The organism is Pseudomonas sp. 1D4 (assembly GCF_001728925.1).
GTDB classification, from domain to species: domain Bacteria; phylum Pseudomonadota; class Gammaproteobacteria; order Pseudomonadales; family Pseudomonadaceae; genus Metapseudomonas; species Metapseudomonas otitidis.
In genome coordinates, this window is the sequence record NZ_LXJQ01000028.1 from 1 (window position 1) to 57,671 (window position 57,671).

Below are 57,671 nucleotides of genomic sequence, written 5' to 3' on the forward strand. Positions count from 1 at the left end.
TCGATGCGGTTCGCCGAGCTCACCGCATCCTACGGGCTCACACCGCTCCGGCGTCGAGACGGTGGATCGGTGAAGCGCGATACGCCCTGCGGGGCGGCGGGGGTGGAGGCTCGCGTCGGGGTGGATGACGCTCTTTTCATCCACCGATTACTGGCGCATGGGCCTTGGGGATGACTCCGCTCCCGGGCTGAAGCCCGGGCTACGTTGGATTCGTACTGGCTGGTGGCGGAAATGAAAAGCCCCGGCATGGGCCGGGGCTTTTCGGGGCGCGGGGCGATCAGGACGAGAGGTAGGAGGAACGGGTCAGGCCCAGGCGCAGGGCGTCCACGTAGTGGGTGCGCTCGCGGGGGCTGAGCTTGGCGCTGGCCACCTTGTCGCGGTAGAGGGCCATCAGTTCCTCGGGGGACAGGTGCACGTAGCGCAGCATGTCCTCGATGGTGTCGTGGGTCTCGATGCCGGCGTGGTACACGCTGCCGTCTTCGCGCTGGTAGACGTTCACCGAGTCGGTGTCGCCGAACAGGTTGTGCATGTCGCCGAGGATCTCCTGGTAGGCGCCCACCAGGAACACGCCCAGGAGGTAGTCCTCGCCTTCGCGCACGTCGTGCACCGGCATGCTGGTCTCGATGCTCTGCTCGTCGACGTACTGCTTGATCTTGCCGTCGGAGTCGCAGGTCAGGTCCTGCAGCACGGCCCGGCGCAGGGGCTCTTCGTCGAGGCGCTGCAGCGGGATGATCGGCAGCACCTGGCCGATGGCCCAGGTGTCCGGCAGGCTCTGGAACACGGAGAAGTTGCAGATGTACTTCTCGGCCAGCTTGTCGTTCAGCTCGTCGAGCACCTGGCGGTGGGAACGCTGGCGGGCCTTGAGCTGGTTGTGCAGGCGGCGGCAGATGGCGAAGTAGGTCTGCTCGGCCAGGGCCTTCTGCGCGAGGGTCAGCTTGCCTTCGGCGTACTGGGCGGCGGCGTCGCCGATGTAGTGGGTGGCACGCCAGTAGGTCTCGGTGACCATCTCGGTATCGGTCGGGCCGAGCAGGTCGAGCAGCCAGCGGACGATCTCGGGCTGTTCTTCGCGGTCGTCCACCACCGGTACGGCGTCGTTGTGGCGCTCGACGTCGGTAACCTGCATGACCAGCACGGCGTGGTGCGCGGTCATGGCGCGGCCGCTCTCGGAGAAGATGTGCGGGTGCGGCAGGCCCTGGGCGTCGCAGAACTCCTTGAGCATGCCCACCACCACGCCGGCGTAGTCGTCCATGTCGTAGTTGATGGAGCTGGCGTTGCGCGAGTGGGTGCCGTCGTAGTCCACACCCAGGCCGCCGCCGACGTCGATGTGGTCCACCGGCAGGCCGAGGCTGCGCAGTTCGGCGTAGTAGCGGATGGCTTCCTTGAAGCCGTGCTGGTAGTCGGCCAGGTTGGCGATCTGCGAGCCCATGTGGAAGTGCAGCAGGCGCACGCCCTGGTCGAGGCCGGCCTTGCGGAAGCGATCGACCACCGACAGCAGTTGGGCGGCGGAGAGGCCGAACTTGGACTTCTCGCCGCCGGTGTCGGCCCACTTGGAGGAGGCCAGGGACGACAGGCGCACACGCAGGCCGACCTGGGGCGCGACCTTCAGCTCGGCGGCGGCTTCGATGACGAACTCCACCTCCGATTCCTTCTCGATGACGATGAAGACGTTGTGGCCGAGCTTCTGGCCCATCAACGCCAGGCGGATGAACTCGCGGTCCTTGTAGCCGTTGCAGACGATGGTGCCGCCCTTGGGGGCGAGCGCCAGCACGGCCATCAGCTCGGGCTTGGAGCCGGCTTCCAGGCCGATGGAGACGTTCTGGGTGGCGATGATGTTCTCCACCACCGCTTCCTGCTGGTTGACCTTGATGGGGTACAGGGCGGTGTAGCGGTTCTGGTATTCCAGCCGTGCGATGTTGGCGTCGAAGGCGCCGGTGAGCTGGCGCACGCGCGACTGGAGGATGCCGGGGAAGCGCACCAGCAGCGGCAGGGACAGACCCGCCTCGCGCAGGTTGCCGACCAGTTCGTGCAGGTCCACCGGCTCGCTGGACGGGCCGCTGGGGCGCACGTCGACGCGACCGGCCTCGTTGATGGCGAAGAAGCCGGCCCCCCAATGGCGAATCCCGTAGACACTGCGGCTATCGGCCACGGTCCAGCGGCTGCCATCGTCCTTGCGCGTGCGTCGTGCAGACATCGTGTTCCCCCTGTGGGATGAAAAAGGCCGAACCCGCCGGGACGTGCCGGGCAGGCGTGGGCAGGTTAATGCGGTCGTATGACGTTGGAGTGTTGACCGTGGCGATGACGGTCAGTTTAGAAAGCCGTGGCTCAGCCGCCGGATTTCTTGGCCTTGAAGCCGCGCTTGGCGAGCTCGTCGAGCAGCAGGTCCACGTGGTCGCCCTGGATCTCGATCACGCCGTCCTTGAGCGCACCGCCGGTGCCACATCGGCGCTTGAGCGCGCTGGCCAGCTCCTTCAGCTCGTCGCCGGCCAGCGGTACGCCGCTGACGGTGGTGACGGTCTTGCCACCCCGGCCCTTGGTTTCGCGGCGAACGCGCGCGATGCCGTCGCCGGCGGGCACGGTGGCTTGCTTGCAGGTGCAGGCGTCGATGGGCTGGGCGCAGTCCGGGCAGTGCCGGCCGCTGTCGGTGGAGTACACCAGGCCGCCGAGGGCGGCAAAGGACGAAGCTTTCTTGACCACCGGCTTTCCTCGTAGGGGTCAGGATAGCGACTGGTCGGCGGGGGGCCGACCGCGAAGCCCCACTCTGGCAGGGGCAGCGCAGCCCCGGCCGGGAAGCCGGGGTTGAAAGGCGGCGCAATTTAGCAGCATTCGCGGCGAATGCTAAGTGCGAATTTGCGCCATTGATCGTCAGATTGGCGACCCTGTTCGGCATCGTGCACGAAAGGGTCCGGGATATTGCACAAACCCGCGCCGGGCGGGGGTTTCAACAACTTCCCGCAGCTGCAAAAAAGCAGACCCTGCGCGCACGCTAAAACAGAACGGAACTCAAATGGCAGGGCGGGGACAGTGCCCCTTCAGGAGGCCGAGCGCAGTCGTTGCGAAGGGGGACGAACGGCATGGATGCCGTGAGAGGCGCGCCAGGCCATGGATGGCCCATCGCGCCGGCCCCCGTAGCAACGATGGAGCGAGGGGAGTCCCGCGAAGCGGGACCCGGATGCAGGGGCGAGCCTTTTTGGTTTCTTTTTTGGCGACTGAAAAAAGAAACTCGCCTGGGAAGGCGAAACATAAGACAACAGCAAAACTCGCTAAGCAGCTGGGCTCCGATATCCCCGTCTAGTTGCCTAACACGTCTTAGAGCGACGCCAGATAAAGGCGCAACGCCTTGAGCGAGTCCGGGCAGCAGTTCTCCAGCGCCTGGGCCTCGTCGAGGCTCATGAATCGCGCTTCCATCACCTCTTCCGGCTGCAGCCGCAGGGGCGCGTCGGACACGGCGGAGAACACCGCGCCCCAGAGCCGGTTGCCCGGCTCGTCGAAGTAGAAGCGCCCATGCTCGCGCAGGGGCACGCCGGCTATGCCGAGCTCTTCCTCCAGTTCACGGGCGGCGGAGAGGGCGTAGTCCTCCCCTTCCTGGACCATGCCGCCGGCGGCGACGTCCCAGTAGCCCGGGTACAGCGCCTTGCTCAGGGTGCGGCGATGCACGCAGAGCTGGCCGGCGCTGTTGAACAGGAGGATGAAGGTGCCACGGGAAACCAGCCCGCGCTCGCGCAGCTCGGCCCGGGGCAGGCCGCCGAGGAGGCGGTCCTGCTCGTCGACCCAGGCCACCCGCTCGGCATCGGAGGCAGCGCGGTGGGCCGCTTCGCGCGGGTCGAGGGCCATCAGCCCTGCTCCAGCAGCTGGCGCAGGTCGATCACGGCGGCGTTGGCGCGGGAGATGTAGTTGGCCATCACCAGCGAGTGGTTGGCGAGTACGCCGTAGCCGCTGCCGTTGAGCACCATGGGACTCCACAGGGGCTCCTGGGCGGCCTCCAGCTCACGGATGATCTGGCGCACGCTGATGGTGGCGTTCTTCTTGGCCAGTACGTCGGCGAAGTCCACTTCAATGGCACGCAGGATGTGGGACAGCGCCCAGGCCTGGCCTCGGGCCTCATAGAAGACGTTGTCAATCTGCAACCAAGGCGTCTCGACGAACTCTTCGCTGACCTTGGGCACCACGCCTTCCTGCCCCTCCTGGGCCTTCACGTCAGTGTCCAGGCGCACCCGGCCGACGCTGGCGGACAGGCGCTGGGACAGCGAGCCCAGACGGGTGGCGACGTCACCCAGCCAGTTGTTGAGGTTGTCGGCACGGGTATAGAACTGAGCACCGGGCTGATTCGGGTCGGAGAGGCGGGCCAGGTAGCGGTCCAGCGCGCGGATGCCTCCCTGGTACTCGGTCTCGGAGGCTGGCAGGGCCCAGCTCTTGTTGTCGAAGTTGAAGCGCGGCTCGGCGCGCGCCAGGTCGACGTCCTCGGTGGACTGCGACTGGGAGCGGGCGAAGTCCTTGCGCAGGGCGCGGGTCAGGTCGCGGACCTGCACCAGCACGCCGTATTCCCAACTGGGCATGTTGTCCAGCCAGAGGCCGGGCGGGGCCAGGTCGTTGGAGAGGTAGCCGCCGGGCTTGTCCAGCAGGGTCTGGGAGACCTGTTTGAGGGTTTCGACGGTGGTGTAGCCGGTGACCAGCTTGCGCTGGGCGCGCTCGGCCGCCGCCTGGGCGTTCTGCTGCACGGGGAACAGCTCGGGCTCCTGGCTCCAGTACCAGCCCACCACGCCCGCTCCCACCAGGTAGACACCGAGCAGGGCGCCGAGGGCGCGGCTGACCCAGATGCCTCCCAGGTAGCTGCGGACATCGTCCACCGAATCATCGACGCGATCTCGTGCCTGGCCCGCACGCTTCTTCCAGTCCAGCATGGCTATGTCCTTCACTCATCCGTTCGGCAAGTTTCGACAGCGCCCTTACGCAAGGGTGCCGTCGGCCTCGCACTATAAGTGAAGCGAGCGACCTTGCCAGCGTCCGATGGCCAAACCAAGAGTGGGCCGGTAACGGCGGGTTGAGACGATGCGCACATTCGCGCTGTGACCCAGTGGCACTCCCGGAGAAAAGGTTGACGCCAAGGGATCGGCGGTACTGGCGCGGTTGCAACGAGGTGCTAGCATAGCGCCACCATCCAGGTCGGCTTTCGTCCAGAAAACGACCAGAAGCCCAGAAGCCCGTCATGAACGAACCCGAAGATCCCAGCCGCGATCGCCTGAAGACCTATTTCGCCCAACGGGTGATCCACCAGGCGCGCCATCTTCTGGAGGTCTGGCAGCGGCTGCAGCGCAGCGAGTGGCGGGAGTCCGACCTCACCGAGCTGAGCGAGGCCAATGCCCTCCTGCAGCGCTATGCCCAGCGCTTCGAGCAGCCCGAGCACAGCCAACTGGCGCAGAGCATCGAAGCCAGCCTGGTGGGCATCCAGGCCAACCGCGGTCGCCTGTCCAGCGAATTGATCACTGAGCTGAGCCAACTGATGCAGCGCCTGTCGCGCACCGGCCTGCGCCAAGGCGACCAGCTCGAGCAGACCTTCCTGCCGCCCCTGCGCAAGCCGGTCTACCTGGCTCTGCAGGACGGTGAGCGCGCCGCACGCCTGGCCCAGCAGATGGAGTTCTTCGGCCTCTCGGCACAGACCTGCGACAGCGCCAACACTTTCCGTGCGGCCATGGCCGAGCGGCACCCGTCGGCCATCGTCATGGAAGTGGATTTCGCCGGCCCCGGCATGGGCCTGGAGCTGGCACTGGAGGCGCAGAAGGGCCTGGAACACAAGCTGCCGGTGCTGTTCTTCAGCCATGAGGACACCGACACCCCGACCCGCCTGGCCGCCGTGCGCGCCGGGGGGCAGGAGTTCTACAGCGGCACCCTGGACGCCTCCAGCCTGCTGGAGCGCATCGAGACCCTGACCCGCACCGCCCACTACGAGCCCTACCGGGTGCTGGTGGTGGACGACTCCCGCGCCCAGGCGATGCATACCGAGATGACCCTGAACAGCGCCGGCATCGTCACCCGCGCCATCACCGAGCCGGTGCAGGCGATGGCGGCGCTGGCGGAGTTCCAGCCGGACCTGATCATCCTCGACATGTACATGCCCGAGTGCCTGGGCACCGAGTTGGCCAAGGTGATCCGCCAGAACGAGCGCTACGTCAGCGTGCCGATCATCTACCTGTCGGCCGAAGACGACCTGGACAAGCAGCTCGACGCGATGAGCGAGGGGGGCGACGACTTCCTCACCAAGCCGATCAAGCCGCGTCACCTGATCGCCACGGTGCGCACCCGCGCCAAGCGCGCACGCAGTCTGAAGGCGCGGATGGTGCGCGACAGCCTCACCGGGCTGTTCAACCACACCCACACCCTGCAATTGCTGGAAGACGCCCGCTCCCGCGCGCGCCGCGACGGCCGCCCGCTGTGCTTCGCGATGCTGGACATCGACCACTTCAAGAAGGTCAACGACACCTACGGCCACCCCATGGGCGACCGGGTGATCAAGGGCCTGGCGCTGTTCCTCAAGCAGCGCCTGCGCAAGAGCGACCACATCGGTCGCTACGGCGGCGAAGAGTTCGCCGTGGTGCTGCCGGACACCGACCTGGCGGCCGCCCAGCGGGTGCTGGAGGAGATTCGCCAGCGCTTCGCCGAGATCCGCTACCCGGCCCAGCCCCATGACCTGTCCTGCACCTTCAGTTGCGGTATCGCCGAGCTGAGCGGCGACATCGACAGCAACACCCTCTCCAAGCGCGCCGACGAGGCGCTCTACCAGGCCAAGCGCAGCGGCCGCAACCGCGTCGAGCTGTTCCGCTGAAGCATTCCACAGCGTGACGCAGGTCACGCTGTCATCAAGCTGCAATCGAAACGAAATATCGTCGGGGTCCGCCGTCCTGTCCGTTGTAGGTCGAGGCCCCCATGCGCCTTAAGCAGCTCACCAACCTCAATACCCTTCTTCTGGTCACCGTGTGCCTGGCCCTGGGCGCCACGCTGTGGTGGTCCCAGCGCGCCCTGGAACGCCCCTACCAGGTGATGGAGCTGTACCTGGACCTGGCGCAGCGCGTGCAACGGGATGTCAGCGACAACATCGAGACCTACCTGGCCAGCGGTGATGCCCTGCGCCACAGCGCCGCCACCCAGGGCCTGGACGATCTGGACCAGCGCATGCAGGAGTTGCCGCCGGAGCTGGCCAGTACCCTGCGCGGCGGCATCGACCCGCTGCGCACCTTTGCAGCCGACCAGCTCCTGGCCGCCGGCAAGCTGGCCGGTGACCCGCAGGGCCTGCTGATCCAGGCCGAGCGCGAACTGGACGGTGCACTGGAGCAACTGGCGCGCTATGCAGACGCCGGCGACCCGACCCACGCGGCGGACTACCGGGCGCCGCTGCTGGCGGCCTCCCAGCACCTGACGCGCCTGGTCCACGCCCGCGCCAAGCTGGTGGAGAGCGGCCGTGACGAACTGGCCGCCGATGTGGAGCGCGAGCTGGCCGCCCTCGGCCAGGAGTCCGCCCGTCTCGACGCCCTGCCCCTGCTCGGCGTGGCCGAGCAGACCCAGTCCGCCTCCGACGACTTCGCCGCGATGATGGGCCTGGCCAACCAGGACGAGGAGAAGACCGCCGAAGACCGTGGCATCGCCCTCAAGCGCGAACTGGCCAGCCTGGTCGGTCGCTACCCGGCCGAACTGCAGCGCACCCGCCAACTGATCGCCAACCGTGCGGAACTGGCCAAGGCCACCCGCGCCCGCCTCGACGACCTGCGCCAGGCCCTGGCCGCCCTGGAGCCCCAGGTGCGCGCCGAGCATGGCCGCATCCAGGGCGAGGTGCGGCTGATGCAGGGGCTGATGATCGGCCTGATCCTGCTCATCGCCCTGGCGGTGGACCGCATCCAGCGCAACCTCACGCGACTGCTCGGGCGCCTGATGCAGGCGCTGTCCCACTGGGCCTCCGGGGACTTCAGCCAACCCATCCACCTCGATTCGCGCATCGACGACCTGCGCGGCATCGAGGGCTCACTGGCGCGCCTGCGGGACTACCTGGGCGACCTGGTGGGCACCATCCGCCACCACGCCGAGCAGGTGCTCAGCAGCAGCCACACCCTGGCTGGCCTCAACGGCGGCCTGCACGACGGCGCCGAACGCCAGGCGGTGGGCACCGGGCAGATCCGTGATGCCCTGGGCGAACTGGAGGCCACCATTCAGCAGGTGGCCGGGGACGCTGCCCACGCCGCCGACGCCAGCCACGCCGCCGGCCGTGCGGTGGAGCAGGGCCAGCGCATCATCGGCCAGAGCCTGACCGGCATGCGCACGCTGGTGGGCGAGGTGCAGAAGAACGCGAGCGCCATCGAGCGTCTGGCCCAGGAGTCGGCCACCATCGAGAGCGTGCTGGTGGTGATCCGTGGCATCGCCGAGCAGACCAACCTGCTGGCATTGAACGCGGCCATCGAAGCGGCCCGCGCCGGCGAGCAAGGCCGCGGCTTCGCCGTGGTCGCCGACGAGGTGCGCACCCTGGCGCAACGCACCGCCGGCGCCACTGGCGAAATCCAGGAGCTGATCGGCCGCCTGCAGACCGCCGCTCACCAGTCGGTGCAGGGCATGCGCGCCCAGGTGGAGCACGCCGAGGCCACCGCCACCCGCGCTGCCGCGGCGGACGGGGCGCTGGACGAGATCGTCGACGCCATCCGCACCATCGCCAGCACCGCCGGGCAGATCGCCGAAGCCACCGCCAACCAGAGCGGCGCGGTGAGCGAAATCCGTGGCTACAGCGAGCAGATCCACCAGCAGGGCGATGACAACCTCCGCCACATCGGCCGCAGCCGCGACCAGGCGGAGCAGTTGCTGCAACTGGGCGGTGAGCTGAACCAGGCGGTGCAGGCCTTCCGCGTCTAGCAGGCGCTCGAGACCCGCCGCCCTGCGGCGACGTGTCGCGCCCCGGCGCAGGCAACGCGCTCAAGGGGACGGCGCATGACCTTTCGGCATGATGAGAAAGCCGCTTACAGGATCGGCCTGCCGGGCGCGGACCGGCTCCGTTATCATGCCCGGCACCTTTTCCTGCCGAGTGTCCCATGCGTCGTCTGCTGACCCTCATCCTTCTACTGGCCACCCTGCCCGCCGTCGCCGGGCTGCTGGATGGCCGCCCCAGCGCCACCCTCGGCGCCCCGCTGAACAACAGCCAGGACTTCCTCCCGGTGCGCGAGGCCTTCCGCCTCAGCCTGGTGGAGAGTTCACCCACGGCGATCAAGCTGCGCTTCACCAACGCCGAGGGCTACTACCTCTACAAGCACCGCTTCCAGTTCCGCACCGAGCCGGCCGATGTCGGCCTGGGCGCGGCGCAACTGCCGGCGGGCAAGCACAAGACCGACGACTACTTCGGCGACGTGGAGGTGTATTACGAGGTCCTCGACGTCGACCTGCCGCTGAACAACCCGCAACAGCGCCCCTTCAAGCTGCTGGTGACCTACCAGGGCTGTGCCGACAAGGGTCTGTGCTACCCGCCGGAAACCGAGACGCTGCAGATCGGCGCCGCATCCGCCGCCGCGTCGGACGGTGCACTGCCGAGCGACGGGCAGGGCTGGAGCTGGCACGAGCTGGCGCTGTTCTTCCTCGCCGGGCTGGGCCTGACCTTCACCCCCTGCGTGCTGCCGATGCTGCCGATCCTCTCCGGCGTGGTGCTGCGCGGGCAGGTGGGCGGCGGCCGGGGCCTGGTGCTGTCGCTGGCCTACGTGCTGCCGATGGCGGCCTGCTTCGCCGTGCTGGGCGCGCTGATGGGCGTGTTCGGCGCCGAGCTGAACCTGCAGGCACGCCTGCAGTCGGCCTGGGTGCTGGTGCCCTTCGCGGCCTTCTTCGCAGTGTTCGCCCTGGCCATGTTCGGCCTGTATGAGCTGCGCCTGCCGGGCTTCCTCGCCGGCCCGCTGGACCGCCTGGCCGGCAGCACCCAGGGTGGCTCGATCTGGGGCGCGGCAGCGCTGGGGGTGCTGTCCAGCCTGTTGGTCTCGCCGTGCGTCTCCGCCCCGCTGGCGGGTGCCCTGCTCTATATCAGCGCCAGCGGTGATGCCCTGGGCGGCGGCCTGAAGCTGTTCCTGCTGGGCCTCGGCATGGGCACTCCGCTGGTGCTCTTCGCGGTCGGTGGCGGCGCGCTGCTGCCGCGCTCCGGCCCGTGGATGGTGGCGGTGCGCAATGCCTTCGGCGTGCTGTTGCTGGCGGTGTCGGTGTGGCTGCTGGAGCGCGTGCTGCCGGGCTCGCTGAGCCTGGCCCTGTGGGGCCTGCTGGCTGCCGGGGTGGCGCTGTTCCTCGGCACCCTGGAGTTCGGCCCCAAATCCCCGCGCCAGCGCCTGGCGCAACTCGCCGGGCTGGTGCTGCTGGTCTACGCCGGTGCCACCTGGGTCGGCGCGCTCAAGGGCGAAGCCGATCCGCTGCGCCCGCTGGGTCGCGCCGGCGTGGCCGGCGCCCCCCAGGCCACGGCAGCCGCCGGAGCCTGGGTCACCGTGAAGACGCCGACCGAGCTTGAGGCCGCCCAGGCCGCGGCCAAGGCCGCCGGGCAACCGCTGCTGCTGGACTGGTACGCGGACTGGTGCATCAGTTGCAAGGTGATCGAGCGCGAGGTGCTCACCGCGCCGGAGGTCACCGCACAGTTGGGCCGCTATCGCCTGGTGCGCTTCGACATGACCGAGAGCACCGCCGAACAGCGCGCCCTGCTGGACCGCTACAAGCTGTTCGGCCCGCCGGCCCTGCTGTTCTTCGGGGCGAACGGTGACGAATGGGCCGATCTGCGTGTCGTAGGAGAGATCCACGCCGCCGCGTTCGCCGACCACCTGGCCCGCGCCGGCTCGCGTCAATAAGCGGAACTTCATAAATCTGCCGCAATCTGCGGGCATCGTGTCGACTACTGGCGACACAGGGACAGTCACGACTATCCTTCACGGTCCCGCCTGGCCCCAATAAGGAAGACAGCCCATGGCCACCCTGCTCGTCCTGCACGGTCCCAACCTCAACCTGCTGGGGACCCGCGAGCCCGACAAGTACGGCGCCACCACCCTGGCCGAGATCAACCAGGACCTGGAGCGCCGCGCCCGCGAAGCCGGGCACCACCTGATGCACCTGCAGAGCAATGCCGAGTACGAACTGATCGAGCGGATCCACGCTGCGCGCAACGAGGGTGTGGACTTCATCCTGATCAATCCGGCCGCTTTCACGCATACAAGTGTCGCGCTACGTGACGCGATGCTCGCAGTGAGCATCCCATTCATCGAAGTGCACCTCTCCAACGTGCACAAGCGAGAACCTTTCCGCCATCACTCCTACTTCTCCGACGTAGCCGTGGGAGTGATCTGCGGTCTGGGCGCCACCGGCTACCGCCTGGCCCTGGACGCGGCACTGGAACACCTTGAACGCCCCTGACCTTACCCTTGGGAGTTGATGATTAATGGATATCCGTAAAGTCAAGAAACTGATCGAACTGCTGGAAGAGTCCGGGATCGACGAGCTGGAGATCCGCGAGGGCGAAGAGTCCGTACGCATCAGCCGCCACAGCAACAAGGCCATGGCCGCCCAGCCGGTCTACGCCGCTGCCCCGGCCCCGGTCGCGGCCCCCGTTGCCGCCGCGCCTGCGGCTGCCCCGGCTCCGGCAGCCGACGCTGCCCCGGCTGCTGCGAAGCTGAACGGCCACGTGGTCCGCTCGCCGATGGTCGGCACCTTCTACCGCGCCGCCTCCCCCACCTCGGCCAACTTCGCCGAAGTCGGCCAGACCGTTAAGAAAGGCGACATCCTCTGCATCGTCGAAGCGATGAAGATGATGAACCACATCGAAGCCGAAGCCAGTGGCGTGATCGAATCCATCCTCGTGGAAAACGGTCAGCCGGTTGAGTACGACCAGCCGCTGTTCACCATCGTCTGAACCGCGGAGAGCCTGTGATGCTGGAAAAAGTCCTGATCGCCAACCGTGGCGAGATCGCCCTGCGCATCCTGCGCGCCTGCAAGGAGCTGGGCATCAAGACGGTAGCGGTGCACTCCACGGCCGACCGTGAGCTGATGCACCTGTCCCTGGCTGACGAGACCGTCTGCATCGGCCCGGCACCCGCTGCCCAGTCCTACCTGAACATCCCGGCCATCATCAGTGCCGCCGAAGTGACCGGCGCCACCGCGATCCACCCGGGCTACGGCTTCCTCGCCGAGAACGCCGACTTCGCCGAGCAGGTGGAGAACTCCGGCTTCGCCTTCATCGGCCCGAAAGCCGACACCATCCGCCTAATGGGCGACAAGGTGTCCGCCAAGGACGCCATGAAGAAGGCCGGCGTACCGACCGTGCCGGGCTCCGACGGCCCCCTGCCGGAAGACGAAGCGACCGCCCTGGCGATTGCCGAGGAAGTCGGCTACCCGGTGATCATCAAGGCCGCTGGCGGCGGCGGTGGTCGCGGCATGCGCGTGGTGCACAGCGCCGACGAGCTGATCAAGTCGGCCAAGCTGACCCGCACCGAAGCCGGTGCCGCGTTCGGCAACTCCATGGTCTACCTGGAGAAGTTCCTCACCAACCCGCGCCACGTGGAAGTGCAGGTCCTCTCCGACGGCCAGGGCAATGCCATCCACCTGGGTGACCGCGACTGCTCCCTGCAGCGCCGCCACCAGAAGGTGCTGGAAGAAGCCCCCGCCCCCGGTATCGACGAGAAGGCCCGTGCCGAAGTGCTGGCCCGCTGCGTCCAGGCCTGCATCGAAATCGGCTACCGCGGTGCGGGTACCTTCGAGTTCCTCTACGAGAACGGCCGCTTCTACTTCATCGAGATGAACACCCGCGTCCAGGTGGAGCATCCGGTCACCGAGATGGTCACCGGCGTCGACATCGTCAAGGAGATGCTCAGCATCGCCGCAGGCAACAAGCTCTCGATCAAGCAGGAAGACGTGGTCATCCGCGGCCATGCTCTGGAGTGCCGCATCAACGCCGAAGACCCGGACAACTTCATGCCCTCCCCGGGCAAGGTGAAGTACTTCCACGCCCCGGGTGGCAACGGCGTGCGTGTCGACTCGCACCTGTACAGCGGCTACTCGGTACCGCCGAACTACGACTCGCTGATCGGCAAGCTGATCACCTACGGCAGGGACCGCGACGAGGCCATGGCGCGCATGCGCAACGCCCTCGACGAGATCGTGGTGGACGGGATCAAGACCAACGTCCCGCTGCACCGCGACCTCACCCGCGACAAGGGTTTCTGCAAAGGGGGCGTGAACATTCACTACCTCGAGCACAAACTGGGCAAGAAGTAAGCCTGGTGAACCCCGAAGGGCCGCATAATGCGGCCCTTCTTCATTTCCGCCGTGCAAAGGAATGCCCCTGTCCATGAAAGCGAGATTCAAGTCTATCGGTCTGGCCTTTCTGGAGGCCTTCATCTGCCTGGGGCTGGCCCTGCGCTCCAGCCTGCGGCCGGGCATTCTCATCGGCTCGGCGGGCCTCTGCCTGCTGATGACCAGCTTCTGGGGTTGGCTGTTCTACGCCCACTTCGAGTTCATCGCCAAGGCCGCCGGGCTGATCGCCTCCTTCGTGATCATGGGCGCTGCCGCCCTCGGGTTGCTCCCGAGCGTCAGTGGTGGCCCGGCAACCATCAGCGCCATGGCCAACATCGCCCCGGCCCTGGCCTTGATGGCGGTCTACGCCGCGTTGCTGGCAGTGGCCATCGTGGTCGTGCTCTACGCTGGCGCCGTGGTGCTCAGCATCCGCCTCAGCCTGCGCTGGGTGCTGATGGGGCGCCTGAAGACACGTACCCGCAGCCACTACCCCAGCCTGCTCCAGCGCCAACCCGCCACCACCGACCTGCTGCGCGCCGGCCGCTACCACCTCGGCCCCTGGCTGGGCCTCGGCATCGGCATCGGAATCGGCCCGCTGCTCTGCCTGCTGATCCCCGTGGTCAACGGCATCCTGATGCTGATGCTGCTGGCCTACCTGAACGTGCGTTTTCTGGTGCCCGCCGCCCTCGCCGGACTGGCCAGTGGCGCCGAACAGATGCGCGTGGTGCGGGCCCAGCGCGGCGCCCTCATCGCCTTCGGCCTGCTGATCCTCATGCTGGCGGTGGTTCCCGTGCTCAATCTGCTGCTCCCGGCCCTGCTCGGCGGTGGCGTCTGCCACCTCGCCTACCGCGGCCTCGACCGCCTGGACGCCGCGGCTGGCATGGCACCCATGCCTCAAGTAAGCTTGCCCGCCCCATAAGGGCGCCCCTGAAAACGACCTGCGTTGTCATCGCGGCGTTAAAAACCGGCTCAAGATGCTCATTTACACCGCGTAAACTGCGCTCTTTCGCCTGTTTTTGCCTTGCGCTGACCGCCTCGCCCACGTTTTCAGAGGTGCCCATGAGAGGCCCTTTTCACGCCGCATCGAGGTTTCGCCATGCCCTGGTTACAAGTCCGTCTCGCCATCACCCCGGATCAGGCGGAAACCTATGAAGACGCCCTGCTGGAAGTCGGCGCCGTCTCGGTGACCTTCATGGATGCCGAAGACCAGCCCATCTTCGAGCCCGACCTCGGCACCACCCCGCTCTGGTCCCACACCCACCTGCTGGCCCTGTTCGAGGCCGACACCGACGAGACGGCGCTGGTGGCGCACCTCGAACTGCTGACCGGCGGCGCCCTGCCGCAGCACCAGATCGAGCGCATCGAAGATCAGGACTGGGAACGCAGCTGGATGGACAACTTCCAGCCCATGCGCTTCGGCCGCCGCCTGTGGATCGTCCCGAGCTGGCACGACGCCCCCGAACCGGACGCGGTGAACCTGCTGCTGGACCCGGGCCTGGCCTTCGGCACCGGTACCCACCCGACCACCGCGTTATGCCTGGAGTGGCTCGACGGCCAGGAGCTGGGCGGCTGCGACCTGATCGACTTCGGCTGCGGCTCCGGCATCCTCGCCATCGCCGGTCTGCTGCTGGGCGCGCGCCAGGCGGTGGGCACCGATATCGACCCGCAAGCCTTGGAGGCATCCCGCGACAACGCCTCGCGCAACGGCATCGACCCGGCCCTGTTCCCCGTCTACCTGCCCGCCGACATGCCGCAACAGCCGGCCGACGTGGTAGTTGCCAACATCCTCGCCGGCCCGCTGGTGTCCCTGGCGCCGCAGATCACCGCACTGGTCAAGGCCGGCGGCCGACTGGCGCTCTCGGGCATCCTCGCCGAGCAGGCCGAGGAGGTCCGCGCGGCCTATGCCGATGCCTTCGAGCTGGACCCGACCGCCGAGAAGGACGGCTGGGTGCGCATCAGCGGCGTTCGTCGCTGAGGCCCGCAAAGGATGCACAGCAGGAATGCGCCAGTAACGTGGCGAGTTGGTAGACTAGCGCGTCGTTTTGCCCGGACCGCCGCATGACCGATAGCTTCGTCACCCAGTGCCCCCATTGCCAGACCAGCTTCCGCGTGACCCGCGCCCAGCTGGCGGCGGCCCATGGCGCGGTGCGCTGCGGCGCGTGCCTGCACGTGTTCAACGCGGCCAAGCAACTGCTGGGGAGCCTGGCGGCAAAAGAGGCCACCGCCTCGACGACGACCGCCCCGGCTGCGGCACCACAACCCGCTCGCCAGGCAGCCCCGAGCCCGACGCCACCCGCGCCCCGGGCTCCGGCTCCGGCTCCGGCTCCGGCTCCGGCTCCGGCTCCGGCTCCGGCTCCGGCTCCGGCTCCGGCTCCGAGCGTGCCCAGCGTCGCCACCGTGCTCAAGCCCCAGGCTGCCGCAACGCCGGCTCCCAGCGGCAAGAGCGGCGACAAGAACACCCTGTGGATCCACGACGACCTGGACCTGGACAGCCTCGACCTCGACGAGGAACTGGCCAAGCTGGAGCAGGAAGAACTCAAGCTCTCCCGCGAATTCATGGCCCTGCAGGCCGCCCCCAAGCCAGGCGAACAACTGCTGGGCCAGCGTGACGACCCCGAACAACGCTACGACGAAGGCTGGGCCGAGGCCCTGCTGCACGCCGAGCAACGCCCCACCGCCTCCGCCCCCCAGGCACCGGTGCCGCCGCCGCGCCCGGCCGAGCCGGAACGCCGCGAACCCGCGCTGAACCTGGCCGCCGTCGAGGACGAAGACGACCCGCTGCCGAACATCGGCTCGGCCCGCGTTGCCGAGCCCGATGACGAGCCGGATCTCCCTGCACCCGGCCGCACGGCCCCCCGGGAACGGAGCGAGAACAACCACGACGAGCCGCTGGACGACGCACCGGCCGAGCCTGCCGTGCCCCGCAGCGCCCCGCGCAACGAACCGAGCCTGCGCGACAAGGGCCTGCTGGACCTGGACGACGAACCCCTGCAACTGGAATGGCAGGCCCCGCGCACACCCTGGGGCCGTTGGATCGGCTGGGGCCTGCTGAACCTGATCGGCGGCCTCGCCCTGGGCCTCCAGTACGTCTGGTACCACTTCGACGAACTGGCCCGCACCGACCAATACCGCCCCTGGTTCGAACAGCTCTGCCCCGAGATCGGCTGCCGCCTGCCCTCCAAGGTCGACGTCAACCTGATCAAGAGCAGCAACCTGGTGGTACGCAGCCATCCGGACTTCGCCGGCGCCCTGGTGGTGGACGCGATCATCTACAACCGCGCGGCCTTCTCCCAGCCCTTCCCGCTGCTGGAACTGCGCTTTGCCGACATCAACGGGCAACTGCTCGCCAGCCGTCGCTTCAAGCCCGGGGAGTACCTCGGCGGAGAGCTGGCCGGGCAGACCGAGATGCCGCCGCAGACGCCGATCCACATCTCGCTGGACATCCTTGATCCCGGTGCCAAAGCGGTCAATTACAGCCTAAGCTTCCATTCCCCGGAATAGCCCGACAGGCCCATCGGACGCCGCTCCGGGGCCTGGCCAGAACCCCTGGCGATAAGCTCGGCACTGTTCAGAATTTGTTCAAAACGACCTTTATCCGGTCATCGAGAGCGGGTATGATGCCCACCCTTTTTCGAAGACCCAGATCCGGCCCCCACAGGCAGGGAAGACCCATGTCGGCGGTACGCATCGGCCCATACGCACTACCCAACCAGGTGATACTCGCTCCCATGGCGGGCGTGACCGATCGTCCGTTTCGTCTGCTTTGCCGTCGCCTGGGCGCCGGCTTGGTAGTCTCCGAAATGGTCACCAGCGACGTGCGCCTGTGGAACAGCCGCAAGTCCCGGTTGCGCCTGCTACACGAGGGTGACCCGGAGCCCCGTTCGGTGCAGATTGCCGGCGGCGACCCGGAGATGCTGGCCGAGGCGGCCAGGGCCAATGTGGCACTCGGTGCGCAGATCATCGACATCAACATGGGCTGTCCGGCGAAGAAGGTCTGCAACAAGGCGGCCGGTTCCGCGCTGATGAAGGATGAAGCCCTGGTGGCACGCATCCTCGAGGCGGTGGTGAAAGCCGTCGATGTCCCGGTCACGCTGAAGATCCGTACCGGCTGGGACCGCGACAACAGGAACGGCATGGCCGTGGCGAGGATCGCCGAAGAGTCGGGTATCCAGGCGCTGGCCGTTCACGGTCGCACCCGGGCCGACCTGTACACCGGCGAAGCCGAGTACGACACCATCGCTGCGATCAAACAGTCGGTGTCGATCCCGGTCTTTGCCAACGGCGACATCGACTCGCCACAGAAAGCCAGACAGGTCCTCGACGCCACCGGTGCCGATGCCCTGCTGATCGGTCGAGCGGCCCAGGGGCGACCCTGGATCTTCCGCGAGATCACGCATTACCTGGCCACCGGCGAACTGCTGGCGGTACCGGGGCTGGAAGAGGTGGAACAGATCCTGCTGGAGCACCTGGCCGCACTGCACGCCTTCTACGGCGAAGTGATGGGCGTACGCATCGCCCGCAAGCATGTCGGCTGGTATCTCGCAACCCTGCCGGGCGCCAGGGAATTTCGCGCCCAGTTCAATCGTTTGGAGTCCACGGACGCGCAGTGCGCCAGCGTTCGGCAATTTTTCGCCGAGCGTCACAACGAAGGGGATAAGGCCGCATGACGACGATGACCGAGAATTTTTTTGATGGGGCAACACCCGTGAGCGACAACGCCAACCTGAAACAGCACCTGACCACACCGACCGCCGAGGGCCAGACCCTGCGCGGCAGCGTCGAGAAGGCACTGCACAACTACTTCGCCCATCTGGAGGGCGCGACGGTCACGGACGTCTACAACCTGGTGCTCTCCGAAGTGGAGGCCCCGCTGCTGGAAACCGTGATGAACTACGTCAAGGGCAACCAGACCAAGGCCTCCGAAATGCTCGGCCTCAACCGGGGCACGCTGCGCAAGAAGCTCAAGCAGTACGACCTCCTGTAAGCACGTATTCGATAAAGAAAGGGCGGCCCCCGAGAACATCAAAGGCCGCCCTTTTTTACTGATTCCCCTGCTCCGATGGACATCGACATGACCGACCAGACCACCCGCCTCCCCGTTCGCCGCGCCCTGATCAGCGTTTCCGACAAGACCGGCATCCTCGAGTTCGCCCGTGAACTGGCTGCCCTGGGCGTGGAGATCCTCTCCACCGGCGGCACCTACAAGCTGCTCAAGGACAACGGTGTCGCCGCCGTGGAAGTCGCCGACTACACCGGCTTCCCGGAAATGATGGACGGCCGCGTGAAGACCCTGCACCCGAAGATCCACGGCGGCATCCTCGGTCGTCGCAACCTGGACGGCGCGGTCATGGAGCAGCACGGCATCAAGCCGATCGACCTGGTAGCGGTCAACCTCTACCCCTTCGAGGCCACCGTCGCCAAGGCTGACTGCGACCTGCCCACCGCCATCGAGAACATCGACATCGGCGGCCCGACCATGGTCCGCAGCGCCGCGAAGAACCACAAGGACGTCGCCATCGTGGTCAACGCCAGCGACTACGCCGGCATCGTCGAGTCCCTCAAGGCCGGCGGCCTGACCTACGCCCAGCGCTTCGACCTGGCCCTCAAGGCCTTCGAGCACACCAGCGCCTACGACGGCATGATCGCCAACTACCTGGGCACCATCGACCAGGCCCGTGACACCCTCTCCACCGAAGGCCGTGGCGCCTTCCCGCGCACCTTCAACAGCCAGTTCGTCAAGGCCCAGGAAATGCGCTACGGCGAGAACCCGCACCAGAGCGCGGCGTTCTACGTGGAAGCGAAGAAGGGCGAAGCCAGCGTCTCCACCGCCGTCCAGTTGCAGGGCAAGGAACTGTCCTTCAACAACGTGGCCGACACCGACGCCGCCCTGGAATGCGTGAAGAGCTTCGTCAAGCCGGCCTGCGTCATCGTCAAGCACGCCAACCCCTGCGGCGTCGCCGTGGTACCGGAAGACGAAGGCGGCATCCGCAAGGCCTACGACCTGGCCTACGCCACCGACACCGAATCCGCCTTCGGCGGCATCATCGCCTTCAACCGCGAGCTGGATGGCGAAACCGCCAAGGCCATCGTCGAGCGCCAGTTCGTCGAAGTGATCATCGCCCCGAAAATCTCCGCCGCCGCCCGTGACGTGGTGGCCGCCAAGGCCAACGTGCGCCTGCTGGAATGCGGCGAGTGGCCGGCCGAGCGTGCCCCGGGCTGGGACTTCAAGCGCGTCAACGGCGGCCTGCTGGTGCAGAGCCGCGACATCGGCATGATCGCGGCAAGCGACCTGAAGATCGTCACCCAGCGCGCCCCGAGCGAGCAGGAGATCCACGACCTGATCTTCGCCTGGAAAGTGGCCAAGTTCGTCAAGTCCAACGCCATCGTCTACGCCAGGAACCGCCAGACCGTCGGCGTCGGCGCCGGCCAGATGAGCCGCGTCAACTCCGCCCGCATCGCCGCCATCAAGGCCGAGCATGCCGGCCTCGAGGTCAAGGGCGCGGTCATGGCCTCCGACGCCTTCTTCCCCTTCCGCGACGGCATCGACAACGCCGCCAAGGCCGGCATCACCGCCGTGATCCAGCCGGGTGGCTCCATGCGTGACAACGAAGTCATCGCTGCCGCCGACGAGGCCGGCATTGCGATGGTGTTCACCGGCATGCGCCACTTCCGGCACTGAGTGACAGGGACGCACCGAAGGTCTGCAGGAATAAGCTTTTGTAGGGTGGATGACGCTCTTCTCATCCACCATCGGGGCCCCTGGCCCGCCTCCTCGAGGAAAACGCAATGAACGTATTGATCATCGGCAGCGGCGGTCGTGAACACGCCCTGGCCTGGAAAGTGGCCCAGGACCCGCGCGTCGCCAAGGTCTTCGTCGCCCCGGGCAACGCCGGCACCGCCACCGAAGCCAAGTGCGAGAACGTCGCCATCGACGTGCTGGCCATCGAGCAACTGGCCGACTTCGCCGCTGCCAACGTGCAGCTGACCATCGTCGGCCCCGAGGCCCCGCTGGTGAAAGGCGTGGTCGATCTGTTCCGCGCCCGTGGCCTGGCCATCTTCGGCCCCACCGCCGGCGCCGCCCAGCTGGAAGGTTCCAAGGCCTTCACCAAGGATTTCCTCGCCCGCCACAAGATCCCCACCGCCGACTACCAGAACTTCACCGAAGTCGAGCCGGCCCTGGCCTACCTGCGCGAGAAGGGTGCCCCCATCGTGGTCAAGGCCGACGGCCTGGCCGCCGGCAAGGGCGTGATCGTCGCCATGACCCTGGCCGAAGCCGAGGACGCCGTGCGTGACATGCTCTCCGGCAACGCCTTCGGCGACGCCGGTGCCCGCGTGGTGATCGAAGAGTTCCTCGACGGCGAGGAAGCCAGCTTCATCGTCATGGTCGACGGCCAGAACGTGCTGCCCATGGCCACCAGCCAGGACCACAAGCGCGTCGGCGACGCCGACACCGGCCCCAACACCGGCGGCATGGGTGCCTACTCCCCCGCCCCGGTGGTCACCCCCGCCGTGCACCAGCGCGTGATGGACGAGGTGATCTACCCCACCGTCCGCGGCATGGCCGAGGAAGGCAACGTCTACACCGGCTTCCTCTACGCCGGCCTGATGATCGACAAGAGCGGCGCGCCCAAGGTCATCGAGTTCAACTGCCGCTTCGGCGACCCGGAAACCCAGCCCATCATGGTGCGCCTGGAAAGCTCCCTTGTCCTGCTGGTCGAGGCCGCCCTGGCCAAGGCCCTGGACAAGGTGGAAGCCACCTGGGACCCGCGCCCCACCGTGGGCGTGGTCCTCGCCGCCGGCGGCTACCCGGGCGACTACGCCAAGGGTGACGTCATCGAAGGCCTGGCCGACGCCGCCGCCCTCGATGGCAAGGTGTTCCACGCCGGCACCGCCCTCAAGGACGGCCAGGTGGTCACCGCCGGCGGCCGCGTGCTCTGCGCCACCGCCATCGGTGCCAGCGTGTCCGACGCCCAGCAGCAGGCCTACCGCCTGGCGGAGAAGATCCGCTGGAACGGCTGCTTCTACCGCAAGGACATCGGCTACCGCGCCATCGCCCGCGAACGCGGCGAAGGCTGAAGGTAGGTAAAGTTCCGGTAAAACCTCGCAAAGGCGGCCCAAGTGGCCGCCTTTGTCATATTCCGCCGGCTGGGCCTTGGCTATAATCCGGCCACTCATTCATGAAGGGACCTCGCCGTGCGCCGGCTCAGGAATGCCATAGGACTTTGCGTCAGCCTGCTGCTGACCCTGCTGTGCCTGCATCCCCTGCACGCCGCAGAGGCGCCGCGCTGGAGCGCCCTGCTCGACCCCGCCGCCAGCCTCCAGCTGGACGACGTCCGCGCCCAGCAATCCATCGCCCAGTTCACCCCCGTCGACCTCGACCGCCTCTACACCCCCGGCGGCGAAAGTGCCCTCTGGCTGCACTATCCGCTGCCGGCCGGCCAGCACGAACGGCTGCTGCGGGTCTTCGCCCCCTACCTCTCCTACCTCGACCTGTACGTGGTACGGGGCGGCGAGGTGATCGACCACATCCGCACCGGCAGCCGCCTGCCCTACGCCGAGCGGCCGCTACCCAGCCGTGACTTCCTGCTGCCGCTGCCCCAGCGCAGCGAGCCCCTGGACCTCTACCTGCGGCTCTCCTCCGAGCACGCCCTGCGCCCCACCATCAGCCTGCAGAGCGCCGCGCTGATGGCCGCCGACGACAGCCGCCCGCTGCTCTTCGGCCTGCTGCTGGGCAGCCTGGTGATGCTGGTGCTGCACAACGTCCTGCGCTTCGCCTACACCCGTGCCGGCTGCAGCCTGTGGCTGGCCGCCACCCAGCTCTGCATCATCGCCACCGCGCTGACGCTGCTGGGCATCAGCAGCCCCTGGCTGGACTTCTGGCCCGGCGCCCAGTCGCAGTTGGCCAACCTCTCCATGCTGGCTGCCATGGTCTGCGCCCTGGTCTTCGCTGGCGGCTTCTTCCGCCGCGTCTGCCCCGACACCCCGCTCAACGGCCTGTTGATCAGCGAAGCCGTGGTGATCGGCATCACCGGTCTGCTCCTGCTGGTGGCCACCGACCTGCAGTTCAACCAACTGGTCTACGGCATGGGCGCCGTCACCGGGCTCAGCATCTTCGGCGTCGCCGTGCACCACTGGCGGGCCGGCTACCGTCCGGCGCGCCTGTTCACCCTGGCGCTGCTGGTGTTCTGCGTGGCCTTCCTCGGTTCGCTGCCAGCGCTGTTCGGCTACTGGGCCGTGCGGTCGGAGTGGCTGGCCTTCGGCCTGCTCAGCATCACCAGCGTCAGTGGCGTGCTGATGAGCATGGCCATGAGCGAGCGCCAGCGGCGCATCCTCCTGGACGACTTCGTGGTCAGCCGCGAACTGGCCGCCAGCTCCGCCGAACTCAAGGCCAAGGGCGAGTTCCTGGCCAAGATCAGCCACGAGATCCGCACCCCCATGAACGGCGTGCTGGGCATGACCGAGCTGCTGCTGGGCACCCCGCTGTCGGCCAAGCAGCGTGACTACGTGCAGACCATCCACAGCTCCGGCAACGAGCTGCTCACCCTGATCAACGAGATCCTCGACATCTCCAAGCTGGAATCCGGGCAGATCGAACTGGACGACGTGCAGTTCGACCTCAACGCCCTGATCGACGACTGCCTGGACATCTTCCGCGCCAAGGCCGAGCAGCAGAAGGTCGAACTCATCAGCTTCATGCAGCCCCAGGTGCCGCGCGTGGTGGGCGGCGACCCGACGCGCCTGCGCCAGGTGCTGCTGAGCCTGCTGGACAACGCCTTCAAGCAGACCGACGAAGGCGAAATCCTGCTGGTGGTGGCCCTGGACACCAGCGGCGCCGAGCCACGCCTGCGCATCGCCGTGCAGGACAGCGGCCGTCCCCTGGAAGCCGGCGAGCGCGACGCCCTGCTCAACGCCGAACTGCACAGCAAGGACTTCCTCTCCGCCACCAAGCTCAGTGGCCGCCTTGGCCTGATCATCGCCCGCCAGTTGGTGCGCCTGATGCACGGTGACTTCGGCATCCAGAGCGGCGGCAACCAGGGCAGCACCCTGTGGCTGACCCTGCCCCTGGACAGCGAACGCCTGGAGCAGCCCGCCTCCGACCTCGACGGCCCGCTGCAGGGCGCGCGCCTGCTGGTGGTGGACGACAACGACACCTGCCGCAAGGTGCTCGTGCAGCAATGCAGCGCCTGGGGCCTGCAGGTCAGCGCCGTGCCCTCCGGCAAGGAGGCCCTGGCCCTGCTGCGCACCAAGGCCCACCTGCGCGAATACTTCGACGTGGTGCTGCTGGACCAGGACATGCCCGGCATGACCGGCATGCAACTGGCCGCCAAGATCAAGGAAGACCCGAGCCTCAACCACGACATCCTGATCATCATGCTTACCGGCATCAGCAACGCGCCGAGCAAGATCATCGCCCGCAACGCCGGCATCAAGCGCATCCTCGCCAAGCCGGTGGCCGGCTACACCCTCAAGACCACCCTGGCAGACGAGCTGGTCCAGCGCGCCGCCGGCGGCGCCGCCACCCTCCCCGGCTCCCAGGTCAGCTCGCCGCTCAACGTCCCCGGTGACTTCCGCATCCTCGTTGCCGAGGACAACAGCATCTCCACCAAGGTCATCCGCGGCATGCTGAGCAAGCTCAACCTGCAGCCGGACACCGCCAGCAATGGCGAGGAGGCCCTCAGCGCCATGAAGGAGCGCCAGTACGACCTGGTGCTGATGGACTGCGAGATGCCGGTGCTCGACGGCTTCTCCGCCACCGAGATGCTCCGTGACTGGGAGCGCGACGCCCAGCGCCCGCGCACCCCGGTGGTCGCCCTCACCGCGCACATCCTCAACGAGCACAAGGAGCGCGCGCGCCAGGCCGGCATGGATGGCCACATGGCCAAGCCGGTGGAACTGTCACAGTTGCGCGAACTCATCGAGCACTGGGTCGCCGAAAAGGAAATGCGCCGCCTGCGCGAACCGGGAAGCGCCCTGCATTCCTGAGGCTCCCGTAGCCCGGGATTCCGATCACGAATGAATTCGCTCGGCGGCGCTGCGCACCGCTTGGCGACTGAAGTCGCCCCTGCGAAGGCCTCACGCCCGCGCGCGGACATGACCGCTGCGCAGGGTGGATGACGCTCTTTTCATCCACCAGGCGGGGTCGGGCCTGGCATGCCGATGTGCCTGGCTCCGGGAGAGCGGTGGGCTGAAGCCCACCCTACGCCCACCCTGCTTCTGCCCCGCGCCACGCCCGGTACCCACACCGCGCTGACACGACGCGCACCCCACATCCGGCGGCGTGCCGGCGTATGATTGCCCCTCGCCAGGGCGACCCGGATCAACGGGTATGGCCCCCGGCGCCTCCTACAGTCACACCACCGTTGCCTCGCGAGCCCGTCCGATGCTCTCCACGATGTTCAGCCTGTACCTGAAGATGCTGGTGCTCTACAGCCCCTTCTTCGTCCTCTCCTGCTTCATCGGCCTCACCCGGGGCTACACGGTGAAGGAGCGCAAGAAGCTCGCCTGGAAGGTCGCCCTCGGCACCCTGGTGGCCAGCGCCCTGCTCTACCTGTTCGGCCAGAGCATCTTCAACGTCTTCGGCATCACCATCGACGCCTTCCGCATCGGCGCCGGCGCCGTGCTGTTCATCTCCGCCCTCGGCATGGCCCAGGGCAAGCCGGCGGTGCAGGCCGACAACGTCCAGCAGGACGTCACCATCGTGCCGCTGACCATCCCCCTCACCGTCGGCCCCGGCACCATCGGCGCCATGCTGGTGATGGGCGCCGGCCACGTGCACTGGAACGACAAGTTCACCGCCCTCGCCGCCATCGCCCTCGCCAGTGTCACCGTCGGCGTGGTGCTCTACCTCTCCAACCGCATCGAACGCATCCTCGGCGAGCAGGGCCTGCAGATCGTCAGCCGCCTGATGGGCCTGTTCGTCTGCGCCCTCGCCGCCCAGATCATCTTCACCGGGGTGAAGAACTACCTGGTGCCCTGACCGCGCACCGGCCACCACCAGGCCATCCGCAGGGCGGGGTCGACCCGTCCTGCAATGCGTGACAGCCGCAGCCCGGCGTGCACCACCCCATTGCCGGAGCGGCCCGCCGCGCCCCAGCGCAGTGCGCCACCGCACGCACCGCGCCCCCGCTGAAAGCCCCGGACGCCAGCAGCCACGGGCCTTTGGCGGACCTGGCACCGCCCTTGCTCTAGGGAATTCCAACTTGGATACAAGATGGAACCCCAGAACATGTCCGACGCCCCCATCGCCTTCACCCTGGCCGACTGGCAACAGGCCTACCGCGACCTGCTGCAACCCGCCGACCTGCTGCATACCCTGCGCCGGCACCTCACCGGGGAAGACAACGCCTGGATCAGCCTCGCCAGCGCCGAACAACTGGACGCCCAGCTCACCGAACTCAGCGCCCTGCTGGCCTCCGTCGACGGCGACCGGGAGCACCTGCCGCTGTACGGCGTGCCCTTCGCCATCAAGGACAACATCGACGCCGCCGGCTGGACCACCACGGCCGCCTGCCCGGCCTTCGCCTACCCGGCAACCGAGGACGCCACCGTGGTCCAGCGCCTGCGTGCAGCCGGCGCCATCCTCATCGGCAAGACCAACCTCGACCAGTTCGCCACCGGCCTCGTGGGTACCCGCTCGCCCTACGGCGCAGTAGCCAACACCTTCGACCCCGCCTATGTCAGCGGCGGCTCCAGCTCCGGCTCAGCCAGCGTAGTCGCCCGTGGCCTGGTGCCTTTCGCCCTGGGCACGGACACCGCCGGCTCCGGCCGGGTACCCGCCGGCTTCAACAACATCGTCGGGCTGAAGCCCACCAAGGGCCGCCTGCCCAACACCGGCCTGGTGCCGGCGTGCCGCAGCATCGACTGCATCTCCGTGTTCGCCCTGACCGTGGCCGACGCCGAGACCGTGGCGCACATCGCCGGCGGCTACGACGCCCGCGACCCCTACTCGCGGCAGAACCCCCATAGCGCCCCGGTGGGCATGCCCGCCGCACCCAAGCTGGCGGTGCCGGACAGCCTGGAGTTCTTCGGCGACGCACAGAACCGTGCCGTGTTCGACGCGGCCTTGGAGCGCCTGCGCGCCCTCGGCAGCACGATCACCCCGATCGACTTCAGCCCCTTCCGCCAACTGGCCGAACAGCTCTACCAGGGCCCCTGGGTGGCCGAACGCACCGTCGCCGCCGGCGCCATCCTCAGCGACCAGCCCGAGGCCATGGACCCGGTGGTGCGCAGCATCCTCGACCAGGGCCTGGGCTACAGCGCCTGCGACGCCTACCGCGCCGAGTACCTGCGCGCCGAACTGGCACGGCGCATCAACGACGCCCTCGCGCCCTTCGACGCCCTGGTGGTGCCCACCGCGCCCACCCTCCGCCGCATCACCGAGATGGCCGAGGAGCCGGTGCGGTTCAACGCCCAGTTCGGCACCTATACCAACTTCACCAACTTCGCCGACCTCAGCGCCCTGGCCCTGCCCGCGGGCCTGCGCGCCGACGGCCTGCCGGCGGGCATCACCCTGCTCGCCCCGGCCTGGCACGACAGCGCCCTGGCCGACTTCGGCAAGCGCTGGCAAGCGGCCCTCGGCCTGCCCCTGGGCGCCACCGGCCGCGCCCTGCCGCCCCAGGCAGCACCGACCCAGGCCCCTGGCTGCGTCCGCGTCGCAGTGGTGGGCGCGCACCTCACCGGCATGCCCCTCAACACCCAGCTCACCAGCCGCGACGCCGTGCGGGTGGAACAGACCCGCACCACGGCCGACTACCGCCTGTTCGCCCTGCCCGGCACCGTGCCACCCAAGCCGGGCCTGGTCCGCAGCCAGGGTGGCGCGCCCCTGATCGTCGAGCTCTGGGACATCCCCCTGGCGCGCTTCGGCGAGTTCGTCGCGGAGATCCCGCCACCGCTGGGCATCGGCAACCTGCAACTGGAAGACGGCCGCTGGGTGAAGGGGTTCATCTGCGAGCCCTACGCTCTGGAAGGCGCCCGCGACATCACCGCCTTCGGCGGCTGGCGCGCCTTCATCGCCAGCCAGCCAACCGACAAACACTAGGGAGAGACCGTCATGTTCAGCACCGTACTGATCGCCAACCGCGGCGAGATCGCCGTCCGCGCCATTCGCACCCTCAAGCGCCTGGGCGTGAAGAGCGTCGCCGTGTATGCCGACGCCGACCGCAACGCCCAGCACGTCCATGAGGCCGACCTGGCCATCGCCCTGGGTGGCGACAAGCCGTCCGACAGTTACCTGCGCATCGACAAGATCCTCGCCGCCGCCGCGCAAAGCGGCGCCCAGGCCATCTACCCCGGCTACGGCTTCCTCTCCGAAAGCGCGGAGTTCGCCGAGGCCTGCGAAGCCGCCGGCATCGCCTTCGTCGGCCCCACCCCCGGGCAGATCCGCGAATTCGGCCTCAAGCACCGCGCCCGCGAACTGGCCGCTGCCGCCGGTGTACCCATGGCCCCCGGCACCGGCCTGCTGCCGAGCCTGGACGACGCCCTGGCCGCCGCCGAGCACATCGGCTACCCGGTGATGCTCAAGACCACCGCCGGCGGTGGCGGCATCGGCCTCACCCGCTGCGCCGACGCCCAGGCACTGCGCGATGCCTATGAAAGCGTCAAGCGCATGGGCGAGCAGTTCTTCAGTGATGCCGGGGTCTTCCTCGAACGCTTCGTCGACCAGGCCCGCCATGTCGAAGTGCAGATCTTCGGTGACGGCCAGGGCCGCGTGGTCGCCCTGGGCGAACGCGATTGCTCGCTGCAGCGGCGCAACCAGAAGTTGCTGGAGGAAACCCCCGCCCCCAACCTGCCCCAGGCCACCCGCGAGCGCCTGCACGCCGCCGCCATCGAGCTGGGCGCCTCGGTGGGCTACCGCAGCGCCGGCACCGTGGAATTCATCTACGACGCCGCGCGCGACGCCTTCTACTTCCTCGAAGTGAACACCCGCCTGCAGGTGGAACACCCGGTCACCGAGATGGTCACCGGCCTCGACCTGATCGAATGCATGCTCCGCGTGGCCGCCGGCGACGCACTCGACTGGCCCACCCTGCAACGCGCGCCACAAGGCGCCGCGATGGAGGTGCGGATCTACGCCGAAGACCCGCTGAAGAACTTCATGCCCAGCCCCGGCGTGCTCACCGACGTGCATTTCCCCGACGACGTCCGCCTCGACGGCTGGGTCAGCACCGGCAGCGAGGTCTCGGCCTTCTACGACCCGATGATCGCCAAGCTGATCGTCCACGGCCGTGACCGCGACGAAGCCCTGGGCAAGCTGCGCAAGGCCCTCGGCGAAACCCGCCTGCATGGCATCGCCAGCAACCTCGACTACCTGCGCCAGGTGGTGGCCGACCCGCGCCTGGCCAGCGGCCAGGTTTCCACCCGCCTGCTCGACGACTTCGCCTTCCGCCCCAGCGCCATCGAAGTGCTGGAGCCCGGCACCTACTCCAGCGTGCAGGACTACCCCGGCCGCCTCGGCTACTGGGACATCGGCGTGCCGCCCTCCGGCCCGATGGACGACTTCGCCTTCCGCCTGGCCAATCGCATCGTCGGCAACCACGCCAGCGCCGCCGGCCTGGAGTTCACCCTGCAGGGACCGACGCTGCGCTTCCACTGCGATGCGCTGATCGCCCTGACCGGCGCCGACTGCCCGGCCGAGCTGGACGGCGAGCCCGTGGACTACTGGCAACCGCTCGCCATCAAGGCCGGCCAGGTGCTCAAGCTCGGCCGCGCCACCCACGGCTGCCGCACCTACCTCGCGGTGCGCAACGGCCTGGACGTGCCGCTCTACCTGGGCAGCCGCTCCACCTTCGCCCTCGGCCAGTTCGGCGGCCACGCCGGCCGCACCCTGCGCCCGGCGGACATGCTGGCCATCTCCCAGCCCGCCCTGCCGGCCTGCACCACCCCGGCCCCGGTGGCGCCACCCCAGGCCGCCGACCCGAGCCTCATCCCCCGCTACGGCAGCACCTGGGACATCGGTGTGCTCTACGGCCCCCACGGCGCCCCGGACTTCTTCACCGCCGAGGCCATCGAGGCGTTCTTCGCCGCCGAATGGGAGGTGCACTACAACTCCAACCGCCTCGGCGTGCGCCTGTCCGGCCCCAAGCCGAGCTGGACCCGTGCCGACGGCGGCGAAGCCGGCCTGCACCCTTCCAACGTGCACGACTGCGAATACGCCATCGGCGCAATCAACTTCACCGGCGACTTCCCGGTGATCCTCACCAAGGACGGCCCGAGCCTCGGCGGCTTCGTCTGCCCGGTGACCATCGCCAAGGCCGAACTGTGGAAGGTCGGCCAGGTGAAGCCCGGCGACAGGCTGCGCTTCCACCCCATCGGCTTCCAGCAGGCCCAGAGCCTGGAGCAGGCGCAACTGGGCAGCCTCGAAGCGCTGGCCGCCATCAGCGCCATGCCCCTGCCGGCGCCCAGCCTGCAGCCGGGCGCTACCGTCTCGGCCACCGTGCTCGCCGAACTGCCTGCCGAAGGCACGCGGCCACGGGTGGTGTACCGCCAGGCCGGTGATGCCTACCTGCTGCTGGAGTACGGCGACAACGTCCTCGATCTCGCCCTGCGCCTGCGCGTGCACCTGCTGATGGAGGCCCTCAAGGCCGAACCCCTGGCTGGCCTGGAAGAACTGGCCCCCGGCGTGCGCTCCCTGCAGTTGCGCTATGACAGCCGCGTGCTGCACCAGCAGACGCTGCTGCAGCACCTCCTGCGCCTGGAACAGCGCCTGGGCGATGTGGCCGGGCTCCAGGTGCCGACCCGCATCATCCACCTGCCCATGGCCTTCGAGGACAGCGCCACCCTCGGCGCCGTCGAGCGCTACCGGGAAACCGTGCGCGCCGAAGCGCCCTGGCTGCCGAACAACGTCGACTTCCTGCAGCGCATCAACGGCCTGGACAGCCGCGAGGCGGTGCGCGACATCCTCTTCGACGCCAGCTACCTGATCCTCGGCCTGGGCGACGTCTACCTCGACGCCCCCTGCGCCGTGCCGCTGGACCCGCGCCACCGCCTGCTTAGCTCCAAGTACAACCCGGCACGCACCTACACCGCCGAGGGCACCGTGGGCATCGGCGGCCTGTACATGTGCATCTACGGCATGGACTCCCCCGGCGGCTACCAACTGGTGGGCCGCACCCTGCCGATCTGGAACAAGTACGTGAAGAACGCCCAGTTCGAGCATGGCCAGCCCTGGCTGCTGCACGTCTTCGACCAGGTGCGCTTCTACCCGGTGAGCGAGGCCGAGCTGGACACCTTCCGCGAGGCCTTCCGCGAAGGTCGCGCCGAGATCCGCATCGAGCACGGCCTGTTCGACTTCGCCGAATACAACCGCTTCCTCGCCGCCAACGCCGAGGACATCCAGGCCTTCCAGGCGCGCCAGAAGGCCGCCTTCGACGCCGAGGTGCAGCTCTGGCGCGACGACGACCCGGCAGCCGCCAAGCCGCTGGCCGCCCCCCAGGACGACGAGGCCGACCTCGACGGCCACCTGGTCAGCGCCGACATGTGCGGCAGTGTCTGGAAGGTGCTGGTCGAGCCCGGCCAGCACGTCGAGGCGGGAACCCCGCTGCTGGTGGTGGAGGCGATGAAGATGGAGCTGGCGGTCACCGCACCGGTGGCCGGGCGGGTCAAGGCCGTGCGCTGCCAGCCGGGCAAGGCGGTGACCCCGGGCGACGCCCTGCTGCTGCTCGACCCCAGCGAGGCCGCCTGAGATGCAACTGGTCGACCCGGACAAACGCGGCAAGGAGCGCCCGGAGAATCTCGCCGAACGCATCTACGCCCAGCTCAAGGACGACATCTTCGAGTTCCGCCTGTTGCCCGGCGACCGCTTCTCCGAAGGCGAAATCGCCACACGCATGGCGGTCAGCCGCACGCCCGTGCGCCAGGCGCTGTACCGCCTGGAGCGCGAAGGCTACCTGGAGGTGTATTTCCGCAGCGGCTGGCAGGTCCGGCCCTTCGACTTCACCCACTTCGAGGAGCTCTACGAAGTGCGCATCCTGCTGGAGCTGGAAGCGGTGCGCCGCCTCAGCGGCCGCCCCCAGGGCGAGCTGCCCGAGGCCCTCGCACAGCTCCAGCGCACCTGGATGGTGCTGCCGCAGGAGCGGCTGCAGGACGGCCGCGCCGTTTCGCAGCTCGACGAGGCCTTCCACTGCCTGCTGCTGCAGGCTGCCGGCAACCGCGAGATGGCAAGGCTGCACGCGGAAGTCAGCGAAAAGATCCGGATCATCCGCCGCCTGGACTTCACCCAGAGCCCCCGCGTGGAGATCACCTACGAAGAGCACGCACGCATCCTCGGCGCGATCCTGTCGCGCCGCTGCGAAGAGGCACAGCACTTGCTGAAGAGCCACATCGAGGTCAGCAAGGCTGAAGTACGCAAGATCACCCTGCACATGTTGCACAGCGCTCGGCAACGGCCGCAGCCCGCCCAAGGGTGACGAGCAGGACCCGTTGAAAACTGCCCAGACAACAGACCGATAAACGCAGTGACTCACATACTCGAAAGAATGGAGATCGCCACATGCAACGTCGCAGCCTGATCAAGGCCTTCACCCTTTCCGCGTCCATCGCCGCCATGGGCCTGTCCTGGACGATCCAGGCCGCCGAGACCATCAAGGTCGGCATCCTGCATTCGCTGTCCGGCACCATGGCCATCTCCGAGACCTCGCTCAAGGACATGGCGCTGATGACCATCGACGAGATCAACGCCAAGGGCGGCATCAACGGCAAGAAACTCGAACCGGTGGTGGTCGACCCCGCGTCCAACTGGCCGCTGTTCGCCGAGAAGGCCCGCCAGTTGCTGACCAAGGACAAGGTGGACGTGGTCTTCGGCTGCTGGACCTCGGTGTCGCGCAAGTCCGTGCTGCCGGTGTTCGAGGAGCTCAACGGCCTGCTCTTCTACCCCGTGCAGTACGAGGGTGAGGAACTCTCGCCCAACGTCTTCTACACCGGCGCCGCACCGAACCAGCAGGCCATCCCGGCGGTGGAATACCTGATGAGCGAAGACGGTGGCAGCGCCAAGCGCTTCTTCCTGCTGGGCACCGACTACGTCTACCCGCGTACCACCAACAAGATCCTGCGCGCCTTCCTGCACAGCAAGGGCGTGGCCGACAAGGACATCGAAGAGGTCTACACCCCCTTCGGCCACAGCGATTACCAGACCATCGTCGCCAACATCAAGAAGTTCTCCGCCGGCGGCAAGACCGCGGTGATCTCCACCGTCAACGGCGACTCCAACGTGCCCTTCTACAAGGAGCTGGCCAACCAGGGCATCGAGGCGACCGACATCCCGGTGGTGGCCTTCTCCGTGGGCGAGGAAGAACTGCGCGGCATCGACACCAGGCCGCTGGTGGGCCAACTGGCCGCCTGGAACTACTTCGAATCGGTGGATAACCCGGTCAACAGCAAATTCGTCGAGCAGTGGAAGGCCTACGCCAAGGCCAAGAACCTGCCCAACTACAGCACCGCCGTGACCAACGACCCGATGGAAGCCACCTACGTCGGCCTCCACATGTGGGCCCAGGCGGTCGAGAAGGCCGGCACCACCGACGTCGACAAGGTCCGCGAAGCCATGGCCGGCCAGACCTTCGCCGCCCCCTCCGGCTACACCCTGACCATGGACAAGACCAACCACCACCTGCACAAGCCGGTGATGATCGGCGAGGTCCAGGACGACGGCCAGTTCTCCGTGGTCTGGCAGACCGAAGGCCCGCTGCGCGCCCAGCCGTGGAGCCCCTTCATCTCCGGTAACGACAAGAAGCCGGACTACGCGGTGAAGAACTAACCCAAAAGCTGGCGGCCTGAAGCCGGAAGCTGGACGTCCACGCGCGCCACTTCCCGCTTCGGGCTTCCGGCTTTCGGCCTCCCCCGCCGATACGGAGCCTCCCTCTCCATGCCCAACTGCCTTCTCCGAATCTTCCTGTCCCTGGCCCTGTTGCTGCCCCTGGCGGCCCGGGCCGGTGACGCCAACGACTTCGCTGCCGCCAATCCGAGCCAGCAGGCCCGGCTGCTGGAGCGTTGGGCCGCCGAGCCCGACGCCGCGCGCCAACCGCTGCTCGATGCCCTGCAACAGAATCGCTTCGCCATCGACGCCAAGCTGGCCTACTTCGAACAGGACGGCACCTGGCAGGCCGCCGAGGGCGACACCGCCCCCGCCGCCACGCCGAAGAAACTGCGCCTGAACAACCGCCTGCGCGGCCTGTTGATCACCACCCAGGCCAGCCACCAGTTGCTCGCCAGCGACCCGACCCTGCGCCTGGCCGGCGCCCGCGAACTGCAAAAGAGCGCCAAGCCCGCGCAGCTCGCCCTGCTCAATGCCCGCGTGGTGGCCGAAGCGGACGGCGCCGTGCGCGACGCCCTGTCCCTGGCCCTGGCCAACCTGCGACTGGTCGACCCCGACCCAGGGGTGCGCCTGAACGCCGTGCGCCTGCTGGGCGAGACCGGCGACCCGCTGGCCCGCACCCGCCTCGAAGCGCTGCTCGACCCGGCCGTGGAAACCGACGCTGCCGTGCGCACCGCCGCCGAAACCAGCCTGGCCCAGGTCAAGCGTCGGCTGGCCCTGGGCGAAGTGCTCGGCCAAGCCTTCAGCGGCCTGTCCCTGGGCTCCATCCTGTTGCTGGCCGCCCTGGGCCTGGCCATCACCTTCGGCCTGCTCGGGGTGATCAACATGGCCCACGGCGAAATGCTCATGCTCGGTGCCTACACCACCTACATGGTGCAGCTCGCCTTCCAGCGCCTGGCCCCCGACCTGCTCGCCCTCTACCCGCTGGTGGCGCTGCCGGTGGCCTTCTGCGTCACCGCCACCATCGGCATGGCCCTGGAGCGCACGGTGATCCGCCACCTCTACGGCCGCCCGCTGGAAACCCTGCTGGCCACCTGGGGCATCAGCCTGATGCTGATCCAGTTGGTGCGCGTGGTGTTCGGCGCGCAGAACGTCGAAGTGGCCAACCCGGCCTGGCTCTCCGGTGGCATCCAGGTGCTGCCCAACCTGGTGCTGCCGTACAACCGCATCGTCATCATCGGCTTCGCCCTGTTCGTGGTGGCGCTGACCTGGCTGCTGCTCAACCGCACGCGCCTGGGCCTCAACGTCCGCGCCGTCACCCAGAACCGCAACATGGCCGCCTGCTGCGGCGTGCCCACCGGCCGCGTGGACATGCTCGCCTTCGGCCTCGGCTCCGGCATCGCCGGGCTCGGCGGCGTGGCCCTGTCGCAGGTCGGCAACGTCGGCCCCGACCTCGGCCAGGGCTACATCATCGATTCCTTCCTGGTGGTGGTGCTCGGCGGCGTTGGCCAATTGGCCGGCAGCGTCATGGCCGCCTTCGGCCTGGGGGTGGCGAACAAGATCCTCGAACCACAGATCGGCGCCGTACTGGGCAAGATCCTGATCCTCGCGCTGATCATTCTCTTCATCCAGAAGCGGCCCCAAGGGCTCTTCGCACTCAAAGGACGGGTGATCGACTGATGAACCAGCCCCTGACCCTCACCGCCGCGCAGAAGGCCGGCCCGAAAGTCACCCTCGGCGTCGGCGCCCTGGTGCTCGCCGTGCTGATCGCCCTGCCGCTGCTGCACCTGCTGCCGGCCGACAGCCCGCTGCAGGTCTCGGCCTACACCCTGACCCTGGTGGGCAAGATCCTCTGCTACGCCATCGTCGCCCTGGCCCTGGACCTGGTCTGGGGCTATGCCGGGCTGCTGTCCCTGGGCCATGGGCTGTTCTTCGCCCTGGGCGGCTACGCCATGGGCATGTACCTGATGCGCCAGAGCGCCGGTGACGGCCTGCCGGCCTTCATGAGTTTCCTCGCCTGGAACGAACTGCCCTGGTACTGGGCCGGCACCTCCAGCTTCCTCTGGGCCCTGTGCCTGGTGGTGCTCGCCCCCGGCCTGCTGGCCCTGGTGTTCGGCTTCTTCGCCTTCCGCTCGCGGATCAAGGGCGTGTACTTCTCGATCATGACCCAGGCCCTGACCTTCGCCGGCATGCTGCTGTTCTTCCGCAACGAGACCGGCTTCGGCGGCAACAACGGCTTCACCGACTTCAAGCGCATCCTCGGCTTCGACATCACCGCGCCGGGCACCCGCGCCGTGCTGTTCCTGGCCACGGTGGCGCTGCTGGTGAGCGCCCTGGTGCTCGGCTGGCGCCTGTCGAAGAGCAAGTTCGGTCGGGTGCTCACCGCCCTGCGCGACGCCGAGAACCGGCTGATGTTCTGCGGCTACGACCCGCGCGGCTACAAGCTGTTCATCTGGGTGCTGTCGGCCGTGCTCTGTGGCCTGGCCGGCGCGCTGTACGTGCCCCAGGTGGGCATCATCAACCCCAGCGAAATGTCCCCCACCAACTCCATCGAGGCCGCCGTCTGGGTCGCCCTCGGCGGGCGCGGCTCGCTCATCGGCCCGCTGCTGGGCGCCGGGCTGGTCAACGGCATGAAGAGCTGGTTCACCGTGGCCTTCCCGGAATACTGGCTGTTCTTCCTCGGCGCGCTGTTCATCCTCGTCACCCTGTACCTGCCCAAGGGCGTGATCGGCCTGCTGAAGAAGGAGGGCAAGTGATGCGTGCCACCCCGAACTTCATGCTCGAACCCGCCTACGACCCCAACCGCGACGCCGGCAGCGGTCGCGATGCCCTGGGCCTCGGCCAGGCCGCCGGGCAGGGGCTGAACACCCGCCACGGCACCATCCTCACGCTGGAGGACATCAGCGTCAGCTTCGACGGCTTCAAGGCGCTCAACGACCTCAACCTGTACATCGGCGTCGGCGAGCTGCGCTGCATCATCGGCCCCAACGGCGCGGGCAAGACCACGCTGATGGACGTCATCACCGGCAAGACCCGCCCTGACACCGGCCAGGCCTGGTTCGGCGAAACCCTCGACCTCACCCGCATGAGCGAAGTCGAGATCGCCCAGGCCGGCATCGGCCGCAAGTTCCAGAAGCCCACGGTGTTCGAGGCGCTCAGCGTGTTCGAGAACCTGGAGCTGGCGCAGAAGACCGACAAGTCGGTGTGGGCCAGCCTGCGCGCCCGCCTCACTGGCGAGCAGCAGGACCGCATCGACGAGGTGCTCGCCACCATCCGCCTGGACAGCGCGCGCCAGCGCCCTGCCGGCCTGCTCTCCCACGGCCAGAAGCAGTTCCTGGAGATCGGCATGCTGCTGATGCAGGACCCGCAACTGCTGCTGCTCGACGAACCGGTGGCGGGCATGACCGACGCCGAGACCGAGTTCACTGCCGAACTGTTCAAGGGCCTCGCGCGCAAGCACTCGCTGATGGTGGTGGAGCACGACATGGGCTTCGTCGGCACCATCGCCGACCACGTCACCGTGCTCCACCAGGGCCACGTCCTGGCCGAAGGCTCCCTCGCCCAGGTCCAGGCCAACGAACAGGTGATCGAGGTGTACCTCGGCCGCTGAGGAACGAACCCCAGGGTGGATGACGCCTTTCCCATCCACCCTGCGCACAGACAAGGACATCGACATGCTGAAAGTCGACCAGCTCCACCAGTACTACGGCGGCAGCCACATCCTCCGCGGCCTCTCCTTCGAAGCCCGGATCGGCGAAGTCACCTGCCTGCTCGGGCGCAACGGCGTGGGCAAGACCACCCTGCTGAAATGCCTCATGGGCCTGATCCCGGCCAGGGAAGGCACGGTGAACTGGGAGGGCCGCGCCATCACCGGGCTCAAGCCGCACCAGCGCGTGCACGCCGGCATCGCCTACGTGCCCCAGGGCCGCGAGATCTTCGGCCGCCTGACCGTGGAGGAAAACCTGCTGATGGGCCTGTCCCGCTTCAGCGCCCGTGACGCCAGGGCCGTGCCCGAATCCATCTACGCGCTGTTCCCGGTGCTGCGCGAGATGAAGCACCGCCGCGGCGGCGACCTCTCCGGCGGCCAGCAGCAGCAACTGGCCATCGGCCGCGCCCTGGCCAGCCGGCCGCGTCTCCTGATCCTCGACGAGCCCACCGAGGGCATCCAGCCCTCGGTGATCAAGGAGATCGGCGCGGTGATCCGCACGCTGGCCGAACGCGGCGACATGGCCATCCTGCTGGTGGAGCAGTTCTACGACTTCGCCGCCGAACTGGCCGACCAGTACCTGGTGATGAGCCGGGGCGAAGTCATCCAGCAGGGGCGCGGGGAACACATGGAGGCCGAAGGGGTGAGAGGGTTGGTGGCCATCTGAAAAGCAATGGGTGACTTGTCACTTGAGCCCCCGAAGCGCACACGGTGATCGTGCCTGGCACACAAGGTGGGGCGGGGAAACGGCCCCTTCAGAAGACCGAGCGCAGTGGGCTGCCAGAGCTGTAGCAAGGCGACAGGTACGTTGACACACACCGCGACTGAAAAAAGAAACTCCCCCGGCGGGGCGAAACCAGAAACCTCCACAGAACTCGCAGATCAACCGGACTCTTTGAGCGTCAAATCTGCACCGAATCGGTTCAGGGCACGCCTCTTGCTTGCCCACTCGGTCAACTATTCCGGGAAACGCCACCGCCCCATGAAGCTGCCTGCCACCCCGTTCACGCCGAGCTGGCCCGCCGAACTGGAACTGGCCCATGCCCGCCGGGGGGAATGCACCATTCCGGTGCCGGACCGCCACCTCGGCCCCCTGAGGGTGCAAAAACACCTGCATGCAGAAGGCCCGGAGGTGTGCCAGCCCGTCATCGTCCACCCGCCCGGCGGCATCGACCTGCACGGCGATGTCCGTCTGCTTTACTGGGACATCGTGGCCCTCGGCCGCCCCGCTGCCGGCGAGCGCTTCGGCGACGGCCACTACCAGGCCGCTCTCGACATCCACTGTGACGGGCGTGGCGTCCTCACCCAATGGCCCGGCCTGGTCCCGGCCTGCTGCCTGGGCCCCGAGGCCCTGCAGGCCCGTGCCTGGCTCATCGAACTCTGGCGCCTGCTGCGCCCTGCCCTGCTCGGCCGCGAGGCCAAGCCCCCGCGAACCTGGAGTACTTGAGATGGACCTGTCGCCCCGCGAGAAAGACAAGCTGCTGATCTTCACCGCCGTCCGGCTGGAGGGTGCCCGCGACGGCCAGGCCCTGGCCCAACTGATGCGCTACGGCACCAAGCTGGTGAGCGTCCACCAGCCCATCGCCTGAGGTCGCCATGCCCTACGTCATCCATGACGCGCGGGACGCCGACTTGCCCGGCATCCTCGCCATCTACAACGACGCCGTGGCCCACACCACAGCGATCTGGAACGAAACCCAGGTGGACCTGGCCAACCGCCAGGCCTGGCTGGCCGAGCGCCGTGCCGCCGGCTTCCCGGTGCTGGCGGCGGTATCCCCCGCTGGCGAGGTGCTCGGCTACGCCACCTACGGCACCTGGCGCAGCATCGAAGGCTTCCGCCACACCGTGGAGCACTCGGTCTACGTGCGCGACGGCCTGCGCGGCCAGGGCATTGGCCGGCACCTGCTGGAAACCCTGGTGCACCGCGCCCAGGAGGCCGGGCTGCATGTGATGGTGGCGGCCATCGAGACGCAGAACAGCGCTTCCATCCACCTGCACCAGCGCCTCGGCTTCGTCGTCACCGGGCAGATGCCGCAGGTGGGGCGCAAGTTCGGCCGCTGGCTGGACCTGACCTTCATGCAGCGCCAGTTGGGCGAAACCCCGTGACGCCGGCCCTGCAGATCGACCGGCTCGACGCCGCCGGCCTGGCCCGGCAGCGCCCGGCGCTGGTGGCCTTGCTGCTGGACAGTGTCGGCCACGGCGCCTCGGTGGGGTTCCTCGCCGACCTGGATGCCGACGCGGCGGGGACCTACTTCGACCAGGTGCAGCAGGCCCTGGACGCAGGCGCGCAGTGGCTGTGGATCGCACAGCGCCAGGGCCAGGTACTCGGTAGCGTGCAGCTCGGCCTGTGCCAGAAGCCCAATGGGCTGAACCGCGCCGAGGTGCAGAAGTTGCTGGTGCTCAGCACCGCACGCCGCCAGGGCATTGCCCAGGCGCTGATGCAGCGCCTGGAGGCCGAGGCCCTGGCCGCCCGGCGCGGCCTGCTGTACCTGGACACCGAAGCCGGCAGCGATGCCGAGGCCCTCTACCAGCGCCTCGGCTACACCTGCATCGGCGGCCTGCCCGACTACGCCTGCGGCCCGGATGGCACCTACCGGGCCAACGCCATCTACTACAAGACGCTCTTCAACGCCTGACCCATGATTCCCGGCGAATACCAGACCCGGGACGGCGAGATCGAGCTCTATGCCGGCCGCCGCCCCCTCCCCCTCTCCGTGACCGACACCGGCGGCCGGCGAACTCAGGCGTCCACCGGCGGCGTCTGCACATCGGGCAGGGTCAGCTCGATGGTCTCGGCCAGGGAGTTTTCCAGGCGCTGTAGCTCGCCTTCCAGGGCGGCCTGATCGTCGCCGTGGCGTTCGGCGATGCGGGCGAAGCCGTCGGCCACTTCGAGGAAGGCCATGACCACCAGCGGGTCGAAGTGGCTGCCGCTGGCAGCGCTGATCCGCCGTACCGCCTCGTCGCCGCCCACCCTGGGACGGTACGGGTGCGGTGCGGTGAGTTCGTCATAGTGGTCGGCCACCGCCATCAGCCGCGCCGCCAAGGGGATCTGCTCGCCCCGCAGACCGTCGGGGTAGCCGTCGCCGTCCCAGCGCTCGTGGTGGGACTGGATGATCTGCCGGGCGTAGCTCAGGAAACCCTCGCCCTCGCCGCCCGCCAGGCGCCGGTCGGCGCGCTCCAGGGCTTCGCGGCCCAGGCGGGTGTGGCTCTGCATCAGCCGCAGGTCGTCGCCCTCCAGCGCGCCGGGGTTGAGCAGGACGCGGTCCGGCAGGGCCACCTTTCCGATGTCGTGCAACTGCGCCGACTTGGCCATCAGCGCCACCTTGTCCGGGGTCAGTTCGTCGGCCAGGGCCGGTTGCTGCCGGGCCAGGGCGCCGCCGAGCAGGCGCATGTACAGCTCGATGCGCACCAGGTGGTTGCCGGCGGGGTTGTCGCGCAGGTCGGCCAGGTTCGCCAGGGCCTCGATGGTGGCTTCGTGCAGGTGGCTGATCTCGCGGGTGCGGCGACGCACCTCCAGTTCCAGGTATTCGCTCTTGTCCCGCAGGAAGTCGGCGTTGGCCTTGAGCTGCAGTTGGGCCTGGATGCGCGCGAGGACGATGGGCGGACTGATGGGCTTGGTGATGTAGTCCACCGCGCCAAGGTCGAAACCGTGCTGCTCGTCCGCCGCTTCACCCCGGGCGGTGAGGAACACCACCGGGATGTCGCGGGTGGCCGGGTCGGCCTTGAGCCGGGCGCAGACTTCGTAGCCGTCCATCTGCGGCATCATCACGTCCAGCAGGATCAGGTCCGGCGGCTGCCGGCCGCCGGCGATGCGCAGGGCCTTCTCGCCACTGCCGGCGACCTTGACCCGGTAGCGGTCCATCAGCAGCTCGCTCATGAGCGCCAGGTTGTCGGGCGTGTCGTCCACCACCAGCACCACTTCACGCTCGGGTCTGTCCAGCATCCCGGTCATCACGGCACCTCGTCATAACGTGATTTCGCGCTGGTCGGCCAGCGCGCGCAGCGCTTGGTGCGCTGTCTCGAAGTCATAGGCCCGCACGGCCGATTCCAGGGCCCCGTAGCCTTCATTAAAGGCGCTGCGCAGCATTCCGGCCTGCTCGTCGAGCAGCCGCGCTGCCCGTGGGTCGTCTTCCTCCAGCAGGCGGGCCAACCGGCGGCAGGTGCGCGCCAGCGCGGCGGCGTCCCAAGCGGGGGCCGGGGGCGGCTCGCCTGCCTCGCGCAGCAGGGCCTCGATGGCTCCGACCAGCGCCTGCAATGGCGGTTCCAGCTCGGCCAGCAGGTGCTCGATGCGGGCCGGCTCCGCCGCCTCAGCCAGGGCCTTTTCGAGGGTGGCCGCCTGGGCCTTGAGCCCATGGGCACCGAGGTTGCCGGCCAGGCCGCGCAGGTCGTGGGCCTGGCGTTCGGCCAGGTTGCGCTGGCCGCTGGCCAGGGCTTCGCGCAGGTGCCGGCCGCAGTCGCGCTGACCCTCGGCGAAGCGCGCCAGGAGTCGGCGGTAGGCGTCCTCGCGGCCCAGGGCACGGCGTATCCCGTCGGCGATGTCGACGCCCGGCAGGTGCCAGGCCGGCAGCGGTGGCGCCACGGGGGGCGCGGCTGCCGGGCGGGGGCCGAGCCAGCGCGACAGGGTGCCCCACAGTTCGCGGGGCTCGATGGGCTTGGCGATGTGGTCGTTCATGCCGGCCGCCAGGCAGCGCTCGCGGTCATCGACCAGGGCGTTGGCGGTCATGGCGATGATCGGCAGGCGGGCGAAGCGCCCTTCCTGGCGCAGCCGGCGGGTAGCTTCCAGGCCGTCGAGCACCGGCATCTGCATGTCCATCAGCACCAGCGCGTAGTGGCCGTCGGGCTGCCAGCACAGGCGGTCGAGGGCGTCGAGGCCGTTCTCCGCCAGGTCCACCTGGAGGTTGGCCATCTCCAGCAGCTCGCCGGCCACCTCGCGGTTCAGCGGGTGGTCTTCCACCAGCAGCACGCGCTGGCCGTCGAACTGCGGCATGAGGGGCGCGTCGCTGCGCGGCACGTCTACCCGGCGATGCAGTTGACAGGCGTGGATGGCGTGCAGCACACGCGGCAGGGTGAGGGGCTTCTCCAGGTGCTGGTCGATGCCGTCGCCACTGGGCTCACTCTCCCCTGTCGTACTGGCGAGCAGCACCCACGGTGTCTTGCTCAGGGGCAGGGCTACCAGGCGTCGGGCAGTTTCCAGGCCGTCGAGCCCGGGCATATGGCGGTCGAGTATCACCAGGCTGAACGGGTTGCCCTGGGTGTCGGCCTCCTGCAGGCGGGCCAGGGCGGTTTCGCCGTCGCCACAGTGCTCGGCCCGCAGCGCCAGGCTGGCCAGCAGGTCGCTGGCGGCACGTCGGGCGCTGGGGTTGTCATCCACCACCAGGGCACGCAGGCCAAGCAGGTCGGGGCGCAGCAGGTCCGGCTGGGGCTGTTCGGGGGCGATGGGCAGCAGCAGGCGGCACCAGAACAGGCTGCCTTCGCCGGGCTGGCTGTCGACCCCCACGTCGCCCCCCATGGCCTCGGCCAGGCGCCGGCAGATGGCCAGGCCGAGGCCGGAGCCGCCGTAGCGGCGGGTGGTGGAGGTGTCGGCCTGCTGGAAGGATTCGAACAGCCGCGCCTGCTGGGCAGCGTCCAGGCCGATGCCGGTGTCGCGCACCGAGAGCTGCAGCAACCAGCCGCCGTCGCGCGCCTCTCCGCGCACAGCCACCTCCACTTCGCCGCGCTCGGTGAACTTGACCGCGTTGTTGGCGAAGTTGATCAGGATCTGGCCGATGCGCAGCGGGTCGCCCACCAGGTGGCGGGGCACTTGCGGGTCGATGCGGAAGATGAGTTCCAGCCCCTTGTCGGCAGCCCGCTCACCCACCAGGGCAGCGAGGTTCTCCAGCACCAGGATGAGGTCGAAGTCGATCTGCTCCACCTCCAGCTTGCCGGCCTCGATGCGGGAGAAGTCGAGGATGTCGTTGATCAGCCCCATCAGGTGCTGGCTGGCCTGGCGGATCTTCTCCAGGTAGTCGCGCTGGCGAGGTTCGGGACCGGCGCGCAGGGCCAGGTGGGTCATGCCGACGATGGCGTTCATCGGCGTGCGGATCTCGTGGCTCATGTTGGCGAGAAAGTCCGACTTCACCCGCGCGGCCTCTTCCGCCAGTTCCTTGGCGCGCTCCAGCGCCTCTTCGCTCTGCTTGCGCGCGGTGACGTCGCGGCTGACGCCCACCAGCCCCAGCAGGTGTCCGTCTTCATCGTCGAAGGTGGCGCGCACGGTGGCGTAGAGCAGCTTGCGGCCGTCGCGCTGGAGCACCCAGTCTTCGCTTTCCATGGGACGGCTCATGGCCAGCGCGGCCTGGTCCTGGATCAGCCGCAGGCGGGCGCGCTCGGTGGGCAGCAGCTCGGCATCGGTGCGCCCCACCAGGCCGTCGAGGTCCTGGCCGATCAGTTCGGCGAAGGCCTGGTTGGCACCGAGGTAGCGGCCGCCGGTGTCCTTGAACCAGATCGGGTCGGGGATGGCGTCCACCAGCGCCTGCAGGGTGCTGCGCTGGCGCTGGGCCTCGGCTTCGGCGCGCTGGCGTTCCACAACCTGCACCGCCAGGCGGCGGTTCCACACCAGTACGAAGACCACCAGCACCAGCACGGCGATCCCGTAGGGCCAACCCAGGGCCAGCAGCTCGCGCCAGTCGAGGCTGTAGAGAGGGGGCAGCCAGCGCGCCAGGATGGCCTCGCGCTCGCCGTGGGTGACGCTGGCCAGGGCGTGGTCGAGCAGTTCGGCGAGCATCGCCTGCTCACCGTGCACGGCGAAGTGCAGGGCGCTGCCGGCCAGGCCGGGGTCGCCACTGACCTCCAGGTTGCTGAGGTTGAGCCGGTGAATCAGGTAGCCGGCCGCCATCATGTTGCCGATGTAGGCATCGGCCCGCCCGGACGAGAGCGCCCGCAAGGCGGCCTCGGTGTCGCTCGTTTCCACCAGTTGCAGGTCGCGGCCGCGCTGGCGCAGGCGGTCTTGCATGGCGTAGTCGCGCTCCACGGCCACGCGGCGTCCGGCCAGTTCGTCGAGGCTGCGGTAGGGCGTTTCGCGGCGGGAATAGATGAGGCTGGTGGTGGTCAGGTAGGGGGCGCTGAAGGCCATCCAGTGCTCCCGCTCCGGGGTCTTGCCAGCCGAGGGCAACACGTCCACCTCGCCCCGGCGCAGGGCCTCGCGGGCCTGGGGCCAGTCGTCGAAGTAGACCGGTTCCACGCCGAGCCCGAGGCGCTCGCCGAGCAGGCGCAGGAAGTCGGCGCTGATGCCCTGGTAGCTGCCGTCCTCGCCCATCAGGTCGAACGGTGGCCAGCCCTTGCGCTCCAGGCCCACGCGGATGCGCCCGTGCTCCTGCAGCCAGCGGGCTTCGGCGGTGGAGAATTCCAACGGTTCGGCGGCCTGGCAGATGCTGCTCGCCAGCAGCAGGAGCAGCACCAGCCGGCCGAGCAGTTGCAGCATGTTCGGTCCCTGATATGGCGGTCTTGATCGCTTCAGCTTAGCCAGCCGACGGGGACCGGGCGGCTCAGCGGAACAGTTCGCCGGGGGTGACGCCGAACAGCCCGCGAAAGGCGGCGATGAACGCCGAGGGGGATTCGTAGCCGCTGGCCAGGGCCACCTCGGTGACGCTGGCGCCGCCCTCCAGCGGCTGCAGCGCGGCGAGCAGGCGCAGGCGCTGGCGCCACTGGCGGAAGCTCAGGCCGGTCTCCCGCAGGAAGGCGCGGCTGAGGGTCTTCTCCGAGGTGTTGAGCCGGGCTGCCCACTCGCCCAGGCCGTGGGCCAGGTCGGGCTGCGCGGCCAGTTCGTCGCAGAGCACCCGCAGGCGGCCGGCGGCCGGCATGGGCAGGGAGAAGCCGGCCTCGGGCAGGGCCCGCAACTGGTCCAGCAACACCGCTACCAGGCGCGCCTCGGCGCTGTCGCCCTCGGGGTACTCCACCGGCAGCAGGCAGAAGGCTTTGATCAGCTCGCGGGCCAGCGGGGTCACCTCCAGCACGCGGCATTGCTCCGGCGCCCAGGCACAGGCATCGCGGCGCACGTAGAGGCTGCGCATCTCGGCGTGCATGGAGCTGACCACCTCATGCTCCAGCCCGGCCGGCACCCACACGGCCCAGTGCGGCGGGGCGAAGAAGCTGCCGTCGGCGGTGTGCACGCCGAGCACGCCGCTGATGGCGTAGGAGAACTGCACCCAGTCGTGGCGGTGGCGCGGCGTCCAGGAGCCGGCGCGCAGGCTCTCGGCGCGGGCGTAGAGCGGGCGCGGCAGGGCATCGAGGGCGGGGATCAGCCGGGCGGGGCCACGCTGCTGTCCGTTTGTCGACATGGATTGATCCTTTGTCGTTAGACGGTCGGATTCTGCGCCCGCTACCCTGCCGCCTCAATCCCCCCGCTGCCCCGGAGGCGCCGATGTCCGCTCTCAACCCCCTCAAGCGCCTGGTCACCGACTGGTTCCTCGGCGGCATGCTGCTGGCCGTGGCGCTGGCCTTGCTGTTCCCCAACCTGGGCCGTCACGGCGGCGTGCTGCACGCGGAGAACCTGATCAATGCCGGGGTGTTCCTGGTGTTCTTCCTGCACGGCATCAACCTCTCCACCGAGCAGATCCGCAAGGGGCTGGGCAACTGGCGCCTGCACCTGATGGTGCAGTTGTTCACCTTCGCCGCCTTCCCGCTGCTGTGGCTGGCGGCGGACCGCCTGCTGGGCACCCACCTGCCGACGGCGCTGATGCTGGGCTTCTTCTACCTGTGCGCGCTGCCTTCGACCATTTCCTCGTCGGTGGCGCTGACCGGCAGCGCCGGCGGCAACGTGCCGGCGGCGATTCTCAACGCCAGCCTGTCGAGCCTGCTGGGGGTGTTCATCACGCCCTGGCTGGTGAGCCTGGTGGCCGATGCCAACGGCGGCATGGACCTGGGCAGGACGCTGCTGGACCTGAGCCTGCTGCTGCTCCTGCCGCTGGTGCTGGGCCAGGGGCTGCGCCCGCTGTGGGGGCGCTTCTTCGCCCGCTACAAGCGCTACACCTCGGTGTTCGACAAGCTGGTGATCCTGCTGCTGGTGTTCGCCTCGTTCAGCGATTCGGTGGCCGCCGGCATCTGGCAGCAGCAGGGGCCGGAGACCCTGGCCATCGCCTTCGTCGGCAGTGCGCTGGTGCTGGCGCTGATGCTCTGGTCCACCACCCGCACGGCGCGGGCGATGGATTTCAGCCATGAGGACGAGATTGCAGCGGTGTTCTGCGCCACCAAGAAATCCCTCGCCGCCGGTGCGCCGATGGCGGGGATCATCTTCGGCGCCAACCCCGCGCTGGGGCTGATCCTGCTGCCGATCATGCTGTACCACCAGATGCAGCTGATCGTCTGTTCGGTGATGGCCGAGCGCTACGCCCAGCGGGGCGCGGCGCTGGCGGCACAGGCGGCCTGAAGCGGCCGCCGGCGGGTCAGGCCCCCAGCAGGCTCTGCCCGCAGACCCGCATCACCTGGCCGGTGAGGCCACCGGAGCTGGGCTGGGCGAACCAGGCCACGGCTTCGGCGACGTCCTGGGGCAGGCCGCCCTGGCTCATGGAGTTCATGCGCCGGCCGGCTTCGCGGATGGTCAGCGGGATGGCGGCGGTCATCTGGGTTTCGATGAAGCCGGGTGCCACGGCGTTGATGGTGATGCCGCGCTTGGCCAGCGCCGGGGCCCAGGCCTGGGCCAGGCCGATGACCCCGGCCTTGCTCACCGCGTAGTTGCTCTGCCCGAGGTTGCCGGCGATGCCGCTGATGGAGGCGATCAGCACCACGCGGCCGTTGTCGTGCAGCTTGCCGGCGTCCAGCAGGGCCTGGGTCAGCACCTGGGGGGCCTTGAGGTTGACGTTGATCACCGAGTCCCAGAAGGCTTCGCTCATCTTCGCCAGGGTCTTGTCACGGGTGATGCCGGCGTTGTGCACGACGATGTCCAGCCCGTCGGGCAGCGCCTCCACCAGGCGCGCGGGGGCGTCCTCGGCGCAGATGTCCAGGGCCACCGCGCGGCCGCCGAGGCGAGCGGCCAGGGCTTCGAGGGCGTCCTTGGCCTGGGGCACGTCCAGCAGCACCACCTCCGCGCCGTCCCGGGCGAGGGTCTCGGCGATGGCCGCGCCGATGCCCCGCGAGGCCCCGGTGACCAGCGCACGCTGGCCGCCGAGGGGGCGGCTCCAGTCCTTGACCTGGGCACTGCTGGCGGCAAGCCGCAGCACCTGGGCCGAGACATAGGCGCTCTTGGGCGAGAGGAAGAAGCGCAGCGCGCCTTCGAGCTGGTCCTCGGCGCCCTTGCCGACGTACACCAGCTGCACGCTGCCGCCCCGACGGATCTCCTTGCCCAGGGAGCGGGTGAAACCCTCCAGGGAGCGCTGCACGCTGGCGGCGATCGGGTCCTTGAGGCTTTCCGGCGGGCGCCCCAGCACCACCACGCGCGGGCATTTGCCCAGGCCCTTGAAGGTGGGCTGGAAGAAGTTGCGCAGCTCGATCAGTTGCTCGAAGCGGGTCAGCCCGCTGGCGTCGAACACCAGGGCCTTGAGCTTTGGCCCGTGCTCGGCGGTCCAGCGTGGCAGGCCGAAGCGGCCTTCTTCGGCGGCGTAGGACTGGTCGGTGAGCTTGTTCAGCACGGCGCTGGCGGCGTCGGCCAGGGCCCCCTCGCCGCCCAGCAGCAGGGCACCGTCCACCGGCCGCACGCGCCCTGCGGTCCAGCGCTCCAGGCGCAGCGGCGCGGGCAGGCCGAGGGCGCCGACCAGGCGTCGGCCGGTGGTGGAGTTGGCGAAGGCGAGATAACGGTCGGACATGGGGGCAGGCTCCTGCACGCATAAGAAGTGGGGGCCACTCTACGCAGACAGCGCCGGCCCGCAATTGACCGCGTTGCCCGCCGCGCCGGCAAGGCGGCCAATGCGAGGGATGGCCTGGCGGCTAGTCTTGTGCCACCTGCTGCACCCCGCATCCATTTCCCAGGCAAGGAGTCACCCATGACCCAGCTGCGCCGGGTCGCCATCGTCGGCGGCAACCGCATTCCGTTCGCCCGTTCCAACACGGTGTACGCCACCGCCAGCAACCAGCAGATGCTGACCAGCGCGCTGGAAGGCCTGGTGGAGCGCTACAACCTGCACGGCGAGCGCATCGGCGAATTCGTCGCCGGGGCGGTGCTCAAGCACTCCCGGGACTTCAACCTGGCGCGCGAATGCGTGCTCGGCTCGCGCCTGGCGCCGGAAACCAGCGCCTACGACCTCCAGCAGGCCTGCGGCACCGGCCTGGAGGCAGCCATCCTGGTGGCCAACAAGATCGCCCTGGGGCAGATCGAGAGCGGCATCGCCGGTGGCGTGGACACCACCTCCGACGCCCCCATCGGCGTACACGAGGAGCTGCGCAAGATCCTGCTGGAGGCCAACCGCGGCAAGACCACCGCCGACAAGATCAAGACCCTGCTCAAGGTCCGCCCGCGCCACCTGGCGCCGCACATCCCGCGTAACGGCGAGCCGCGCACGGGGCTGTCCATGGGCGAGTCCTGCGAGCTGATGGCGCAGACCTGGGCCATCCCCCGCGACGAGCAGGACAAGCTTGCCGTGGCCAGCCACCAGAAACTGGCGGCGGCCTATGCCGAGGGCTGGCACAACGACCTGATGACCCCGTTCCTCGGCCTGACCCGCGACCAGAACCTGCGGGCGGACATCAACCTGGAGAAGCTCGGCACCCTGAAGACGGTGTTCGAACGCGGCCCGCGCGGCACCCTTACTGCGGCCAACTCCACCCCGCTGACCGACGGCGCCTCGGTGGTGCTGCTGGCCAGCGAGGAGTGGGCCAAGGCGCGCGGGCTGCCGATCCTCGCCTACTTCAAGGACGGCGAAGCGGCGGCGGTGGATTTCGTCGGTGGCAAGGAAGGGCTGCTGATGGCGCCGGTCTACGCCGTGCCGCGCCTGCTGGCGCGCAACGGGCTGACCCTGCAGGACTTCGACTACTACGAGATCCACGAGGCCTTCGCCGCTCAGGTGCTGTGCACCCTCAAGGCGTGGGAAGACGCTGAGTACTGCAAGACCCGCCTTGGCCTGGAACAGCCGCTGGGCGTCATCGACCGCAGCAAGATGAACGTCAAGGGCAGCTCCCTGGCCGCCGGCCATCCCTTCGCGGCGACCGGTGGTCGCATCGTCGCCAACCTGGCCAAGCTGCTGGACGCGGCAGGCCAGGGGCGCGGGCTGATTTCCATCTGTGCGGCGGGCGGTCAGGGTGTGACTGCAATCCTGGAGAAGTAATCCAACACCCGTGGCCGCAAGTCATCGCGGCCACGCGATGTAAGCAACTCCGTGATTTAGGGCGGCCCTGCGAGCAGGGCCGCCCTTTTTTTCGTCCGCGCCTGGGCGGCGCGAGCATCGCTCGGCCCGCGCCCGGTAGAGGGTAAACCCAGGCAGCTCTTGGCTGCGGGTCAGAACGTGTAGCTCAGGCCAAGGGCCGTGCTTTCGTTGTTCTTGTCGCGGCCGGGCAGGTTGGAATCCTTGTCCTTGTGCTCGTAGCTGACGGTCATCACCAGGTCCTTGGTGAGCTTGTGTCCGAGGGTGACGACGTGCTTGGTCTCGTCCTCTTCCTTGCCGGTGGGGTCGTGCTTGAAGTCGGTGTGGCGGCGGCTGTAGGCGACGCTGGCGAAACTGTCCCAGGGCAGTTTGCGGGCGTAGCTGATCTTCCAGCTTTCCTGCTCCTTGTCCTTGTTGCGCGTGTCGTTGTCTTCCACCTTGGGCGAGTAGCTGAGGTCGAAGCTGTCCTTGCCGGTGGGCTTGAAACGGGTGCCGAGCTTGAAGGTGTCGACTTCGATGTCCAGCGGGCTGTCGTTCTCCAGGCCCCGGTTCTCGTAGTTGTAGCGGCTGTACAGCTCCAGCACGCGGTTCAGTTTGTGGCTGGCGCCGAGGGTCCAGATGGTGCTGGAGAGGTCGTACTGGTGGTCCTTGTAGAGCTGCAGGTAGGTGACGGCGGCGTTGACCTTCAGGCGCCAGGCCGGGATGACGAAGGTGGGACCGGTGGAGACCGCCCAGGTCTGCCGGTTGAGTTCGTCGCGGTCGTCCTGGCGGGCCTGGGCGATGTTGGCGCCGAGGGTCCAGCGGCTGCCACGGTCGTCGAAGCCGTAGCCGTAGCGCAGGCTGCCAGCAGCCTGCCAGCGGTTGTCGTGGACGGTGGACTTGGGCTTGGCGACCGGGGTGGGCGCGGTGTCGTCGTCTTCGTCTTCGCCGTCGTCGGCCAGGTCGTCCTCGTCCAGGTCGATGTCGTCGAGCAGGTCGTCGAGGCTGTCGTCGTCCTCGAAGGCCATGTCGTCCATGTCCTCGTCGCCCTCGTCGTCTTCGTCGTCTTCGTCGTCTTCGTCATCGAACGAGGGGTCCTGGGTCATGCCGGCGCTGGCGTTGGCGGTGTCGGTGTCATGCACTCGGGCCACGGCGATGCGGCCACCGAAGGTGTGGGTCTTGAGCTTCTTGGCAATGCGCTTGGCCAGCTTGGCGCCTTCCTTGGCCTCCGCGGAGTCGGGGGCGTCCTGCTTGAGCTGCGCCAGTTCGGCCTTGGCGGCGGGGTAGTCGAGGGCATCGGCATAGACCTTGGCCAGGGCCAGGCGCGCACGGGGGTGGCTGGCACTCAGGCTCGGGTCGGCGAGGATGGCGCGGTACTGCTCGGCGGCACTGCCGAGCAGGCCCCAGCGGGCACTGCTTTCCGCGTCACGGGCGAGGGTCTGGTAGGGGCTGGCGATGCTGCACAGGGGCAGGCCAGCCAGAAGCAGAACGGCGGTCAGCCCGTTGAGTTTCATGGTGGGTTCCGGGAGGGCGGTCGATGGAGTGCTGGGCAAGCCTATAGAGGCGGTTTGCCAGCGTCCAGAGCCCGGGCTGAATGTGATTCTGCATTCACAAAGTCCCGTCCCACGCGGGCTGCAGGCCACTCCAAAGGACGGCGGGCGGCTGTGGATAACCACCTCGGTGGGCGCCGCTTTTCATCCTCCTGAAACGAAAAAGGCGCAGCCTGGTGGCTGCGCCTTTGTCTGTGCCGGACGGCTCGACTCAGAACGGGATGTCGTCGTCGAAGCTGTCGTAGTCCGGGGCCGGCTGGGCGGCCGGTTGCGGAGCCGGGCGGGACTCGCGTGGGGCAGACTGTTGCGGCTCGCGCTGCGGACGCGGGGCGCGCGGGGCGGAGTCGCCATCGTTGCCGGGACGGCCGCCGAGCAGTTGCATCTGGCCGTTGATGTCCACGACGATTTCGGTGGTGTAGCGGTCCTGGCCGTCCTGCCCCTGCCACTTGCGGGTGCGCAGGCTGCCTTCGACGTAGACCTGGGACCCCTTGCGCAGGTACTCGCCGGCGATCTCGGCGAGGCGGCCGAAGAACACCACGCGGTGCCACTCGGTGCGCTCCTGCTGCTGGCCGGTCTGCTTGTCCTTCCAGCTCTCGCTGGTGGCCAGGGTGATGTTGGTCACGGCGTTGCCGTTGGGCATGTAGCGGACTTCAGGGTCGCCGCCGACGTTGCCGACCAGAATGACTTTGTTAACCCCACGGGCCATAACGTTCTCCTAGGCTTCAGCACGTTCGGGCGCCGACTTGATCAGGCGCTCCAGGGACGTGCGGTCCAGTTTTTCGGTATCCACTTTGATATAGATGGCGGCCTCTTCGGCCACCACCACGGCATCCGCCACTCCGGGCAAAGCCAGCAAACGCGGGACCAGCGTCGCATCGCCGAGGGCCGCTGTATCGAGCGGCTGGCGCAGGCTGGTCACGTACGGAGGTTCGCGCATAGTAACAGCAATGGCGACCCAAATCGCACAGAGCGCCGCACATCCGATGAACACAACGGACAGGCCGCCATGCTGGAACAACCAGCCGCCGAGGATGCCGCCGAGGGCGGCGCCGAGGAACTGGCTGGTGGAGTAGACGCCCATGGCGGTGCCCTTGCCGCCGGCCGGGGCGACCTTGCTGATCAGCGAGGGCAGCGAGGCTTCCAGCAGGTTGAAGGCGGTGAAGAAGACGATGGTGCCGATGACCAGGGCGCTCAGGGTGTCGCCGAAGGCCCAGAAGTACAGTTCGCAGGCGGCCAGTACGCTGACGGCGCCGACCAGCACGCGCTTCATCTGGCGCTTCTTCTCGGCGTAGATGATGAACGGGACCATGCCGAAGAACCCCACCAGCAGGGCGGTGAGGTAGACCCACCAGTGCTGCTCCCTGGGCAGGCCGGCCTTTTCCACCAGCGCCAGCGGCAGGGCGACGAAGCTGGCCATGAGCACGGCATGCAGGGCGAGGATGCCGAAGTCCAGGCGCAGCAGGTCGGGGTGCCTGAGGGTCGGCAGCAGCGCCTGGCGGGCCACGCCGGACTCGCGATGCTGCAGCGGCGAGGCGGCCCGGGGGACGAACAGGGCGATGATCAGGATGCCGACCAGGGCCATGGCGGCGGTGATCCAGAACAGCCCGGCCAGGCCGAAGGCGCGGGTGACCAGTGGGCCGACCACCATGGCGACGGCGAAGGAGACGCCGATGCTCATGCCGATCATGGCCATGGCTTTGGTCCGGTGCTGCTCGCGGGTGAGGTCGGAGAGCAGCGCCATGACCGCGGCGGAGATGGCCCCGGCACCCTGCAGGATGCGCCCGGCGATGACGCCCCAGATGGAGTCGGCATTGGCCGCCAGCACGGCACCGGCGGCGAAGATCAGCAGGCCGATGTAGATCACCGGCAGGCGACCGATGCGGTCGGAGACGATGCCGAAGGGGATCTGCAGCACCGCCTGGGTCAGGCCGTAGGCGCCGATGGCCAGGCCGATCAGCGCCGGGGTGGCGCCGGCCAGGTCCTGGCCGTAGGTGGCCAGGACCGGCAATACCATGAACATGCCGAGCATGCGGAAGGCGAACACCAGCGCCAGGCCACCGGCGGCGCGGGTCTCGCGACCGCTCATGCGTTCGGAATGGGGATCGTGCATAGATGCCTCGTGACAGGAAGTGCGGGAATGCGTCATGCCCCGCGTCGGGCGCTGGCACCCGGTCCCCGGGTGCGCGGCTGCTGCCTGCGCCGGAAAAATGCGGCGCATTCTAACAGTCCCGGCCCATCAGGACACTGCCGTGCCGCTTTGCCGCGCCCCTGGGGGCGCCCGTATACTCGGGCGTTTTCCGCTCGCCATGCGAGGCCGCTGTGGACCAGATACTCATCCGTGGGGCACGTACCCACAACCTGAAGAACGTCGACCTCACCCTCCCCCGCGACAAGCTGATCGTGATCACCGGGCTGTCCGGTTCGGGCAAGTCGTCTCTGGCGTTCGACACGCTCTACGCCGAGGGCCAGCGGCGCTACGTGGAATCGCTGTCGGCCTATGCCCGCCAGTTCCTGTCGATGATGGAAAAGCCCGACGTGGACACCATCGAGGGGCTGTCGCCGGCCATCTCCATCGAACAGAAGTCCACCAGCCACAACCCCCGCTCCACGGTGGGCACCATCACCGAGATCTACGACTACCTGCGCCTGCTCTACGCCCGCGCCGGTACGCCGCGCTGCCCGGACCACGATGTGCCGCTGGAGGCGCAGACCGTCAGCCAGATGGTCGATCAGGTGCTGGCCATGCCCGAGGGCCGCAAGCTGATGCTGCTGGCGCCGGTGATCCGCGAGCGCAAGGGCGAGCACCTGGCGGTGTTCGACGAGCTGCGCGCCCAGGGCTTCGTCCGCGCACGGGTCAACGGCCGCCTCTACGAGTTGGACGAGTTGCCCAAGCTGGACAAGCAGAAGAAGCACTCCATCGATGTGGTGGTGGACCGCTTCAAGGTGCGCGGCGACCTGCAGCAGCGCCTGGCGGAATCCTTCGAGACGGCGATCAACCTCGCCGACGGCATTGCGCTGGTGGCGCCGATGGACGACGAGCCGGGCGAGGAGATCATCTTCTCCGCGCGCTTCGCCTGCCCCCATTGCGGCCACTCCATCAGCGAGCTGGAACCCAAGCTGTTCTCCTTCAACAACCCGGCCGGTGCCTGCCCCACCTGTGACGGCCTGGGGGTGAAGCAGTTCTTCGATGCCAAGCGCCTGGTCAACGGCGAGCTGACCCTGGCCGAGGGCGCGATACGCGGCTGGGACCGGCGCAACGTCTACTACTTCCAGATGCTCGGCTCCCTGGCCGCGCACTATGGCTTCAGCCTGGAGGAACCGTTCGACGCGCTGGCGCCGGAGCACCAGCGGGTGATCCTGCAGGGCAGCGGCCGCGAGGACGTGGACTTCCGCTACCTCAACGACCGCGGCGACATCGTCAAGCGCTCCCACCCCTTCGAGGGCATCGTCCCGAACCTGGAGCGGCGCTACCGCGAGACCGAATCCAACACCGTGCGCGAGGAGCTGGCGAAGTTCCTCAGCACCCAGCCCTGCCCGGATTGCCGCGGCACCCGCCTGCGCCGCGAGGCGCGCCATGTGTGGGTCGGCGAGAAGACGCTGCCGGCAGTGACCTCGCTGCCGGTGGGCGAGGCCTCGGACTACTTCGGGGTGCTGGAACTGCCGGGCCGCAAAGGCGAGATCGCGGCGAAGATCCTCAAGGAGATCCGCGAGCGTCTGCAGTTTCTGGTGAACGTCGGCCTGGACTACCTGACCCTGGACCGCAGCGCCGACACCCTCTCCGGTGGCGAAGCGCAGCGCATCCGCCTGGCCAGCCAGATCGGTGCCGGCCTGGTGGGGGTGATGTACATCCTCGATGAGCCGTCCATCGGCCTGCACCAGCGTGACAACGAGCGCCTGCTGGCCACCCTCACCCACCTGCGCAACCTCGGCAACACGGTGATAGTGGTCGAGCACGACGAGGACGCCATCCGCCTGGCCGACTATGTGGTCGATATCGGCCCCGGTGCCGGCGTGCATGGCGGCCGGATCGTCGCCGAGGGTACGCCGGACGAGGTGATGGCCCACCCGGATTCGCTCACCGGCAAGTACCTGTCGGGCCGGGTGAAGATCGAGGTGCCGGCCACCCGCACGCCCCGCGACAAGAAGAAGTCGCTGAAGCTCAAGGGCGCGCGCGGCAACAACCTGCGCAACGTCGACCTGGAAATCCCGGTCGGCCTGCTGACCTGCATCACCGGCGTGTCCGGTTCGGGCAAGTCGACGCTGATCAACAACACCCTGTTCCCCATCACCGCGACGGCGCTGAACGGCGCCACTACCCTGGAGGCGGCCCCCCACGACAGCTTCGACGGGCTGCAGCACCTGGACAAGGTGGTGGACATCGACCAGAGCCCCATCGGCCGCACGCCGCGCTCCAACCCGGCGACCTACACCGGGCTGTTCACGCCGATCCGCGAGCTGTTCGCGGGCGTGCCGGAGTCGCGTTCGCGGGGCTACGGGCCGGGCCGTTTCTCCTTCAACGTGAAGGGCGGCCGCTGCGAGGCCTGCCAGGGCGACGGCGTGATCAAGGTGGAGATGCACTTCCTGCCGGACATCTACGTGCCGTGCGACGTGTGCAAGGGCAAGCGCTATAACCGCGAGACCCTGGAGGTGAAGTACAAGGGCCGCAGCATCACCGAGGTGCTGGACATGACCATCGAGGAGGCGCGCGTGTTCTTCGATGCCGTGCCGGCCATCGCCCGCAAGCTGCAGACGCTGATGGACGTGGGCCTCTCGTACATCCGCCTGGGGCAGTCGGCGACCACCCTCTCCGGCGGCGAGGCGCAGCGGGTGAAGCTATCCCGCGAGCTGTCCAAGCGCGACACCGGCAAGACGCTGTACATCCTCGACGAACCCACCACGGGCCTGCACTTCGCCGACATCCAGCAACTGCTGGACGTGCTGCACCGGCTGCGGGACCACGGCAACACGGTGGTGGTGATCGAGCACAACCTGGACGTGATCAAGACCGCCGACTGGCTGGTGGACCTGGGCCCGGAGGGCGGCTCCAAGGGCGGCCAGATCATCGCCACCGGTACGCCGGAAGAGGTGGCGGCGATGCCGCAGTCCCACACCGGGCACTTCCTCAAGCCGTTGCTGGAGCGTGACCGCGCCTGATACGAAAAAGCCCCGCAGATGCGGGGCTTTTTCGTGGAGCGGTGGATCAGGCCAGATCGAAGCGGTCGAGGTTCATCACCTTGGTCCAGGCGGCAACGAAGTCCTGGGTGAACTTCGCCTGGGCGTCGGCACTGGCGTAGACCTCGGCGATGGCGCGCAACTGCGAGTTGGAACCGAACACCAGGTCGACACGGGTGGCCGTCCACTTCAGGGCGCCGCTGCTGCGGTCACGACCTTCGAACAGCTCGGCGGCTTCGCTGGTGGGCTTCCACGCCGTCCCCATGTCCAGCAGGTTGGCGAAGAAGTCGTTGCTGAGCGTGCCGGGGCGCTGGGTCAGTACGCCGTGGGCGGTCTGCCCGACGTTGGCACCCAGTACCCGCAGGCCACCGACCAGTACGGTCATTTCCGGGGCGGTGAGGGTCAGCAGTTGGGCGCGGTCCACCAGCATCTCCTCAGCGGTCACGGTGAAGCGCGCCTTCTGGTAGTTGCGGAAACCGTCGGCCAGGGGTTCCAGCACGGCGAAGGATTCGACGTCGGTCTGCTCCTGGGAGGCGTCCATGCGGCCCGGGGTGAAGGGCACTTCCAGGGCCTGCCCGGCGGCCTTGGCAGCCTGCTCGATGCCCACGCCACCGGCGAGGACGATCAGGTCGGCCAGGGAGATCTTCTTGCCGCCGGCTTGCGAGCGGTTGAAGTCGGCCTGGATGCCTTCCAGCACGCTGAGCACGCGAGCCAGTTGCGCGGGCTGGTTGGCTTCCCAGTCCTTCTGCGGTGCCAGGCGGATGCGGGCACCGTTGGCGCCGCCGCGCATGTCGGAACCGCGGTAGGTGGAAGCCGAGGCCCAGGCGGTGGACACCAGTTCGCTGACCGAGAGGCCGGAGGCCTGGATACGTGCCTTGAGCTGGGCGATGTCCTGCGCGTCCACCAGCGGGTGGTCGACGGCCGGAATCGGGTCTTGCCAGATCAGCTCTTCAGCCGGGACTTCCGGGCCGAGGTAACGGGCACGCGGGCCCATGTCACGGTGGGTGAGCTTGAACCAGGCACGGGCGAATGCGTCGGCGAAGGCCTGCGGATCCGCCAGGAAGCGACGGGAGATCTTCTCGTAGGCCGGGTCAAGGCGCAGCGACAGGTCGGTGGTCAGCATGGTCGGGCGGTGCATCTTCGACGGGTCGTGCGCATCCGGGATGACCGCATCGGCACCCTTGGCCACCCACTGGTGGGCACCGGCGGGGCTCTTGGTCAGTTCCCAGTCGTACTTGAACAGGTTCTCCAAGAAGTAGTGGCTCCACTGGGCCGGGGCCTGGGTCCAGGTGACTTCGAGGCCACTGGTGATGGTGTCCGAGCCCTTGCCGCTGCCAAAACTGCTGTGCCAACCGAGGCCCTGGGCTTCGATGCTGGCGGTTTCCGGATCAGCGCCCACATGGGCGGCATCGCCGGCACCGTGGGTTTTGCCGAAGGTATGGCCGCCGGCGATCAGGGCGACGGTTTCCTCGTCGTCCATGGCCATGCGGGCGAAGGTTTCGCGGATGTCGCGGGCTGCGGCAATCGGGTCGGGGTTGCCGTCCGGGCCTTCCGGGTTCACGTAGATCAGGCCCATCTGCACAGCAGCGAGCGGGTTCTCCAGGTCACGGTCACCGCTGTAGCGGCTGTTGGGCTTCTCGCTGGTGGCCAGCCACTCGCGCTCGGAACCCCAGTAGATGTCCTCTTCCGGCTCCCAGATATCCCGGCGGCCGCCGGCGAAACCGAAGGTCTTGAAGCCCATGGACTCCAGGGCGACGTTGCCGGTCAGAATCATCAGGTCGGCCCAGGAGATCTTCTGGCCGTATTTCTGCTTGATCGGCCACAGCAGACGGCGGGCCTTGTCGAGGTTGACGTTGTCCGGCCAGCTGTTGAGTGGGGCGAAACGCTGGTTGCCGGTGCCCGCACCGCCGCGGCCGTCGGCCGTACGGTAAGTGCCGGCGCTGTGCCAGGCCATGCGGATGAACAGCGGACCGTAGTGGCCGAAGTCG

At 68.3% G+C, this 57,671-nt stretch carries 42 protein-coding genes (1 of these 42 running past the window's edge); 30 read left to right on the forward strand and 12 right to left on the reverse strand.

Annotated features, from left to right (window positions below):
* Nucleotides 1-277: 277 nt before the first annotated feature.
* The 4 genes from speA to A7D27_RS15390 form a co-directional block, all read right to left on the reverse strand.
* Complete coding sequence (gene speA / locus A7D27_RS15375) at nucleotides 278-2,191, reverse strand: arginine decarboxylase (RefSeq protein WP_069565375.1); 1,914 nt, start codon at nucleotides 2,189-2,191, stop codon at nucleotides 278-280.
* A 131-nt stretch (nucleotides 2,192-2,322) separates the two neighbouring features.
* The gene (locus A7D27_RS15380) at nucleotides 2,323-2,694 is read right to left on the reverse strand and encodes a translation initiation factor Sui1 (RefSeq protein WP_069562441.1); all 372 of its coding nucleotides are present in this window, start codon (nucleotides 2,692-2,694) and stop codon (nucleotides 2,323-2,325) included.
* A 612-nt stretch (nucleotides 2,695-3,306) separates the two neighbouring features.
* The gene (gene yfcD, locus A7D27_RS15385) at nucleotides 3,307-3,831 is read right to left on the reverse strand and encodes an NUDIX hydrolase YfcD (protein WP_044411174.1); all 525 of its coding nucleotides are present in this window, start codon (nucleotides 3,829-3,831) and stop codon (nucleotides 3,307-3,309) included.
* Nucleotides 3,831-4,898, reverse strand: a complete 1,068-nt coding sequence (locus A7D27_RS15390; protein ID WP_069562442.1) for a DUF2333 family protein — start codon at nucleotides 4,896-4,898, stop codon at nucleotides 3,831-3,833. Before A7D27_RS15390 ends, yfcD begins: the two co-directional genes overlap by 1 nt.
* Nucleotides 4,899-5,203: 305 nt before the next feature.
* Here A7D27_RS15390 and A7D27_RS15395 point away from each other — a divergent pair, with 305 nt between their 5' ends.
* From A7D27_RS15395 to A7D27_RS15520, 27 genes are all read left to right on the forward strand, one after another.
* On the forward strand, nucleotides 5,204-6,817 hold the full coding sequence (locus A7D27_RS15395; protein ID WP_069565376.1) for a diguanylate cyclase: 1,614 nt from the start codon (nucleotides 5,204-5,206) through the stop codon (nucleotides 6,815-6,817).
* 1,478 nt (nucleotides 6,818-8,295) lie between these two features.
* Nucleotides 8,296-8,883, forward strand: a complete 588-nt coding sequence (locus A7D27_RS29165) for a methyl-accepting chemotaxis protein (RefSeq protein WP_371850578.1) — start codon at nucleotides 8,296-8,298, stop codon at nucleotides 8,881-8,883.
* Nucleotides 8,884-9,059: 176 nt separating this feature from the next.
* Nucleotides 9,060-10,832, forward strand: coding sequence for a protein-disulfide reductase DsbD (locus A7D27_RS15405; protein WP_069565378.1), 1,773 nt, complete (start codon nucleotides 9,060-9,062; stop codon nucleotides 10,830-10,832).
* A gap of 115 nt (nucleotides 10,833-10,947) precedes the next feature.
* On the forward strand, nucleotides 10,948-11,391 hold the full coding sequence (aroQ, locus tag A7D27_RS15410; RefSeq protein ID WP_044411161.1) for a type II 3-dehydroquinate dehydratase: 444 nt from the start codon (nucleotides 10,948-10,950) through the stop codon (nucleotides 11,389-11,391).
* Between the two features lie 25 nt (nucleotides 11,392-11,416).
* The gene (gene accB, locus A7D27_RS15415; protein ID WP_044411158.1) at nucleotides 11,417-11,887 is read left to right on the forward strand and encodes an acetyl-CoA carboxylase biotin carboxyl carrier protein; all 471 of its coding nucleotides are present in this window, start codon (nucleotides 11,417-11,419) and stop codon (nucleotides 11,885-11,887) included.
* 17 nt (nucleotides 11,888-11,904) lie between these two features.
* Nucleotides 11,905-13,248, forward strand: a complete 1,344-nt coding sequence (gene accC / locus A7D27_RS15420) for an acetyl-CoA carboxylase biotin carboxylase subunit (RefSeq protein ID WP_069562446.1) — start codon at nucleotides 11,905-11,907, stop codon at nucleotides 13,246-13,248.
* Nucleotides 13,249-13,321: 73 nt separating this feature from the next.
* Complete coding sequence (locus A7D27_RS15425) at nucleotides 13,322-14,185, forward strand: EI24 domain-containing protein (protein WP_069562447.1); 864 nt, start codon at nucleotides 13,322-13,324, stop codon at nucleotides 14,183-14,185.
* 177 nt (nucleotides 14,186-14,362) lie between these two features.
* Entirely contained in the window at nucleotides 14,363-15,241 is an 879-nt protein-coding gene (gene prmA, locus A7D27_RS15430) for a 50S ribosomal protein L11 methyltransferase (protein ID WP_044411150.1), read from the forward strand.
* An 83-nt stretch (nucleotides 15,242-15,324) separates the two neighbouring features.
* On the forward strand, nucleotides 15,325-16,767 hold the full coding sequence (locus A7D27_RS15435; protein ID WP_069565379.1) for a DUF3426 domain-containing protein: 1,443 nt from the start codon (nucleotides 15,325-15,327) through the stop codon (nucleotides 16,765-16,767).
* A 170-nt stretch (nucleotides 16,768-16,937) separates the two neighbouring features.
* A complete protein-coding gene (gene dusB / locus A7D27_RS15440; RefSeq protein ID WP_069562450.1) occupies nucleotides 16,938-17,933 on the forward strand; it encodes a tRNA dihydrouridine synthase DusB in 996 nt (331 codons plus the stop codon).
* The gene (gene fis / locus A7D27_RS15445; protein ID WP_044411145.1) at nucleotides 17,930-18,250 is read left to right on the forward strand and encodes a DNA-binding transcriptional regulator Fis; all 321 of its coding nucleotides are present in this window, start codon (nucleotides 17,930-17,932) and stop codon (nucleotides 18,248-18,250) included. Before dusB ends, fis begins: the two co-directional genes overlap by 4 nt.
* A gap of 87 nt (nucleotides 18,251-18,337) precedes the next feature.
* Nucleotides 18,338-19,945, forward strand: coding sequence for a bifunctional phosphoribosylaminoimidazolecarboxamide formyltransferase/IMP cyclohydrolase (gene purH, locus A7D27_RS15450; RefSeq protein ID WP_069565397.1), 1,608 nt, complete (start codon nucleotides 18,338-18,340; stop codon nucleotides 19,943-19,945).
* A gap of 107 nt (nucleotides 19,946-20,052) precedes the next feature.
* On the forward strand, nucleotides 20,053-21,342 hold the full coding sequence (gene purD / locus A7D27_RS15455; protein ID WP_069565380.1) for a phosphoribosylamine--glycine ligase: 1,290 nt from the start codon (nucleotides 20,053-20,055) through the stop codon (nucleotides 21,340-21,342).
* A gap of 117 nt (nucleotides 21,343-21,459) precedes the next feature.
* Complete coding sequence (locus tag A7D27_RS15460; RefSeq protein WP_069565381.1) at nucleotides 21,460-24,249, forward strand: hybrid sensor histidine kinase/response regulator; 2,790 nt, start codon at nucleotides 21,460-21,462, stop codon at nucleotides 24,247-24,249.
* A 397-nt stretch (nucleotides 24,250-24,646) separates the two neighbouring features.
* A complete protein-coding gene (locus tag A7D27_RS15465) occupies nucleotides 24,647-25,243 on the forward strand; it encodes a MarC family protein (RefSeq protein ID WP_069562482.1) in 597 nt (198 codons plus the stop codon).
* Nucleotides 25,244-25,492: 249 nt separating this feature from the next.
* Nucleotides 25,493-27,304, forward strand: coding sequence for an allophanate hydrolase (gene atzF, locus A7D27_RS15470; protein WP_256557175.1), 1,812 nt, complete (start codon nucleotides 25,493-25,495; stop codon nucleotides 27,302-27,304).
* A 12-nt stretch (nucleotides 27,305-27,316) separates the two neighbouring features.
* Nucleotides 27,317-30,946 (forward strand): urea carboxylase, encoded by a 3,630-nt coding sequence (gene uca / locus A7D27_RS15475; protein ID WP_069565383.1) that lies wholly within the window; start codon nucleotides 27,317-27,319, stop codon nucleotides 30,944-30,946.
* A gap of 1 nt (nucleotide 30,947) precedes the next feature.
* On the forward strand, nucleotides 30,948-31,670 hold the full coding sequence (locus tag A7D27_RS15480) for a GntR family transcriptional regulator (RefSeq protein ID WP_069565384.1): 723 nt from the start codon (nucleotides 30,948-30,950) through the stop codon (nucleotides 31,668-31,670).
* An 83-nt stretch (nucleotides 31,671-31,753) separates the two neighbouring features.
* Nucleotides 31,754-33,016 carry an urea ABC transporter substrate-binding protein gene (gene urtA, locus A7D27_RS15485; protein ID WP_069562456.1) on the forward strand — a complete coding sequence of 421 codons (1,263 nt, stop codon included), beginning with the start codon at nucleotides 31,754-31,756 and terminating at the stop codon, nucleotides 33,014-33,016.
* A 108-nt stretch (nucleotides 33,017-33,124) separates the two neighbouring features.
* The gene (urtB, locus tag A7D27_RS15490; protein ID WP_069565385.1) at nucleotides 33,125-34,693 is read left to right on the forward strand and encodes an urea ABC transporter permease subunit UrtB; all 1,569 of its coding nucleotides are present in this window, start codon (nucleotides 33,125-33,127) and stop codon (nucleotides 34,691-34,693) included.
* Nucleotides 34,693-35,769 carry an urea ABC transporter permease subunit UrtC gene (urtC, locus tag A7D27_RS15495; RefSeq protein ID WP_069565386.1) on the forward strand — a complete coding sequence of 359 codons (1,077 nt, stop codon included), beginning with the start codon at nucleotides 34,693-34,695 and terminating at the stop codon, nucleotides 35,767-35,769. Before urtB ends, urtC begins: the two co-directional genes overlap by 1 nt.
* On the forward strand, nucleotides 35,769-36,623 hold the full coding sequence (urtD, locus tag A7D27_RS15500; protein WP_069565387.1) for an urea ABC transporter ATP-binding protein UrtD: 855 nt from the start codon (nucleotides 35,769-35,771) through the stop codon (nucleotides 36,621-36,623). The genes urtC and urtD overlap by 1 nt, the downstream gene beginning before the upstream one ends.
* A gap of 64 nt (nucleotides 36,624-36,687) precedes the next feature.
* Entirely contained in the window at nucleotides 36,688-37,386 is a 699-nt protein-coding gene (gene urtE / locus A7D27_RS15505; RefSeq protein WP_069562460.1) for an urea ABC transporter ATP-binding subunit UrtE, read from the forward strand.
* Between the two features lie 315 nt (nucleotides 37,387-37,701).
* Nucleotides 37,702-38,166, forward strand: a complete 465-nt coding sequence (locus A7D27_RS15510; protein WP_069562461.1) for an urease accessory protein UreD — start codon at nucleotides 37,702-37,704, stop codon at nucleotides 38,164-38,166.
* 1 nt (nucleotide 38,167) lies between these two features.
* The gene (locus tag A7D27_RS27910) at nucleotides 38,168-38,308 is read left to right on the forward strand and encodes a hypothetical protein (protein WP_371850577.1); all 141 of its coding nucleotides are present in this window, start codon (nucleotides 38,168-38,170) and stop codon (nucleotides 38,306-38,308) included.
* A gap of 7 nt (nucleotides 38,309-38,315) precedes the next feature.
* A complete protein-coding gene (locus tag A7D27_RS15515; RefSeq protein ID WP_069562462.1) occupies nucleotides 38,316-38,825 on the forward strand; it encodes a GNAT family N-acetyltransferase in 510 nt (169 codons plus the stop codon).
* Nucleotides 38,822-39,355: a GNAT family N-acetyltransferase gene (locus A7D27_RS15520; RefSeq protein WP_069562463.1), complete on the forward strand. Its 534-nt coding sequence runs from the start codon at nucleotides 38,822-38,824 to the stop codon at nucleotides 39,353-39,355. Before A7D27_RS15515 ends, A7D27_RS15520 begins: the two co-directional genes overlap by 4 nt.
* 104 nt (nucleotides 39,356-39,459) lie before the next feature.
* Here the strand turns inward: A7D27_RS15520 and A7D27_RS15525 are convergent, their stop codons facing one another.
* From A7D27_RS15525 to A7D27_RS15535, 3 genes are all read right to left on the reverse strand, one after another.
* On the reverse strand, nucleotides 39,460-40,671 hold the full coding sequence (locus tag A7D27_RS15525; RefSeq protein ID WP_069562464.1) for a two-component system response regulator: 1,212 nt from the start codon (nucleotides 40,669-40,671) through the stop codon (nucleotides 39,460-39,462).
* Nucleotides 40,672-40,683: 12 nt separating this feature from the next.
* The gene (locus tag A7D27_RS15530; RefSeq protein WP_069565388.1) at nucleotides 40,684-44,175 is read right to left on the reverse strand and encodes a response regulator; all 3,492 of its coding nucleotides are present in this window, start codon (nucleotides 44,173-44,175) and stop codon (nucleotides 40,684-40,686) included.
* A 64-nt stretch (nucleotides 44,176-44,239) separates the two neighbouring features.
* A complete protein-coding gene (locus A7D27_RS15535) occupies nucleotides 44,240-45,031 on the reverse strand; it encodes a helix-turn-helix transcriptional regulator (protein ID WP_069565389.1) in 792 nt (263 codons plus the stop codon).
* Nucleotides 45,032-45,114: 83 nt separating this feature from the next.
* Between A7D27_RS15535 and A7D27_RS15540 the strand changes: the two genes are divergently transcribed.
* On the forward strand, nucleotides 45,115-46,119 hold the full coding sequence (locus tag A7D27_RS15540) for a bile acid:sodium symporter family protein (protein ID WP_069565390.1): 1,005 nt from the start codon (nucleotides 45,115-45,117) through the stop codon (nucleotides 46,117-46,119).
* 16 nt (nucleotides 46,120-46,135) lie between these two features.
* Here A7D27_RS15540 and A7D27_RS15545 read toward each other — a convergent pair whose 3' ends face one another.
* Nucleotides 46,136-47,491 (reverse strand): 3-oxoacyl-ACP reductase, encoded by a 1,356-nt coding sequence (locus A7D27_RS15545; protein ID WP_069565391.1) that lies wholly within the window; start codon nucleotides 47,489-47,491, stop codon nucleotides 46,136-46,138.
* Nucleotides 47,492-47,668: 177 nt separating this feature from the next.
* On the opposite strand from A7D27_RS15545, the gene A7D27_RS15550 reads away from it, so the two are divergent.
* Nucleotides 47,669-48,946, forward strand: a complete 1,278-nt coding sequence (locus tag A7D27_RS15550; protein ID WP_069565392.1) for an acetyl-CoA C-acetyltransferase — start codon at nucleotides 47,669-47,671, stop codon at nucleotides 48,944-48,946.
* 170 nt (nucleotides 48,947-49,116) lie between these two features.
* On the opposite strand, the gene A7D27_RS28360 is transcribed toward A7D27_RS15550, so the two are convergent.
* The 3 genes from A7D27_RS28360 to A7D27_RS15565 form a co-directional block, all read right to left on the reverse strand.
* Nucleotides 49,117-50,475, reverse strand: coding sequence for a tetratricopeptide repeat protein (locus tag A7D27_RS28360; RefSeq protein WP_069565393.1), 1,359 nt, complete (start codon nucleotides 50,473-50,475; stop codon nucleotides 49,117-49,119).
* Between the two features lie 247 nt (nucleotides 50,476-50,722).
* Entirely contained in the window at nucleotides 50,723-51,217 is a 495-nt protein-coding gene (locus tag A7D27_RS15560; protein WP_069562471.1) for a single-stranded DNA-binding protein, read from the reverse strand.
* A gap of 9 nt (nucleotides 51,218-51,226) precedes the next feature.
* Complete coding sequence (locus tag A7D27_RS15565; protein WP_069565394.1) at nucleotides 51,227-52,621, reverse strand: MFS transporter; 1,395 nt, start codon at nucleotides 52,619-52,621, stop codon at nucleotides 51,227-51,229.
* 209 nt (nucleotides 52,622-52,830) lie between these two features.
* Here A7D27_RS15565 and uvrA point away from each other — a divergent pair, with 209 nt between their 5' ends.
* The gene (gene uvrA / locus A7D27_RS15570) at nucleotides 52,831-55,665 is read left to right on the forward strand and encodes an excinuclease ABC subunit UvrA (protein ID WP_069562473.1); all 2,835 of its coding nucleotides are present in this window, start codon (nucleotides 52,831-52,833) and stop codon (nucleotides 55,663-55,665) included.
* 46 nt (nucleotides 55,666-55,711) lie between these two features.
* Here the strand turns inward: uvrA and katG are convergent, their stop codons facing one another.
* Nucleotides 55,712-57,671: the 3' portion of a catalase/peroxidase HPI gene (gene katG / locus A7D27_RS15575; RefSeq protein ID WP_069565395.1), read on the reverse strand. The gene runs 263 nt beyond the window's last position; only the last 1,960 of its 2,223 coding nucleotides appear in the window; its start codon lies beyond the right edge, outside the window; the stop codon is at nucleotides 55,712-55,714.

Coding starts and splice junctions, on each gene's coding strand:
- A7D27_RS15480 (WP_069565384.1), top strand. CDS start 30,948: ATGCAACTGGTCGACCCGGACAAACGCGGCAAGGAGCGCCCGGAGAAT.
- aroQ (WP_044411161.1), top strand. CDS start 10,948: ATGGCCACCCTGCTCGTCCTGCACGGTCCCAACCTCAACCTGCTGGGG.
- uca (WP_069565383.1), top strand. CDS start 27,317: ATGTTCAGCACCGTACTGATCGCCAACCGCGGCGAGATCGCCGTCCGC.
- A7D27_RS15510 (WP_069562461.1), top strand. CDS start 37,702: ATGAAGCTGCCTGCCACCCCGTTCACGCCGAGCTGGCCCGCCGAACTG.
- A7D27_RS15390 (WP_069562442.1), bottom strand. CDS start 4,898: ATGCTGGACTGGAAGAAGCGTGCGGGCCAGGCACGAGATCGCGTCGAT.
- A7D27_RS27910 (WP_371850577.1), top strand. CDS start 38,168: ATGGACCTGTCGCCCCGCGAGAAAGACAAGCTGCTGATCTTCACCGCC.
- A7D27_RS15525 (WP_069562464.1), bottom strand. CDS start 40,671: ATGACCGGGATGCTGGACAGACCCGAGCGTGAAGTGGTGCTGGTGGTG.
- A7D27_RS15545 (WP_069565391.1), bottom strand. CDS start 47,491: ATGTCCGACCGTTATCTCGCCTTCGCCAACTCCACCACCGGCCGACGC.
- speA (WP_069565375.1), bottom strand. CDS start 2,191: ATGTCTGCACGACGCACGCGCAAGGACGATGGCAGCCGCTGGACCGTG.
- purD (WP_069565380.1), top strand. CDS start 20,053: ATGAACGTATTGATCATCGGCAGCGGCGGTCGTGAACACGCCCTGGCC.
- accC (WP_069562446.1), top strand. CDS start 11,905: ATGCTGGAAAAAGTCCTGATCGCCAACCGTGGCGAGATCGCCCTGCGC.
- atzF (WP_256557175.1), top strand. CDS start 25,493: ATGTCCGACGCCCCCATCGCCTTCACCCTGGCCGACTGGCAACAGGCC.
- urtD (WP_069565387.1), top strand. CDS start 35,769: ATGCGTGCCACCCCGAACTTCATGCTCGAACCCGCCTACGACCCCAAC.
- urtE (WP_069562460.1), top strand. CDS start 36,688: ATGCTGAAAGTCGACCAGCTCCACCAGTACTACGGCGGCAGCCACATC.
- prmA (WP_044411150.1), top strand. CDS start 14,363: ATGCCCTGGTTACAAGTCCGTCTCGCCATCACCCCGGATCAGGCGGAA.
- urtB (WP_069565385.1), top strand. CDS start 33,125: ATGCCCAACTGCCTTCTCCGAATCTTCCTGTCCCTGGCCCTGTTGCTG.
- A7D27_RS15560 (WP_069562471.1), bottom strand. CDS start 51,217: ATGGCCCGTGGGGTTAACAAAGTCATTCTGGTCGGCAACGTCGGCGGC.
- A7D27_RS28360 (WP_069565393.1), bottom strand. CDS start 50,475: ATGAAACTCAACGGGCTGACCGCCGTTCTGCTTCTGGCTGGCCTGCCC.
- fis (WP_044411145.1), top strand. CDS start 17,930: ATGACGACGATGACCGAGAATTTTTTTGATGGGGCAACACCCGTGAGC.
- A7D27_RS15550 (WP_069565392.1), top strand. CDS start 47,669: ATGACCCAGCTGCGCCGGGTCGCCATCGTCGGCGGCAACCGCATTCCG.
- yfcD (WP_044411174.1), bottom strand. CDS start 3,831: ATGGCCCTCGACCCGCGCGAAGCGGCCCACCGCGCTGCCTCCGATGCC.
- urtA (WP_069562456.1), top strand. CDS start 31,754: ATGCAACGTCGCAGCCTGATCAAGGCCTTCACCCTTTCCGCGTCCATC.
- A7D27_RS15395 (WP_069565376.1), top strand. CDS start 5,204: ATGAACGAACCCGAAGATCCCAGCCGCGATCGCCTGAAGACCTATTTC.
- A7D27_RS15405 (WP_069565378.1), top strand. CDS start 9,060: ATGCGTCGTCTGCTGACCCTCATCCTTCTACTGGCCACCCTGCCCGCC.
- A7D27_RS15535 (WP_069565389.1), bottom strand. CDS start 45,031: ATGTCGACAAACGGACAGCAGCGTGGCCCCGCCCGGCTGATCCCCGCC.
- A7D27_RS29165 (WP_371850578.1), top strand. CDS start 8,296: ATGCGCACGCTGGTGGGCGAGGTGCAGAAGAACGCGAGCGCCATCGAG.
- A7D27_RS15425 (WP_069562447.1), top strand. CDS start 13,322: ATGAAAGCGAGATTCAAGTCTATCGGTCTGGCCTTTCTGGAGGCCTTC.
- A7D27_RS15530 (WP_069565388.1), bottom strand. CDS start 44,175: ATGCTGCAACTGCTCGGCCGGCTGGTGCTGCTCCTGCTGCTGGCGAGC.
- dusB (WP_069562450.1), top strand. CDS start 16,938: ATGTCGGCGGTACGCATCGGCCCATACGCACTACCCAACCAGGTGATA.
- accB (WP_044411158.1), top strand. CDS start 11,417: ATGGATATCCGTAAAGTCAAGAAACTGATCGAACTGCTGGAAGAGTCC.
- A7D27_RS15515 (WP_069562462.1), top strand. CDS start 38,316: ATGCCCTACGTCATCCATGACGCGCGGGACGCCGACTTGCCCGGCATC.
- A7D27_RS15435 (WP_069565379.1), top strand. CDS start 15,325: ATGACCGATAGCTTCGTCACCCAGTGCCCCCATTGCCAGACCAGCTTC.
- A7D27_RS15540 (WP_069565390.1), top strand. CDS start 45,115: ATGTCCGCTCTCAACCCCCTCAAGCGCCTGGTCACCGACTGGTTCCTC.
- A7D27_RS15465 (WP_069562482.1), top strand. CDS start 24,647: ATGCTCTCCACGATGTTCAGCCTGTACCTGAAGATGCTGGTGCTCTAC.
- purH (WP_069565397.1), top strand. CDS start 18,338: ATGACCGACCAGACCACCCGCCTCCCCGTTCGCCGCGCCCTGATCAGC.
- urtC (WP_069565386.1), top strand. CDS start 34,693: ATGAACCAGCCCCTGACCCTCACCGCCGCGCAGAAGGCCGGCCCGAAA.
- A7D27_RS15565 (WP_069565394.1), bottom strand. CDS start 52,621: ATGCACGATCCCCATTCCGAACGCATGAGCGGTCGCGAGACCCGCGCC.